Genomic DNA, 57,671 nt, shown 5'->3' with positions numbered 1-57,671 from the left:
AATGCGTTTTTCTCTCCAATCTGCACTGCGTTCCATCCATTGGTCAAAAATATCTAAATAGGGTATTTGCCGTTGGTTACAAGCTATGCGGGTGGCTTCTTTGTAGCGATATTGGTCGGTGTGATTGTAGTATAAACAATCAAGAAAAGGCATTTTGGTTTCATCGACGGGAACCATACCTACAAAGACGACGGGACACAGTTGTTGTGCTTGGTCTAATAATGCTGAGATTTCAGTTTCAAATTGAGAGAAATCTGTGTAATTTTTGCCGTTGGGACGGCCTAAGCGGGGTGTGTCGTTAACTCCCACTGATAACATTATCAGGTCAGGGACACGGTTGCGGATTTCCCCACGATTGCGAAATTCTATTTCTAGCCTTTGAGAAACTTGTTGAGTGCGATCGCCCCTAACCCCCAAATTATATAACACATGACCGACACTATCCGGCAACATCCACCACCGTCTTAGTTGTTCCACCCAACCACCTTTATCCGGGTCGCCATATCCATATACTAAGCTATCTCCCAAGGCGACAATCTTTAGAGGCTGGCATAATTTTGGCGCTACAGTCAGCATTGAGGAGGAAGGCTTCAAGGTTTGCATCTTAAACAGCAGTGTAAGTGTAATTTATGTCTTTACAAGATTCTATACATCTTTGCACTATTGTATGGTATCTTTTTTATCTTTTCATCTGAAACACGGTAGATTAACTCTGTTGGACTGTTTCACCGGGTTTTGAACTTGAGGAGATACAAAAAAAATTTTCCAGCAATTATGCTAATAGTACAACTGAATACCTATAAATTATTTGCTAATCATATTACTTTCGTAAAGTCAACAGTAAATATATTATAGATAGAGTATTAAACTTGTATAAATACAAAGATATATCAAAAATTTCGGCAATTTAACTTTGAATTTAGCAAATTTATCAAAATGAGTTTGAATTTTACAAAATTGGCATCTCTTTAATGCTTAACATAAGAAATCAGAATTCTTTTGATCTAAAAACCTTGAAAAATTAATTTGATATGGCTTTATCCAAAAAAAAATATCTAAACCAGGCACTACTTTTAATTAGCTACGTCAACAAATCTACATTTACTCAATCAGATGGGATTAATGTTTTAGCCCAATACAATGCATAGCATTGAAGAAACAACTACCAACTCGAAATTCCTAATGTTCTTAGATCATATGACTCGTAGATTCTGTCAAAATCTGATCCGGCTGCATAAATCTTCAATCAATACATCTTTCACCAGGATGAAAATAAATCTCTTTTCCTTTAGTTCGCAGCGTGGACAAAGAATGAATTGGTATTCTAAATTACTGAAAACTTTGTTTCCGGTTTTATTTTTAATTTCCTTTGTCACCGTTTTATGGGCAAATACCTTCATTTCTGTGAACGCCCAAACACCTCGTCAAGAAATTCGGGGAGTGTGGATTACCAACAACGATCTTAACATCTTCAAAAATCGTGACAAAGTTCAGGATGCTGTCACCAAAATGCGAACACTTAACTTCAATACCATCTATCCCGTAGTTTGGAATTCTGGTTATGTGATGTATCCTAGTAATGTAGCTAAACGTTTAGATATTCAACCTTTTGTTTTTCGTGGTTCAGATGGACATGATATTCTTGCTGATATAATTAATAAAGCCCATCGTCAAAATTTACTTGTAATTCCTTGGTTTGAGTTTGGTTTTATGGCTCCTCCTACCTCGGAACTAGCATTAAATAAACCAGAATGGTTCACACAAAAACGAAATGGTAGTCAGACTTCTATTAGTGCGGCTGGTGAAGTTTCATGGTTAAATCCTTTTCATCCAGAAGTACAAGATTTTATCACCAATCTGTTGTTAGAACTTGCCAATAACTATGACATTGATGGGATTCAGTTTGATGATCACATGAGTTTACCTCATGAATTTGGCTATGATAAATACACAGTTGCCTTGTACCGCCAAGAAACCAAAAAGAATCCTCCAGCAGATGCTCAAGATCCAGAATGGGTAAGCTGGCGTGCAAATAAAATCACAGATTTCATGGTTAGACTTAACGAAAGAGTTAAGCAAGTAAAACCAAAAGCAATTTTTTCAGTTTCACCTAATTACTACGATTTTGCTTACAAGTTTCAACTACAAGACTGGCTCAAATGGGTGCGGTTAAACATCGTAAATGAGTTAATTGTACAAGTTTATCGAGACAATTTAGATCAATTTAGCGCCAAAATTTCCCGCCCCGAAATGCAAGAAGTACAGCAAATAATTCCTACTGGAGTTGGAATTATGGCAGGATTAAGAACAAAACCCGTATCTATGAATCAAATTAAAGCTCAAGTACGAGCCGCACAACAGCGTGGTTTAGGTGTAGTTTTCTTTTATTATGAAAGTCTTTGGAATAATTCTTCAGAGTCATTAAGTCAGCGTTTAAAAGGATTTCAAAGTCTTTTTCCTTATCCTGCTGTGCGATTAGCAGCCGATTAAATTGGTAATTGGTAAATAGGTAATGGGTAATTGGTGATTGGTAAAAATCTTTCTTCCTACCTGTTCCTTACCTCTTTATGGTGATTGATTTGACACCCATTTTAGCCATTGTCCAAAGGAACTAAAGGTATTTAAACGCCCAACTCCTGGCGCACGGGCTGTGTATAATCCATCAACAGCAACTAAAGCCGCATACTGCAAACCAAGGAAACTATCAACTGCTGCATAGGGGCCACCTAAAGTTATCGCCCCTGCGGCATACATTTGACCTTTGGTATTTCGCATTTCTACTAATTCAAAATTATTTGCTACTACTAACCGCCCTAAATGATTTAGGGGTAAATTGTAATGTTGAACCAAATCTTCTAGCAACGGGTTAGCATCGACTTTGGCATCTAATCCGGTAGCATCAATAATAAAATCAGCGACTAACTTCATCTCCCCAAAACCTTTTTCTTGGATATGGGTAATGGTGTGATTTTCGTGATCTCTTTCTACGTCCATTACCTGACCAAAGGTAATTTGATACCAACCTTCTTTAATGCCTTGTTCAGTGATATTTTGCCAATCTTGACGGTCTGCGGTGGTAGTTCCACCCCAGTCGGCTAGTAGACGCTGACGTTCTTCGGGGGTGGCTTTTTCTAACATGACCCGCAGTTCACCACCCCAGCAGGCTTTTGGCCAGTTAAAGGGTTGAAATTCGTAGTGATTTTTGACGGTGCGCTGGGCTTTTTGGAATTTGTTACCTTGGGGTTTAGGCGATCGCATTAAATGCAAAACTGTAATATTGCGATTTTGCTTTCTAGCCTCATAAATCCGCTGCAAAATCCGCGAAGCCACAATACCTCGTCCCCGAATCAAAACAGTACCACCTTGGCGTTCTAGCTGTTCATATACATGATCGTGCGCTTCATACGCATTCACAACAGACTTAAAATCTTGATATTTTTCTCTATAAGCTTGCAAATCTGGGAGAAACTGAATAGCAGGATATCCCGTAGCCAAATGTAAATAACGACAAACTAAAAAAGCATAATTTCCCGGACTGCGAGAATAAGCAACACAATACCTACCATCTTCAGTTTTACGAATTGCCCTTACTCTTCCATAACGATAAATTTGATGCCAATTAATCCGGCTTGCTTCCCTATCTATAGAATCAAAAACATTCCCAGCACGAGGAGTATAAGTTTCCGCAAAAGTTGGTTCACCAAAAACCTGCCATAAATATTTAAAAGTCGATTTTAGCTGACCTTTAGTCAAATCATGCCAAGATTCCCTCACAGCATAACTAGGCCAACCCCAAATATTATCAGGACAAGAATCAGAATTAGAACGTAACCTTTCATGTAACGGAATTTGCGAATTCAGACAAAGCCGTTTATAACGAGCATAGGGTTCCGCTTCTAGTCCCACAGCAATAATTTTTTCAGCTTTAATTCCACTAACTCTTAATAAATCAACCCAAATAAAACTACCCAAACCAGCCCCAATTGCTAGATAATCGCATTCATCAACAGGTAAACCAGTAGCATGAATCGCCTGCAAATCAATTTTTGCATCCTGAAAAGCTGGCGGTGGAAAATTACTTCCCAAAGGAGTGACAGCAGGCACTGGTGATATACTAGGATCTGGGAAATTAGTATGAGGATTAAATTGAATTGTCGAAGGATTATTAGGAGTAGGAATGGTAGTGTTCAGACCAAATTGCACCGTCATAATATAGGGGCCAATTTGCAAAGTATCCCCATTAGCTAACTGACAGCGTGTTTGACGTTGACCATTGACCAACACACCATTAACGCTATTTTGATCAATCACTAAAAAATGATTTTGTTCCCAATCTTGTTCCCAATCAATCAGGACGTGATAGCGAGACACTTCATTACTATCTAGTAACATCCGCGAAACACGTTGACCCCTAATTTCTGCTGGTAAACGAGCAAATTCTCGACCAAAAGCGATAGGTACACTTAACTTAGGTTCCCGTCTTTCTCCCGTTGCTGGATCTTCCCAACTTAATTGAATTTGTAAATTAGTCATTGGTCCTTAGTCATTGGTGAAATTGATCCAGCACTCAATTCTTCGGTGCTACTAGCACACTTACAGCCGCTGCTAAAGATGTACCACACCAAGGACAACCTACTTGTAGATTTTCTGGTGGGGAAACTTTATGACATCTGGAACATTGCAAACCATAAACAGGTTTTGGTTGTGTCGGGAGTGACTTTTTATGCTGCTGATATCCCGGTTGCGCTGGTGGTTGTTGGGGTGGAACTAAAACTGTGGCAGGAATACTGTTAATTGAAATTTCAGTAACTTGAAGTTGCTGCTGTCCTAAATAAATAATGCTCCCTTTATTTAAAATAATTTCACCTTGGATTAATGACTTACCATCTATTTGAGCAGGGTTTGATTCCCGCAAATTTCTAATATAAAAACATTGCTGTTGAGAATGAAAAAATATTTCAACGTGTAACCCTGATACAGTCGGGTGAGTTAAAACAATGTCACACCGTAAAGGGTCACGACCAATACGGACACTACCAGAATTTTTACTTTGTTGTTGCTCGTAAATTTGCTGAGTTTTATTTTGACCTGCGTCGTGCCACTGTAAAGTTAGTGCGTTCATTATTCTGAGGTAACTTTATATTTGGCTACTTCAAATAGTTTCTTTGGGATTCCTAACATGATTGGGTGCTAGTAAGCAAGTTTTGAAAATCAACTTTAATAAATTAGGACTTACACATTGACAAAATCTATCAAATATAGATTATGAATTTTATCTTTTGTAGGGTGCGTCAGACCCGATAATTTACTACACAACAGATTGTCTCTATCTGACGCAACGCACTAATATGCAATGCCAAAAGCCTGACACTAGGTAATCTCCTTCATACATATTATGTGCAGTATGTACAGTGCGTAAGTCCTATAAATGATGTTATCTGTCTGATGCTAATTTATCAGCAATGCGGGTAGTTTCTGGCAACCGATATTTTGGTGTGCAGCGTAATACATAGTCAATGGCTGTTGGTAAGCTAATGCGATGTCCACTAGATATATATAGAGGTTTTACTCCGGTGCGTGTGCGTAAAACTGCGCCAATAGTTTCTTTTTTATGTATTAATGGTTGCCAACTTCCTTTAGCTTCTGGTAATTCTTCATGTTTACCAATCAGCAAAGATTTTGCTACGCCAATTGTCGGTATATCCACTATTACCCCTAAATGGCAAGCTATACCTAACCTTCGGGGGTGAGCAATTCCTTGACCATCACACAATATTATATCAGGTATAGTTTGAATCTTTTCTAAGGCATCAAGAAGCGCTGGTATTTCCCGAAAGGAGAGGAACCCAGGTATGTAAGGAAAGGTCGTGGGACGGTATGCTAAACTCGTTTCGACTACTTGCAAATCCGGAAAATTCAGTACTGCTACTGCTGCACGGCTAATTGTACCATCTTCGAGAAAACCCATATCCACACCTGCAACATACTTAATAGGTTCTGTGAATAAGTCTGTAGTAATTACTTGATTTCGCAGGGTTTCTTGAATGGTTATAGCTTCTTCAACTGTGCTAGGCCAAGAATGAATTTGTTGAATTTTCATATTTAAATTGCGAATAAAAATGTCTGAATCAGGATATCCAGGATTTAAGGATTTTCAGGATTAAGAGATTAAATATTTTTGATTACCACGAAATCTTGTTAATCTGGCAATTCTGTCAATTATGATAACAATATCTGAATCAGGATGAGTAGGATTAAGTTATTTTCAGGAAGAAAATTTGGCTATGTTATCCATTCTACAATCACCTCATTATCTGGTTCATATACCACTAATAGTAACTGATATACTGAAATTATCAGCCTTTGAAAAATTAATAATCTATGCGATCAATAAGGGGAACTCGTTTTGAAGATGGTAGATAAACAGAGCCTTCAATTTCAATTTTTTCGATATTATACGGGAGATAATCATTCAACATTGTGTTCTTAAAATCTGATAAAGATTCAATTATTCCCTTGAGTTCATCTACACTATAGCCAAATCTTTTATTTATTTTTTGTCTCAGTTTCCACAAACATTCAATTGGCTGAGGATGTGAACTACGCCAATTAGGTGTAGTGCTAATGTACATCCTTGCCATCTCAAATAAATCTAAACACAAGAAAAGAAAAAAGTAAAAGCTCAATTGACCATATCATCTTTATAGTTGGATGTATATTTTCTTGCATTTTTAAGGGAAAACCAATCTGCTTCAAACTCTTGTTTTTGACGATAGTTATAATATTTAATTGATGAGATATTTTTATTTCTCATGTCTATGTCACTAAGAAAACATTCATTGACAATATTGTTGTTAAGATGCCCTAGTAAAATATGAGCATATTCGTGTCCAATAACAAATTCTATCTGATCTCTCACAATATCATTTACTTGTTCAGATAGTCTTTGTGGTACATTTCCTCTGGGGTCAATATCAAAATCTAGTGTTTCCGTACCAAGCATAATTCTGATTGCAATTATAAAACATGAAAAAAGATCCTCTTCTAGCATTTCATGTCCATAATTCGATACGTTGAGATATCCGCAAAAAAGAAACAAATTCATCCAGTAGAGAAAGAACTGTAAAGCTTCAGAAATTATAATTGAATTACCAAAATTATTTTTAATACAAATACCATTTGGCTCATTTATAAAGGCAAATCCAGCAGTTATTCTTCTGCATTTTCTAAAATCATTTTGTGAAAGATTGTTCAGATAATTATTAAAAGGTTCATTGTTAAAATGACTTGAAAGTGACCAATTATTGATACTTTTCTGACGGCGATATTCAAATACCCTCGTAAATCTTGGATGATCTACTATTGAATCAGCTCTAAGCTTTAGTAGAAAATCTTCTGAGTTTTCTAGCTTTCTGATACGCTCTATTTCTTCTTTTGTACATAATGGATAATAACAACGATATTTTAGAGGAATATTTTTGATTTCCTCAATAGGGATAATATATTGTAAATAAATAATTAAATCTTCGCCAATAAATAGTTTTTTATTATCTTGAGCTTTTAACTTTTGCCAATGCTTTAGATATTGAAATTTCATGGTATCAAATTTATGAATATCCATTTTATTCCTGTCTATAATTTCTATATTGCCTCCGAATTCTTTTACGTCAATACCGAAATATTGCTCTAATATTTTTCTGATTTTAATGGTGTGAGTGTTTATCATATTACTTTTTAAAAAAATTTAGGCAGTCCAGCCTGTTTCAAAACTGCATTAGCAGTGTGACGAGACTTAATACAGTTATCCACCACGAATCGACGTTGTGTAATAGGACTGTACCAAATTTCATGATCACCTTTGCCTTGACGTTCAAAATAGCAACCTGCTTCAGAAAGCATTTTTTTTAACTCAGGTGTAAAGGAGGTACTCATCTATTAAGCCACCTGTATCAATTCTTGTCTATGACTGATTAACTCAAAGCTAATAGAACCGAAATAATCAGGAGTTACAATTTTATTCAATACCAGAAGTTCAGGAATCATTACTCGCAATTTTTCTGTCAAAACTTCAATTGTCGAAGCTTCCGTTACCAAACCAGGAACATCTTCGCTAGTTGCAACCCAAACCTCTGCTTCTGAATCCCAAAATGCTTCAACTTGGTAAGTAATTGGTGTCATGATTAAACACTCTATAGACTGAATAGAAAATATGATGGAGTATAAGGATAAGTCGCTAACGCTAATATTAATCCATTATACTCGATTTTAATTAATCTTTTGTGTATTAAAACCCTTTCTATTTAGAAATTTCAGTAGTTTGTTAATTGCTTTTTGATTCTAGGTTCAATAATATCTGCATTCACATCATAATATTTCCCAGCTTCCGACATATTAAAATGTAATAAACTCTCATCTCCGAGATTTTTAATTGTTCTAGGTCTATATGGTACTACATTTAAAGCATTGATAATTTCTGATGCTATAGCTTTCGCTAATAAAGGAGGCACAGAATTACCAATTTGTCTAAAACCGTGCCATTTTGTCACATGAAATCTAAACCAGTCAGGATAAGAATGTAAACGTGCAGCTTCCCGCACAGTGATACATCTAGGAATCAATGGGTGAATTGGACGGGGAGAAGTAAATGCACCTTTATTACTAGCAGTTCCGGCTCTTAATGTATTGCAAATACCCTTATAATCAAGTTTATAAAAGCGGCTAATGGGTTCAATTTTCCCTGGTAAAGTATCTGCAAATCTTTGAATTGATGCTTCTGAATGTTTGGTTCTTAAACTAGACGTGAGAATTTTTGGATCATAAATACGTTTATAACTGTAGTTGTCAAATTTAGACTTAAAGCCATTTAGTCGTTTAACATATCTGCTGCTTTTACCAAAATCAGCTAATACCGAATCTTGTTCATACAGTTCTTGGTAATTTTCAATTATTGGTAAATCTTGTAGTGCTTTCCTCACAGTAGGAGTTAATAGAAGTTGATTATTAATAACTTTATTTTTTTTAAATGGTGTAGTAATTGGTTGGGGATAATTTGGTAAATCTAAATCTTGACGACAAGCTAACAAAAACAATCTTTCTCTGTTTTGTGGAACTCCATAATTAGCTGCATTTAAAACTTGATAATCTCTGCAAACTTTATAATTATTTTTTTCAAATTCGGAGATTATTTCTAAAAGAAAATTCTGGTGTTTACCTACAGTCATCCCTTTAACATTTTCTAGAACTACAAATTTAGGCTGTAACTCTAGAACTAAACGAATATAATGAAAAACCAAAGAATTTCTAGGATCATCTAACAGACGTTTACCTATTAAAGAAAATCCTTGACAGGGTGGCCCACCGAATAAAACATCAATTTCTTGATTTTTTATTTTAGATAATTTCCTAATTTCTTCTCCTGTAATTTCAACAACACTTTTACAAAAAATCTGCCAAAACGGGAAATTAAATTCGTGGGTTGCACAGTGAACAGGGTCAATTTCTACTGCTGCGAGGATATCAAAACCTGCTTGTTCAAAACCAAGAGTCATTCCCCCAGCACCAGCAAATAATTCAACAGCTATCGGTCTTTTATATTTGTTTTTTTTGACTGATTCTCCATCAAAAAGTTCTAATTGGGTAGCATTTGTAAAATTTCTTTCGCAGCGCGATCGCATACTCCCACTTCTCCCAAACATCGCCGCATTTCCTGATAATCTGTCAAAGTTTGCTGTCTGCGCTCAGGATTTAATAATAATTCCATCGCTGCTTGAGTAATATTCTCGGCTGTGGCTTGCTCTTGTAACAATTCTGGCACAATTTCCCGCATCACAACTAAATTTACTGGAGAAGCAAAGGGAATAGAACCTTTAAGAACATTACGCGCAATCCAAGCAGTAATGGTATTAAGGCGATAAACAACTACTTGCGGTACATTTAATAAAGCTAATTCTAAATTGACAGTTCCAGATTTAGTAATCGCAAAATCAGCCGCTGCAAAAACTTCTTGCTGTTGACCTGATACAACTGTAGCGTTTAACCCGTACTCTTGAATAGCTTTCTCAATAGGTTGTCTAAATGTTTCCAAAGATAGAGGAATCCAAAAATGGGTTTCTGGTAATTTAGATTGGATATTTTGAGCAGCTTGAAAAATTATTGGTAACAGATATTTTAATTCTTGCTGACGAGAAGCTGGCAAAAGAGCGATCGCAATTTGTTCTCCTTTAATTCCCAAACTTGTCCGCGCTGCTTCCCGATTAGGAGTATTTTCCAGCCTATCAATCAAAGGATGACCCACCCAATTAACGTTAGCCCCTTTCTGCTGATAATAACGAGCTTCTTCGGGAAAAATCGCCAATAGCTTATCTGTAAAGCTGACAATCCGCTTCGTTCTTTCAAAACTCGTTGACCACACCCACTCTTGCGGTGCAATATAAAATACTATAGGCACATCAGGAAAATGCTGCTCCATATAACTACCAATCCCGATATTAGGAGTCATATAGTCAATCAGCACCACTAAATCAGGTCGATTTTGCTTGAGATAAGCGATCGCTTGCCGTTGTACCTGAACAGTAGGTATAAAGTAAGGTAGAGCCTCAATAATACCCATTGAACCAATACCGCTAGTATCGCCCAAAATCGTTGCTCCGGCGGCAGCCATCTTCTCCCCACCCAAAGCCACAATATCCAACTTCAAACCCATAGCTGCAACTTGACGCTGAAGTGCTGCAATTAAAAGCGACCCCTGCAAATCGCCAGAGACCTCACCCGTACTAATAAATATCCGCATTTCGATTTTAGATTTTAGATTTTAGATTTTAGATTTTTGCTCTCTTCCTTCTTCTTTATTTCTTCCTTCTCCTGTCGGAGACGCTGCACGGTAAGCGAAGCTATGCCGAAGGCTTTACGCGTCTTCTCTTCGAGACGCTTCGCGAATGCGGTTCAATTAATCCATATTCTTCCAGTGATTAGGGAATATGTCGAATAATCCCTAATCCAACCAATGATGAAGGAACTAAATCAAGACTCATCACCGCTGCTTTTTCTGCCTTTCCCAGGAATCAAACCGCGTCTTCCCGGCATTTTTGCCAGTAACAAGAAACGGCGTAAATGTTCTAATTGTGGCGTGTCTCCGATCTGTTCCAACTCAGCCAAAGCATCTTTAAAAAGGAAGTTAGAACGATAGAGAATACGGAAAGCCTTTTTGAGAATTTGGAAGTCCTTGACGGGCATTCCTGAGCGTTTTAGACCCACTAGATTGAGCGATCGCACCCTTGAAGGATTACCCTCCACCAACATATAGGGAGGAACATCTCTATCAATACGTGCCATACCACCCACCATCGACATACCACCAATATGTACAAATTGATGGACACCCAAAACCCCGCTTAATCTAGCTCTTGACTCAATGTGGACATGACCCGCTAAGGCCACAGAATTAGCAATTACCACCGAGTCCTCAATCAAGCAATTATGACCCACATGAACATAAGCCATGAGTAGATTACCATTCCCAATTACTGTCGCTTCACCTCGACCAGTAGCGCGGTTAATAGTAACATACTCACGAATAGAATTATTATCCCCAATTTTTACCCAAGTTGGTTCTCCCACATACTTGAGATCCTGGGGTTCCATACCGATAGCTGCACCGGGAAAAATATGATTTCGCGCCCCAATTTCACATGGGCCTTCTAGCACTGCATGAGCGCCAATCACAGTTTCCGCACCGACTTTGACATTGGCTCCAATCACAGCATAAGCACCGACTTGCACTGTTGAGTGGAGTTCAGAATTAGGATGTATTACAGCAGTTGGATGAATAAGCGTTTTCAAAGGAGACTCTCCAGAACTGAGTGCTGTGTATTAAATGTTCAGTGAAAAAAGTGTCGGGCAAACAACGTGTGAGGGGCGAAAATCCAGAAATCAGTAAATACTATTGTGGTTTTTTGTTTTTACTGTTACGCTCTTTAAGGATTGACTGAGGGCAGTTCACGGCTATGCCCAGACCAGTAAAATAAAATTTTAGCTAACTAAAGAAAACATCAATTCCCCTTCAGCAGCTAGTTGTCCATCAACTTCGGCTCGACCCTGCATTTTACCGAAACGACGTTGTTTAACCCACAACAGTTCCACTGTCATAACTAGCTGATCTCCTGGAACTACTTGGCGGCGAAAACGGACTTTATCAATACCTGCAAATACGAATAGACCACCAGGTGAATCAGACATTTGCGTCATGACAATTCCGCCTACCTGTGCCATTGCTTCCACAATTAAGACACCAGGCATCAGTGAACGGCTGGGAAAATGACCTTGAAATTGAGGTTCATTAAAAGTGACATTTTTTACGCCCACTGCTAGTTTCCCAGGAACATAGTCAATAATTTTGTCTACCAGTAAAAAGGGATAGCGATGAGGTAATAGTTGCTGAATCTCTTCAACTGTGAACGTTGTTTTAATTTCCGGTGTATTGCTGTTGAGTCCATCTCCTTCAGATGTAGTCACTTCAGTAGAGTTAGTTTGGGTGAGAGTTGACATTGGTAATTGAGTTAATTGGGAATGGGGAAACAAAGTAGGCTAAAAAATAGCATACAATCTTAAATTTTAGTTAATTTTGGGTTTAATTCTAAAATTTTTTGTGCCAGTTGAACGTGTAAATTATGACTAGCTTTGTATGCTAAGAAGTGAGCAACGGGAAATTGGCCCAGCAAGCTCATATCTCCTACCAAGTCCAAAATTTTATGCCTAACTGGTTCATTTGCAAATCTTAATGGTGGATTTAGCCAACCTTCAGATCCACAAACTAAGGCGTTATCTAAGCTACCACCTTTGATTAAACCCGACTGCTGAAGATGTTCGATCTGATGCAATAAACCAAAGGTACGGGCAGGAGCAATTTCTGTAATAAACGTATTTTCAGTATTTTCGGTGGTTTCTAAATTGGTAATTAGTGAATAACTGTACCATTGATTACCAATAGCGGGCAACTCAAAATCAATCCCATAGGTAAAACGGGTTTCTGCTGCTGGCAGGGCGCAGGTAAAAGCATCACCGTGATAAACCCAAATAGGTTCTTGAATAGTGATAGGTGCTTGTGTGTTGCTAACTGGCTGTGATACCAAGCCAACTGCGGCAATGCTTTCAACCCATATCTGGGCAGAACCATCTAAAAGAGGTACTTCTGTCCCATCAATTTCAATGCGGGCATTATCTACACCCATAGCAGCCAAAGCTGCTAACAAATGTTCTACCGTGCGGACAGAGACATCACCTTCACCCAATTGAGTTGACAGCATAGTTTGACTAACTGCTGCAACTTGGGCAGGAATAATGGGTGAATTTGGTAAGTCCACCCGCACAAAATAGCGATTGCTTCCCACCTCTGCTGGTAATATCCGCACATGGGTACTCACACCACTATGCAACCCCACACCTGTTTGGGTAATTTCTGCCGCTAAAGTGTGCTGGTGCATAGGCGAAGAACTGATCTATTTTCGTTAATATTGCTCATGTGCTGTTTTTTGTAGAAACCCTGATGACCTTTACGGAAATAGTATTAAGGCAAAGGTGAAAATTAGCAAGTACTCGGTACTGGGGAGATAGGGAAGATGAGGGAGATATTCTCTTCACTACTGATAGCGTTCACGTAGTGTGCCGTAGGCATAGCGTGGCATAAGCCATACTCCTGCCTCCTGACTCCGAACTCCTGCCTCCTGACTCCTGACTCCTGACTCCTGACTCCTGACTCCTGACTCCTGACTCCTGACTCCGAACTCCGAACTCCGAACTCCTGACTCCTACTTAAAACCTTTCCCCTATCCCAAAATTGATGCGGCTATCGCCATCATCGCTCATGCCATAGTCTATGCGAATTGGTCCTAATGGTGACTGCACACGCACACCTAGACCATAGCCGTAGCCACTACCATTTTTATTCAGCACTTCAGATGCTTTGGTACTACTACCCAGGTCACTACCATAATCTAAAAATAGAGCGCCGCTCACTACAGAGAAAACGGGGAAGCGATACTCGACTGATGCTTGTACATAACTGCGTCCAGAAGCTAATCTGCCTTCGTCGTAACCCCGAACAGAATTGCTACCACCAAGAGTAAAGGCTTCGTAGGGAGGTAAGTCACCTAGAACTGTTCCTCCTTGGAGGTTAAATGCTAGGGTTTGTGTGCCTTTACCAAAGCTGAGGAATTTAACGGGTAAATATTGGCTGTAATTGCCCCGTAATCTGGTAAGTAAAATATTACCTTGTCCGATGGGTACAGACTGATCAACTCCGACACGGAGGTAAGAACCACTGCTTGGTTGTAAAGGATTATTACGGCGATCGCGTTGTGCGCCCAATTGCAACAATAGCAAATCGTCTTCACCTGTTGCCGATTGGGTCAAGGGAACTAGCGGGCTAATGATATTACCATTATCATCAAATATTGCCCCTTGTTTTCGGAGATTGCCATCAGCATCACGCCCTGAAATCCTTTGATACTGCAAGCCTGCTGAAGCAACCCAATCTGACTTTTTGTAGGGATTGGCGGAAAGGGGACGGGTAAAGGATATACCACCACCTAAACGGGTAATCCGGGGGCGATCTTGGTTGTCTTGATCAGTAATATTGTTTGGATCAAAGGTTTCAATATTGTCATCTTTGCCCTCAAAAATCAAAGAAATTGAGCGACGGCGGAAAATATTAGTTGTATAAGAAGTGCGGTAAGGATCACCTGCAATCCAAGGATCTGTGAAGCGTAGGTCAAACAGCAGTTCTCTTTCACCTAGCTGTATCTCTGTTCCTAGTTTTTGGTTTCTACCGCCCAGATTTTGCTGTTGATAGCTAATAGTACCAAATAATCCACTAGCCGAACTAATACCTGCACCGGCAGCAATTGAACCGCTACTACGTTCAGCCACATTTAATACTACATCCACTTTGCTGGGGTCAGTACCAGGGTCAAGGGAGACATTCACATCTTCAAATAATCCCAGCCCAAACACCCTTTGTAGATCTTGTTGTACTATGTTGCGGTTAAATACTTGACCCGGCTTTAATTCTACTTCCCGTGTAATAATATACTCTTTAGTCCGTCCGCGAATTGGTTGCCCTTTATCATCTGTCTCCTGTCCTTCTTTATTACGGAAACGGACTTTAATATTTTCAACTACACCTTCTGCTACTTGTAGGGTGACAACTCCAGTTTCTGAGACTTTTGGCGCTCCAATTACGTTAGCCAGTACATAACCCTTGTCTTGATACTGTTTGGTTAATTGCTTGATACCTTCTTGCAAATCTCGCAAGTTTAAGATTTGCCCATACTGTTTTTCAAATATTTCATTGACAACAGTAGCAGGAATTACGGAAGCAACACCAGTACCAGGGTTAGCATCTACTTCTACCTTAGTCAAGACGGGATTGGGATTAACAACGAAATTAACCCGCACACCCAGAGGTGTATCTTCTGGCACTGCTTGCACGTTGGAGAAAAAGCCTGTGGCAAAGATAGCATTAATATCTTGTTGTAATTGGGTCCGGGTTGTTGTCTGTCCTGGTTGGGTACGAATGGCTTTATAAACTTCTTCTTCTAGTTTGGGTAAGAGTGTCCCCGTTGGTGATTGGACAGCTACCTCTGAAACTAATACACGGGGTTCTGCTGTTTCTGTCGTTTCTGGAGTAGCAGGAAAAACAGGCTCGGCTGTGGGTGGCTCGATGTTTTCCTGAGTAGGAACAGTGTCAGGGGTGGGAGAAGGTTCTGCTTGGGCAACTTGTGCAGTGTTTGCTGTTGTTGTAGCTGTTGGTAAAATTACTTCTGATGTTGCTACGGGTTTTGGCTGGGGAGATAGTGCTGCTTTCAAGGCTTGTGCAGTGTTTGCCGTTGTTGTAGCTGTTGGTAAAATTACCTCAGATGTTGCTACGGGTTTTAGCTGGGGAGATGGTTCTGCTTGGGCAATTTGTGCAGTGTTTGCCGTTACCGTGGGTAAAATTACTTCTGGTGTTGCTATTGATGTTGAGTTAGAGGTTAAGACTTTGACCTCAGTCGCAGATTGGTGAGGTTCAGTTTTGATGACTACTGCTTTTGCAGGTAAATCAGATGCTGGGTTTTCACTATTTCGATTAGTTTCCTGTTGTAACGGCTGGTTTGTTTCTAGAGTGGAAACCTCTGTTACTTGCTGCTGGACATTAGGCGTTTGGGCAATGCCTGGGTTGGGCGTAGCGATCGCAATCACTGCCAGCAATACAGGAGATAAATGCATTTTATTCATATTCTTCTTCACTACCACACACCTTTACAAATTTAGTTATGAGTCTTTAGCCATAAAAGGCATAGGACTACTCACTCGCAGTTATTGTTTCTACTGGTTTTATACTTAGGATTCAGGACTAAGCACTTTGCTATAATTTTGTTTTTCCACTACTTGTAATACTCTTTGTAAAACCTCCTGGTAAGCATTCTCTACATTCCCTAAGTCTCGACGGAAACGGTCTTTATCCATGACTCGACGGTTAGGATCGGTTTCTGCTATATCCCACAAACGGCACGTATCAGGGCTAATTTCATCGGCCAAGAGCAATTGCTGTTGTGAATCCACACCAAATTCGAGTTTAAAGTCTACTAGGGTAATGCCACACTGTTGCCAAAATTTTTGAAGAAAATCATTGATTTGCAATGCAAGATGGATAATGCTATCAACTTGTTCCTCGGTGGCTAGTTTCAGCAGCCGCAAGCGATCGCGTGTGAGCAGTGGATCTCCTAGTTGGTCGTCTTTGTAATAAAACTCTACCAAAGGCTGTCGCAAAACTGTACCTATTTGCAGCCCTGTTTGTTGACATAGACTACCCGCAGCTATATTTCTGACAACTACTTCTAGTGGCAAAATCTTCACGGCTCTGACTCGCATTTGATTTGGCGATGGACAATCAATAAAATGAGTCTTGATGCCATAGGCTGCTAACTGTTGAAACAAATGGCTGGAAATAGTACAGTTTATGCCGCCTTTTCCCTGAATACTGCCCCGCTTTTGAGCATTAAATGCAGTCGCATCATCTTTAAAATCAGCCAGCAAGACTTCAGGGTCTTCTGTGGTATATAGAATTTTCGCTTTGCCTTCGTATAGCTTGGTATTAACAGACATAATGGTAGGTACAGTTCTAGGCAGTGATCTTCGGCTTAACCATTTTATCTTTAGTTATTAGCCATTGGTGATGAGTTAACAAGGTGCTAATTTCATTGTGTTTTCTCTTCCATGTTCCCTATTCCCCCGTCTTTTCAGTGAAACGGGTCAACTATACATAAAACCTCTAAAATTTTTAGTTAACTTTTTGTAATTTTGGTAAATAAAATTATATAATAATCTAAAAAAGTATATATTAATACCTTTAATAATTTTTTTTTGGTTGAAGTTAATTAAAACCCATTTTTATGGATGAAGGAATAAAATGAAATAGTTGTAAGCATAGGAGCATTGGTAAAACCTGTTTTGAGGAGATTGTAATATTTCTTTACAAGAATATATATCGAATGATGGCTCGTCAATAGCTTTGGTCACTTTGGCATCATAATTTTTTTAACAAACCCCCTGTTTAATGACTTAACTTATCTCACTTAATCTCTTGATTATTTTGTCAAAGTTAAAATTGACCAATAGCTCTAAAAAGGTTGCCATAAATAGATTGTCATCGTTTAAAGTGTAATCATTTGCTTTCTCCTGTCCTCAAACAATAGAGATGAAGAGTAGCTAGTGGTTCTGCTGCAAACAAGAAAATCAGCAGGAGTGTTAAATACATGGAGAAAAAAATAATGGACAAAGGTGATTTTCTCTATCCTCGTGGTCGCTACTACGGTCATGTACAGCCTGAGAATTTAGTTTTCAACGCCAATTTACAGGAATTTGCCCAGCGCATAAGTTACATTTGTAACTTGGAAACAGGTGGTAAACTCCCACCAGATGAAGCTTACAAACAAATAAAGATGCTGTGGAAGCAGTTAAAACGCTCGAAAAAGCAACTAAGGATAGGTGAAGAACCGTTCCAAAATAATGATTCTGAGTCTGAAGATTAATCTGGTGACTGAGGAGATGGGGAGGACGAAGAAAAAGATTTTTCCCAATCACAAATGACTACTTTGTCATCATTGTCCAGACACCATCCCAGGATTTTGGAGGTGGTGTTTTTTGATAATTATAGGCGCGTTCTAGATGGGTATCAACAGCTTGGTCGGTGGGTCGGAGACGTTGAGCAATTTCAAAGCAAGCGATCGCTTGGGAGAATTCCCTTGATACATAAGCAACGCGTCCGGCATTGTAATGATGCAAAAATTCTTCCGTGTTGGCATCTAGGGGAGTAGAGCGATCGCTAATTAATTCGTAGATATCTACAGCCTGATGTTTACCTTTGACGCGAATTCTATCGAGTTGACGTACCCAAATGCGATTGCTGCACAAATTGTAAGTAAATTCACTCAAAATTATATCACAACCATATTCCTTAGTTACACTTTCCAAGCGGGAACTCAAATTCACTCCATCTCCAATTACTGTATAGTCCATCCGTTTATGTGAACCAATGTTCCCGGATACCACTTCCCCCGAACTAATCCCAATCCCAATCCGAATTTGTGGTTGGGACTGAACAATCCGTCTCAGGTTAAACTCCTTCAGTCGGCAACGCATATCCAAAGCTGATTGTATTGCTCGCCAAGCATGATTTTCAGTCAATGGTAGTGGCGCACCAAATACAGCCATTAAAGCATCACCAATAAACTTATCTAAAGTGCCTTCATATTGAAAAACTGACTCAACCATCGTCTCAAAATACTGGTTCAGCAAGGATACCACCTCAGCGGCTCCCAAGTTTTCCGTCAGGGTAGTGTAACCACGGATATCAGAAAACAAGACGGTTACTTCCTTGCGCTCACCCACCATTAAGCTATCATCTCCCAAAGCCATAACTTGCTCGGCTACGTGGGGTGTGAGATAGCGGTACATAGTGCTTTTGAGGCGTTTTTCTCGGCTGATGTCTTCCAAGACCACCAAACCGCCTCTAACTCCACCTTCTGGGTTAGTTAAGGGATTGATGGTAAGATTGATGCTGCGTTCTAAGATTTTGACTACATCAACACTGAGTAATTCAGACTGGGGAGTGAGGAGTTGATTCCAAGGCACAAAAATATTTGGATTAGTGCGATCGCGCACAGCTAAAATTAACTTCTGAGCGATCGCTTCTGAGTTTTGAGTTTCACTACTCTCTAGTTGATATAATCCCACCAGCAAACTTTGCTCTGGCACATAATGCCTAGCCCCGTATTTTAAACTATCTTCCAGCCGCACTTGCAGATTTTCAATCGGCACTACCTCCCAAACTTGACGACCCAGTAAATTTTGTTTCCACAACAGCTTGTTACTTCTACCATTGCCGGACTTCAAAGGACAACCCAGTAACTCTAGTGCTGCATCATTAATGGTCACAATTTGACCTTGCATATCTGTAGAAATTACAGCATCTGATAAACTCTGGAGAATATCTTTTTGATACTGTCTTTCCAACAAAACACTTTCAAATAAACGAGCATTTTCCAAAGCTATTCCTGCTTGGATATTAAAAGCCCGCATAAATTCTTCATCGGAAGTACTAAAACTACCTTGTTGTTTATTAATTAACTGTGTTACACCAATTAACTCATTGGCAGAATTAAAAACGGGCAAACACAGAATATTACGAGTTACATACCCAGTCTTATGATCTGTAGTCGGATCAAAGCGGGGATCTTGATAAGCATCGGGGATATTGAGTGCTTGACCAGTGGATGCCACATAGCCAGCAATACCTCGATTAGAAGGAATACGGACTTCGATCAAATTTTTGTCATTAACGGTTGCAACTTTCGTCCACAATTCACCCATTTCCTTGCGATACAAAAACAGCGTGCTGCGGTCTGCTTGCATCAAAATCCGGGCTTGTTCCATCACAATCTGCAAAGTTGCTTCTAAATCCAAACTTTGTCCCAAAGTCTGAGTTGCACGCAACAAAGCCGTTGCACCCCGTTGATTACGAGCTGCCACATAGAAAGACTGACAACTTTCCAGGATAATACCAATAGAAGCGGCAAAGTCTCGAAAAGACTCCTCATCATCCTGATTAAAAGGAACATCCCCAGCTTTATTAGCCAGTTGAACTACAGCTACAGTTTGCTTTTTGCTGCTAACAACAGGCATACATAAAAGATTACGGATTTTATAGCCCATTTGTTTTTCTAACTCTGGGCTAAAAAGAGGGTGAGTAATAGTTTCCGCAATATTGAGATATTTGCCTGTACTAGCCACATAACCAGGAATCCCCACATTTAAGGGAGTGCGGATTTCTAAAAATTTTTGGCTATTATCTTGAGGAACTTTTGACCACAGTTGAGCCTTGTCATAGTCAACTAAAAAAATAGCTGTATGTTCAGCTTGGAGAATTTGACCAATTTTGAGTGTAATGGCTTCTAGTACTTTCTCCAACATACTTTCTAGAGCTTCATTATTGATCAGATCAATAGCTCTGAGAAATTGCTGAAACTCAGCCGTGATAAAGTCTAGTAAGCAAACAAACTCATTCACAGAAAGGTCTTTGACACGACTGAGTAGAGCTTGAGTGCGATTAACTTGAGTCAGTTCAGTTAATGTAGCCAAGACGCTACCTGCATTTGGGAGTGTCATGGGATTTTAGATTTGGGATTTTAGATTTGGGATTTTAGATTTGGGATTTTAGATGGAAATTTTAAATTAGTTAAATATTATTAGGACTTACGCCTTGACAAGAGCAACCAAATATGGACTGAGTTCGACATAAGATAATTTGTGGAAAACTCGCCCCCAGTAGGAGTCTCAAACCCTTATTCTATCCTTGAAAAAATCATAACTCCGTTCGCGTAGCGTCTCCGTTCGGCGAAGCCGTGCTGTAGGCATAGGAGAAACTCCAAACTCCTAACACAGGTAAATATGATGTCTGGTTTTGATGACAAAAGCCAATTTAGAAAGCTTTGGTCAACTTTTTAGATGTGATTACTTTGTGATAGTAATCTTGTAATTGGCGTGTAGCAGCTGCCCACCCCCAATGTTCTGCTTCTTTACGGGCATTTTTACGGATAATATTTACATCTTGTTGGTATTGTAATAGACAAACTGTAGCATCAATTGCTTCCTGAATATCTGCTTTTGGATCAAAAAGATATCCATTTACCCCATCTGTGACAATATCAGGAATTCCTCCAGAACGGGCTGCAACTACTGGACATCCAGCTGCCATTGCTTCTAGGAGGACTAATCCTAATGTTTCTGTGCGGGAAGGGAAAATAAAGGCATCAGCACTAGCAAAGGCAGAACCTAACTCTTTCCCCATTAAATAACCGACAAAATAAGTATTTGTGCCGTCAAAGTGTTTTTCTAGTGCTTGACGGTGGGGACCATCTCCTACTAATGCCAATCTTGCATTAGGAATGGCTTCTAAAATTGGTTTAATGCGCTCAATTTCTTTTTCTGCTGAAAGACGACCTACATACAAAAGTAAGGGACTTTCAGGATGATTTTGAGTCAAGCGCGATCGCATTTCTGGATCTGCCAAATCAGGATCAAATAATTCTGTATCCACACCCCGTTGCCACAAATCTACTCTCTTAATCCCATGTCCAGATAGTTCCTCCACCATAGCTGTGGATGTACATAAATTTAATTCAGCTTGATTATGAGCGCCTTTTAGCAATTCCCAAAGTAAACCTTCTAACATTCCTAAACCGTAATGTTGCAGGTATTTAGGTAAATGTGTATGGTAAGAAGCTACCAAGGGAATTTTGAGAACTTTACTATAAAAAATCCCCGATAATCCCAAAACGGCGGGATTAACGACATGAATAATATCTGGCTGAAACTGCTCTAATTCGTAACCAATAGATGGGCGGGGGAGTGACAATTTCAACTCTGGATACAGAGGTAGAGGAAAGCCACTCACGCCGTAAACTTTCGCGCCTTTATGTTCAGTTATGCCACCTTCAGGAGCAAATACTAAGACTTGATTACCATCCCTTTGTAGATGATCAACAGTGTGACGTAGACGGGTAACAATCCCATCAACCTTGGGTAAAAAAGTTTCGGTGAATAGAGCAATTCTCATAAAAAACTGGAAAACAGGAGTCAGGAGTCAGGAGTCAGGAGTTCGGAGTTCGGAGTTCGGAGTTCGGAGTTCGGAGTCAGGAGTTCGGAGTTCGGAGTTCGGAGTCAGGAGTCAGGAGTCAGGAGTTCGGAGTTCGGAGTTCGGAGTTCGGAGTCAGGAGTCAGGAGTTCGGAGTTCGGAGTTCGGAGTTCGGAGTTCGGAGTCAGGAGTCAGGAGTCAGGATTTAGGATTTAGGATTCAGAATTCAGGGAAAAAATCAACTCAAAATTTAAAAACTCTTGTCTTTTGACTTCTTTCTGTCACCTGTCACCTGTCACCTGTCACCTGTCACCTGTCACCTGTCACCTGCTACCTATTTTCTATGCCAAGATACTTTAGGCAAAATTTGGTTATTATCAACTCGTTTCTGATACTTAACGGCAAAGTTTAACAACGAGTCAAGTAGAGAATCAGAGAGAAAATGTGGTTCTAAGCCTAAATCGAGCAGTTTAGTGTTTTTCGCGTTGAAATAGTGTTCTTCTTTTTCAACTCTGGGGTTATCAATGTTATTGATCTCTACGTTCAAGCCCAGTGAATTCGAGGCTTTTTTCACCATCATTGCCAAATCACCAACACTGAATAGTTCGGTAAATTGGTTAAATACACGAAATTCTCCAGATTGAGCAGGATTTGCGATCGCTATTTCAATACATCGCACCGTATCTCGAATATCCAAAAAGCCGCGAGTTTGTCCACCTTTCCCGTAAACCGTGAGAGGATGTCCTACCGCAGCTTGAATACAGAAACGATTCAATGCTGTACCAAAAACGCCATCATAATCAAGACGGTTAATTAACAGTTCGTCCAGCCCCGTTTCTTCAGTGAGAACGCCATAAACTATCCCTTGATTCAAATCTGTTGCCCGTAAACCCCAAATCCGGCAAGCAAATTGAATATTATGGCTATCATGCACTTTACTCAAGTGATACATTGAACCCGGCTGCTTAGGATAGGGCAAAGTATCTTTGCGACCGTTGTGTTCAATGGTGATATAACCTTCTTCAATATCAATATTGGGTGTCCCATATTCACCCATTGTCCCCAACTTCACCAAATGACAATCAGGAAAATCTTCCCGCATGGCATACAGCAAGTTCAATGTACCAACTACATTATTTACCTGAGTGAGAACTGCGTGTTCGCGGTCGATCATCGAAAAGGGAGCCGAACGCTGTTCACCAAAATGCACTATGGAATCTGGCTGAAATTGGTGTAAGGCTTTGTGCAGAAAACTGTAATTGTTAATATCGCCGATAAATAGGTCAATAGATTTACCAGTCAAATCTTGCCATCGCTGGATACGTTGTTGAATTGATGCAATTGGGGTCAGAGTCTCAACACCGAGTTCATTATCCCAATGTCGCCGCACCAAACTGTCTAAAATTCCAACTTCATAACCTCGATTAGAAAGGTAGAGTGCAGTTGCCCAACCGCAATACCCATCGCCACCAATAACCAGGACTTTCATTTTTACCAGTTTTTACTCGCTGATAGCTAAATCTATCAGGTTTCTGTCCCCTCTCGCTCATTAATTCTGGCGATTGGTCATTGGTCAGTGCTGAGTACTGAGTACCGAGTACCGAGTACCGAGTCCTCCTACCAGGATTTTCTGCCCCTGCTCCCTGTCATCTATAACTTAATCTTGTACTGCTGGGCAATGTAATAAAACAAACGATAGTGATCTCGAAATTCTTTGCTATTGCTTTGTCCTTGCCAATAATATGTCACTTGACCTTGAGTTATGGTCAGTTTCATGGAACTCATCTGTTTACCAATTTCCACAACCATCACTCCAGAAACGCCTTGAGCCGTTTCAAAGTTATGATCTATCTGTTTTATCGTTTCCTGGTCTTGGGTAATTGACTCTGGTAACTCTTTGGTTGCCCAAGCCCTAATTTCTGTATTTTGGTTTTGTGGTGAAATAAATGTCACTCCATCGTTGTTGTCTGGTGCTGCTAAAGAAGTCCAATTACTGGGATAGGGAAATTCAAACCCATAACGAGGATTTTGGTAAGTCTCCCAGGTGATTTTGGAGGTTAGGAAGCTAGTACCACACCCTGAAAAAATTATAGCTGTGCCAACACCAGAGACTAAAGCCACAATTATTCGTCTCAAATTATAGGTTTTGACCGCAGCAATAGACATAATTACACCCTTTACCCAATTTAGCGACAGCAGAGTTAGATCGGCTTTTATCCCCATTCTTGAGAGGAATTAATTTCTTTTAGCCCCGGTCTATCCACTATATTTATTGTTTCATAAATCACACAGTTAATAATTTTGTGAGTAATTGCTAGTGCTTAATATAAAGATATGTAACAAAATAGCTGTTAAAACGTTTTACCATCTTGACAAGCAATCAAAGAGTCGATAACGTTAGTTACATACCCGGGTAAGACCGCTATTTAGTCATATGCAAACTAAGCAAAAGGTTACTTTGTATCTATCGCCAGAACTGCACAGAAGATTGAAAATTCGATCAGCAGTTGATTCTGAACCGATGTCAGAACTCGCAGAACGCGCCCTGAATTTCTACCTGACAAATTCGGAATTAGTAGAAGAGTTAGAAGCGTCTGCTTATGGGCGAACACATAGAGTTTATTCTTGTCCTACTTGTGAAAGTTCACTTACCTTGCGTAATGGCGAACTAGTAGCTTTAGGTAATCAACCAGGAATAATAGGACACGACCATCTATCCATTGACGAAATGGAAGAAGATGAAACCCATCCCAAGGGTGAGGAAGAATTAGTTCCTTGCTAGATAGGAATTATGAATAAGTAGTTCATAGTTTTAGTTATCTATAACAAGTAGCGATGACTGTACTGTCTCTATAAGGTCTCAAGTAGGTCGATTGTATGAAAGAAGAGCTCAATATCCTCATTCAAGCTCAATACCCTCTAATCTACCTTGTGACCTCCGAGGAAGAGCGGGCAGAGCAAGCAATTTCCACGATCGCGCAATTATTAAAGCCCCAACGCCGGGTGTATGTGTGGACAGTAACTCACGGCATCGTCGAGTATGGTCAACCCCGGAATGTGACTCAACATAATACAGTGTCTCCAGAGGCAGCGATTGAGTGGATTATTCGCCAGAAAGAACCCGGTATATTTATTCTTAAAGATTTACATCCGTTTATTGATGCGCCTGCAACAACCAGATCGCTACGGGATGCGATCGCTAGTTTCAAGGGAATGCAAAAGAACATCATCTTGATGTCTCCCATGCAACAAGTCCCCATCGAACTAGAAAAAGAGGTTGTTGTCCTAGACTTCCAACTCCCAGATATGGTTGAGTTGAACAAAGTTTTAACCAACCACCAAGAACAGCATCGTGGCCGACGGCTAACCACCGAAGCCCGAGAAAAACTTCTCAGAGCAGCTTTAGGTCTAACCAAAGATGAATCTGAAAAAGTATACCGTAAGGCGCAGGTAACTACCGGACGACTAACGGAAGATGAAGTAGATATAGTTCTATCTGAGAAGAAACAACTGATTCGGCGCAATGGCATCCTAGAATACATCGAAGAAGATGAAACCATAGATGCTATTGGTGGCTTGGAAGAATTGAAAAAGTGGCTCAAGCAACGCTCTAACGCCTTCACAGAAAGGGCGAGAGAGTATGGTTTGCCTCAACCCAAGGGAATGTTGATTCTCGGTGTTCCCGGTTGTGGTAAGTCACTAATTGCCAAAACTACCTCCCGTTTATGGGGTTTACCAATCTTGCGATTAGACATGGGGCGGGTATACGACGGCTCAATGGTGGGTCGAAGTGAAGCAAATCTGCGGAACGCCCTAAAAACAGCAGAATCAATTTCCCCCACGATTCTGTTTATCGACGAGTTGGATAAATCTTTCGCGGGTAGTGCAGGTTCTGGTGATTCCGATGGGGGGACATCGAGTAGAATTTTTGGTTCTTTCCTCACCTGGATGCAAGAAAAGAAATCTCCAGTATTTGTAATGGCGACTGCTAACCGTGTAGAACGCCTACCTGGAGAGTTTTTGAGGAAAGGCCGCTTTGATGAAATTTTCTTTGTGGATCTGCCCACACCTGAAGAACGTCAGGATATCTTCAACATTCACCTGACCAAAAGGCGGGAAGATATTGCTAGATTTGATCTGGAACAACTAGCCAAAATGTCTGACGGCTTCTCTGGGGCAGAAATTGAACAAGCGATCGTTGCGGCTATGTATGAAGCCTTCGCCCAAGATCGGGAGTTCACCCAATTAGATATTATTGCTGCATTGAAGTCAACTTTGCCGCTGTCACGAACGATGCAAGAACAGGTCACAGCTTTAAGAGACTGGGCCAGACAGCGTGCTAGACCCGCAGCATCCTCCGTCGCTGAATATCAGCGCATGGAGTTTTAAAAGCTTTCTCCTGCAATGTCAGGGGGGAAAGGTTAGCTACAAAGCTAACAGTTTAGAAGAAAAAAGCCGCTCCCAATCAATGCGGCTTGGCTGAAAAGAACCGTTGTCGTTTTTCTCATCAATCTTCTCATTGGAGGAAACCCAAATGTCTCACTTTAGCACTCTGCGTACCAAAATCACCGATGCCGAAATTCTGAAGTCTTCTTTGCGCGACTTAGGTATTAGCGTAAAGACAGAAGCTGATGTTCGTGGTTATAACGGTCAGCGTGTACGTTCCGACATCGTTGCTGTATTGGAAGGCGAGTACGATTTAGGTTGGTCTCGCAACAGTGATGGTTCTTTTGACCTCATCGCTGACTTGTGGGGTGTTGCTAAGAAGCACAACCAAACCGAGTTGATCAACTCTATTAACCAAAAATACGCCGTTAACAAGACTTTGGCTGAAGTAAAACAGCGCGGTCTGCAAAACGCCAATGTCAAGTTGGTATTGCAATAATAATTTCTCTGCGCGTTCCCAAAGCTGAACGGGTTAACCATGTAATAGCGGTTAGCCCGCTTTTTTTGTCTTTATTTTTCTGATAGCGAAGCGTGGCGCAAGCCATATCAGGATATCCAGGATTTACGGATTTACAGGATTAGGAATTACTTCAATCAATCCTGTATGAAATGCTGGATCATAAGTGATAACTGGCATTTTTTCAATTTCGGCTTGAGCCATAATCATACGATCAAAAGGATCTCGATGATCTATAGGTAAAGTACCTGCTCTAATAGCATGATTTGAATTAATATTTAGTTCAATAAATTGTGATTGAATTAAGAGTTGTGGATAGATTGGTAATATGTCTTTTGCTTCAGGTAGTTTACCAATACGGTATTTAGTGGCTATTTCCCAAGGGGATACGCTACTGACAAAAATATGATGAGCGGGATTTTTAATTATTTCTCGGCATGATCTATCAAGTTTAGGATCATTAAAAAACCACCATAATAATATATGGGTATCAATCAGATAATTTATTCCCATTGTTGCAATTCTTCTTCAGGTAGAGGATCAAAAAAGGTGTCGCTGAGTTTTCCTGTTAGTATTCCTGGTGTTCTGGGTTGAGGTTTTGTTTGATTTAATCCTACGCGGAAATAGTGGATTAAGTCATAAATTTCTGCTAGTTTTTCTTCGGGAATTTGTTCTAATTCTTGGATAATTTTATGGATAATCATAATTTAATTATTAGGGTGATTTCTGCTTTTTAGTATAGCAGTATTTTTAAGTACCCAAGCAAAATTAATTGTACATATTGATTGATTGAAAAAAAATGTCTGTATTCCTTACCTATTACCTATTACCTATTACCTATTCCCTGTTCCCTCTCCTAACTATAAAATTTATTTTGCACGACTACTTATTGTTAAGTTTGTTGTGATGCTGTGAATGAGATGGTTGTCTGAATCAGGATGTCCAGGATTTCAGGATTTACAGGATTTTTACAAGTATACTGATAGACGCTAGGTAAATATAAGGCTTTATTGGTGTAGCTTACTTAAGGTATCGCTCAATATGTTCTAGATAATAATAAATCATATTGATCTAAGTATCATCCTATCAATCGTGATTCGGAAAATTTATAAATTCAGATACACGACTTCTTTGATTAATTTTATCCTTGATTAGGTTAATAATCTCAGAAGTCGGTTATCTTTATATGCAGTAATGTAAATCAACTCACACCTAAGCTACTGTTCAAACTATTAAGAATTCCGTCATGGAATTTATTGACCGAAGATAAAATTCCATTCTCTGGATCGTTTAGCAATGACTCCTTTACCTCATTCAAATAACTTTCCAGGCTTGCTCGTAGAATTGGCCTTTCTAATTGAACAGTATGATAATGATCCCATACATCCCAAACAATAATACCCAAACCTGCCAGTGGATTTAACAATTCTAATCCTAGAAGACCAACTGCCATTTCGCCACTTCCCTCTGCTGCGGCTTTAGCTGCTGTCTTGGTTGCTAATTTTGTTACTGCTTTAGAAGTTGCTTTACTTACTGTAGTTGCAACAACTTTTTTAGTACCAATAAAACCAATAGCCTTGATCATTGCAGTAGTAGCTAAATAGCCTGTACCACGTGAAACAGCCCTAAGTGTAAGGTCTTGCTGCTGTCCCCCAGCATTATAAGTTATGCTGCCTAAACCTTCGAGAAATCTTTCCCAGGTAGGTTGAGGAATATTATAAGCACTTTGAACTCCTGCTAAATTGCGATTTGCTTCTGAAACATATATATCAACAGATTGTCTTGTAAAACGTTCCATTTCTAGCTGCATTAACGATGGTTGAAAAACTTGTTTAGCAAATTCTTGTTGAAAACTGCCAATTAGTTTCTCGGCTTTTTCTTCTTCTGAAATAGAGTACAAATTGATCCAAATAGATTTTGCTCCAATTCCTAACTGATTAAAGTAGTTGTAGTACCAATCTAGAAACGGATGATCTACCCGGTGCATCACTTCATTTTTCCACTGTTCTAAATTATTGGATGCAGATTGTCTAGAGGCGACTAAGGCTTTACCAAGGGCAGATGCAACATCACCAGAAATTTGATATTGCTTTTGCTCAGGAATAGTTATATTTACTGTAGTTGGATTTATTTTTTGCTTAATGTGATTAGTAGAAAAACTGCCCCAAAAGTGAATAATAATTATCAAAACTACAGCAATCCAGATAAACTTAGATATTGATTTAATTAATTCGCTGTAAGCACGAATCCTGTCAGTTTTTTGAGTCTCAATATTAATATTTTCATATATTTGGTTAGTTTCCTTTTGTTGAAAGTTTTTTTCTGGACTAGATTCATTAGTATCCATCATAGTTTTTTATAGGTGTAATTAGGTTGAATTTTTACTCTTAATAACCTATTACGCATTTACTTTTTTGTCCAAACACCTTACTGCCAGCACTCTAGACTACAAAATAGCTGCGTAACAGCTTAGTACACTTAATACATTCAACATATTTGATTTTGTAAACCATGTACAAATATGGCAGTAAATGTTTCACAATTGAAATATTAAGTGTAAATTTATCAAAGCGTGGTCTCATGAATCTTGCAACTAGGAAATCGTTCTCAGATAATCTTTGATTTTCAATTTCAGATCATGCGAAATTGGATATGATTCAACTTCGCGCTCTATGTCAGATTTAGACTTACCTTTTTTTCTCAGTTCGTCTACAGTTGCTTTAAAAATTGTTTCAAATCCATATTCTGCCAATCCTTTTGATATCAAGCCAAGAATCCCAAGTACAGCAATTCCTCCAAGCATTCCAAATGGTCCGCCAAGTACAGCTAATGCTGCTGTTATTGCCGCAGCACCTGCCCACCCTGTAACTGCCATAGCTACAAGTAATACAAGACCAGGTACACCTAGCGCAGCTATTTTATCTACTATCTGATCCATATTGACTCCACATCTGCTCAAACGAGAATAATAATATTCTCTTACGTCCAAGATGCGAAAATATTAGTATAAATACGTATTTATACAAAAATCTTTAATCAAATAGGAGTCCTATATACTTAATTTATCGCAAACAACGAATCGCTTCTAACAATCCTCTGGCTTTATTCAGCGTTTCCTCGTATTCTTTTTCTGGTTCTGAATCAGCGACTAAACCGGCACCTGCTTGGACTGTAACAGTATTATTGTGCAGTACCATTGTCCGAATTGCGATCGCACTATTTAATTGTCCTTCAAAATCATAATAGCCATACACACCAGAATATACACCCCGGCGACTTGGTTCTAATTCGTTGATGATTTCCATCGCCCTGATTTTCGGCGCACCGCTAACTGTACCGGCTGGGAAGCAGGCTTTAAGTAAGTCCCAGGCTGTTTTGTCATTTGCTAATTTACCCACCACATTACTGACAATGTGCATGACATGGGAATAGCGTTCAACTACCATTAATTCATCAACTTTTACGCTACCGCTTTCGCACACACGCCCTAAATCATTGCGTCCTAAATCAACTAACATGACGTGTTCGGCGATTTCTTTGGGGTCTTGGAGTAAATCTTCAGCGAAAGCCGCATCTTCTTGGCTTGTCTTCCCCCTTGGTCTAGTTCCTGCAATAGGGCGGACTGTGGCGATTATACCCCCATCAGGGTTGCATTCTGCCTTCACCATGACTTCGGGACTAGAACCGATAATTTGCCAATCCTGAAAGTTAAAATACGCCATGTAAGGCGAAGGATTGATTTGGCGCAAAGAACGATAAAGCGCGAAGGGATTCCCTGTATATTCGGTAGATAAGCGTTGAGAAATGACGACTTGGAAGATATCACCAGCTTTGATATATTCTTTAGCTTTTTCGACACTGGTACAGAAATCGGGACGAGTGAAGTTGCTGGTGTATTCCTCTATTCCCGCTTTAGGCTTGTTTCCGGGGGCTGTCCAAGCTAATTGGGTATTTTGTGGCGATAGAGGTAAAGATAGCTTGCTGACCATTTCCTGAATGCGATCGCTCGCCTGTTGATAGGCTACCTCTAAGTTAACTTCTGGGTCACGTAAATCAGCATATGCGATCGCCCAAATTTTCCGCTTTACCTGGTCGAAAATCAACAGGTGGTCTACCTGCATCCACAAACCATCAGGGATATTACGCTCATCTTGGGGATGAATTGGTACACGCGGCTCAATCCAATTAATTAACTCATAACCCCAAAACCCAAATAAACCGCCAATTCCCGAAGGTAGTTGCGGTAACTTAACTGGGTGATAAGGTGCTAAACATCCGGCTAAAACTGTAAAAGGATCGCCTGTAAAAACTTTCTGAGAACCATCGCGGTGTGTTTGGGTAGTTTGATCACCTCTAGCTTCCAAAATCCATAGAGGATCACAACCCAATAAACTATAACGACCTATTTTTTCTCCACCTTCCACCGATTCCAGTAAAAAGCTATAAGGTTGATCTGCACATACTTTATACCAAGCAGAAACGGGAGTATCTAAATCAGCTACCCATTCCTGATATACAGGAACAAAATTACCTTCTAAAGCGAGCTTCTTAAACTGGGTGAAATCGGGAAAAATCATAATTATTATTTATATTGAGCTGCTGATTCAGCACTGAGTACTGATTCTGATTTTTACTCAGCACCAGGACTCAGTACTCGTTACTCGTTACTCAGTACTAATTAAGCATCGTGAGTGGCTTTACCACTGAATTTGAGTTGTGCAGGGCTGGGGTTTTGACCAATTCTGCGGGGTACGTGGCGTACTTTATCACGACCGGGGTTAACTTTCTCTGGGAACACACCGTCAGCTGGGTGAATGAAAGTGGTTTCACCGCTGGGTAGAATCCGGTAAATTTTGTAGTCTGTGATTTTGAATTTCCGCAGCTGACCGCCTAAAGCGATGCCATACTCCTTACGAGCCAAGTATAGCAAGTTTTCGCCTTGGTTCATTGTCGCAGCGCCACCTGTAGGCATTTCAAAAACTTGTGCCTTGGGGCTAGTCCAGGTAATAGCGTACTTTTCTTCTACTTCTGCTTTTTTGAGCAATCCACCAGTGCTACCACCAAAGAGGGGAGTTTTTCCAGTCAGTTTTTCTGCCATAAAAAAATGTCCTTCAACGTTTTTAGGGCATACTAACATCGTAAACGAGCTTATATTGCGATCGCGTCATAGACTGTAACAGTTTTTAGTGATTGAGTCTGGCTAAAGGGTTCAGAATGTTACATCAAGGAACAATAGAACAATTTTTGAGCATCAATGTACAATTAACATTAAATTACATAAATTTAAAATTCTTTACGTAAGCTACATTTTGTTAAGTGCAAACCGTAAACTATACCAGCAAAAATCAAATAATAGTCATTCAATTTTAGATTATGGAATAATAGTTATCGAATTGTTATAGAGTTACAAATCATCTGTATAAAAACTATAATTTTTCTGATGATCTTCAAATCTATCCTCACGTTATAACTATCATCTGGATCATGGACTATATCACCCACAAAACAGAAATAAATCGCTAAATTGAAGATTTTAGTTGCAAATAACCCAAAAAATTATGATTGTCTGAATCAGGATTTACAGGATTTTAGGATTTACACGATGTTTGTTGGTGTTGTGATTTTTTTTGTCTGAATAATGAAAGTAGCGGTAATACCCTTGGGAAGCGAGCTACATGAATTACCGCTACGCAAAAATTAGGTTTTCTGTAACATCGTGCGTAACTCCTTGCGTTATTTTTTGCTTTTAACAAACGACTGCTTTTCCTCTGCACTACCCTGAACAATGGGAATAGTAAAATGAAACTTGCTGCCTTGGTCTTTCCCTGTGGACTCTGCCCAAATTTTCCCGCCCCAACCAGTAACAATTTGCCGGGAAATTGCCAGTCCTAGACCTGTGCCACCGGCAGTCCGTCGTAACGCTCCCTCTTCTTGATAAAAGCGGTCAAAGACTATTTCTAGGCGGTTGGGTTCTATGCCGCGTCCAGTGTCTGCTACTGTCACCTCAAGCATTTGAGTGCGGTTGCGAGTAGTTGCCTTAATGTTAATCTCTCCTTCGGCTGGTGTGAATTTACAAGCATTGTCTATCAGTTTTGCTATTACCTCCACTAGCCAATCACCATCAGCCCTAATCAAAGGTAAAGTTTTGGGGATTTGCGTTTTAATTTGGGGGATCTTTTCTGTTGATGATCTTGTACGCAAGCGGCTGAGAGCTAAATCTATACATTCTTGGAAACTGAGGGTTTCTGGATGCCATTGCACTCGACCACTTTCTAAGTTTGAAAGCGTGAGGAAATCTTGTACCAGTTTCCGCATTCGTTCGGAGTCAGAAAGGGCTGTACTCAGCATCACCTGCTGCAATTCCAACGGCATATCTGGCTCACTAGCGAGGCTTTCGAGGCAAACTTGAATAGTAGATAGGGGGGTACGGAGTTCATGCCCAGTGATGGCTATTAAGTTACTGCGGGTGCGATCAAGGGCTTCTAGCTGCTTGTTCAGTTCTTCTAAATTAGCAAAAGCTTCAGCTTGTATCAGGGCTGCACCGACTTGAGTAGCGATCGCTTTCACCAAATCCAACTCGCCTGGTTGCCACTCTTTGATGGGTAAATCGCAATAATGTAACTCTACAATCCCCAATAGCCTTCCTTGAGAAAACACTGGTTCCATCAACCAAGAACGAATGGCGAACTTTTTGACAATCAAAGCCAGTGGAGTGGAACTGGTGACACGATAGTCAGTTAAAGTATCTGAAATACAGATGCCTTCACCTTGTTGTGTGATTTCCTGAAACAGAGGATTTTGTTCTAATTCCCAAGTTTGTCCCCGGACAGACACCATACCAGGACTCAAAAATTCGTGTTCAATCACAGCTTGGGCATCTGTAGCTTGAGCGCGGTAAATTAAACAGCGACCTGCTTCTAAATGTTGACCCAATTCTTGAGCAGCTACTTGGAGAACTGATTGCGGATCAAGCGATCGCCTAATTGCTGTCCCAATCGAGTTAACCAAACGTTCTTTGCGGGCTTGGAGAGCGATCGAACGGTAGGCTTTATGCAATTTATACTGACTAGCTTGCAGGTATGTCACCAAGCGCTGTACAAACGGGTCAGTATCAATATCACAAGCATATTCGTTTTGAAATGTTCCCGATTCTCTTCTTGACTTACCAATTCCAAACCTTTGCCGTGCCAGATCAATTTTGTCTGCTAAATCTGGTCTATAAACCTCAATTCTGCTTAATATCAACTCTGCCGCTTTGAGGCTAACTCCTCTCTCCGAAGTCCAAATTCCCTCAAATCTTCGCGCTGTGTCCATATCTAGACCAGGAGTCACCTCTGGTAACTGCTGATTTTTGGTAATAGAGCCAAGGCTTTCTCGGCATACCAAACAGGTAGCATAATTATCGGCAACAACCACCAAATGCCACTCTTGACTTAAAGCATCATCCGGTTCAAAAGCTACCTTTTCATAATATTCTGAGCTATTAGCAAACTCTGCTTCTGGTGCAGACAATACGTATATTTGATTACTTCGCTGCGAAAGCCGTTGATAGCGATGAGCTTCTTGGCGGTAAAATCGCTCTCTTTGGAAACTAGCAATAATCAGGGGCTGATCCAAGGTGGCCGCCAAAACCTGATCTTCCATTGCATGGGAGAGCGCCGTTAGTGAAGCCTTGAAATATAACTGGGGACGCAGGTAAGGTAGTGACTGTAGCAAATCACTCAGCACGGAAGTCGAAATGCTCATGAATATCGTTAAACGCCCAATCTAGACAAGATCCACTTCACAGATGCATTTTACAAATTAAAACTGGTCATTGGTCATTGGTCATTGGTCATTGGTCATTGGTCATTGGTCATTGGAAAAAACTCTTACCCATTACCCATTACCCATTACCCATCACCCATCACCAGTTTCTTTAAATTGATCAAAGTTCCTATGCCCAATATACATTCTTGCTGGGCTTTTCTATATCTAGCCTAGCGAAGGTAATTTGTAGCTTTTGGAGCGAACACAGCAAAAGTACCACAGTATGGGATACGGCTGAACGCTAAATTGCTAAAGCTTGACTAATTTTTGAGTGCGATCGCGTTCGTGTAGCCTCTCGTAGAGAAGCGCGACCTATGGAATCGCCAAAAAAACAACTTGGTTATTTTGTATACTTAGTAGGCTTGGTAAAACTCAAAAATTTTTAAATAAACATCTGGATAAGCATTTTATACCTATACCATCTCTTCATGTTCATCAACGAATAAATCAGGTAAAAATCCCCAATTTCCAGCCTTGACTTCAAAGAAAGAACAGATAAATTGATAAGGATTTGGTAAGTGGTAAGTGGTGTTGGCGGTAGCCTGCCGTTAGGCAATTGGTAATTGGTAATTGGATTATTAACCCGCCCCATCTCTCTTCCCCAGCCCAAGTCCTGCAAATCTAGACCTGTATAGGGAATTTTAGCTCATGACACCGGATACATTAATGACCCCGGAAAAAATCTTATTGGATGGAAAGACTTTTATTCCCGCAGAACAGATACCTATTCCAGAATGGCCTTGTGTGGTTATTGAAAGACCACAGCCAACTTTGACAGTTAAAGATGATGATTTATTTTTGGTGACAGACACCATAGGCAACATTTCTGGTTGTTCACTGAATGACGGGAATCCTAGCATGGGGCTGTTTTGCTGTGATACCAGGTTTTTGAGTCGTCTAGAATTGCAGATTGACGGGCGATCGCCTGTTTTATTGAGTAGCACCGCTGACAAGGGCTTTGCACTCTCGGTTTTGTGTACTAATCCCAGAATTGACAATCACCTAAATGCTGATACTATTGGCATCCGTCGGGAAATAGTACTTAATGGCGCACTATTTGAAGAAATAGAAGTAGCTAACTACAGCACCACTAGCGTCAGTTTTGAACTTAGTCTCAGCTTTGATGCGGATTTTGTAGATTTATTTGAAGTCCGGGGTCATAACCGCGAAAAACGGGGTAGATTATTGCGGTTAGCAGAGCCAACACATTTAGAAGAAATAGCTGATGGTGTGGCAGCACCTTTAGCAAATCCATCACACCGAGAAGAATCTCTGACACTGGCTTATCAAGGTTTAGATGGTGCAATCATGGAATCCCGTATCCAATTCCAGCACCGACAACCAGATTATTTCAAAGGTTATACAGCGGTTTGGCGGCTAGATTTAGCTTCTCACGAAACCCAAAAGCTCGGTTATCGGCTGAATATGCTCACCAATAACCAGACTAGTTCCACTGTGAATGCAGCTATTACTCTGGTACAAGCAAAAGCTTCTGAATTGATGGAAGAGCAAAATTGGGTACAACAAATTACTCGCATTAGTTCTGATAAAAGTCTTTTCAATCGAGTGATTGAAAGGGCTGAACAAGATTTGTATTTGTTGCGTCAGTCTTTTGGGAAGTATAAAACTGTTTCGGCTGGTGTCCCTTGGTTTTCAACATTGTTTGGCAGGGATTCTATTATTACCGCTTCCCAAACTTTGATGCTAAATCCCCAAATTGCCAAAGAAACTTTGATGCTATTAGCAACATATCAAGGTAAAAAAGAAGATGAATGGCGGGAAGAAGAACCAGGTAAGATTTTACACGAGTTAAGACTGGGAGAATTAGCACGTTGTCAAGAAATTCCCCATACACCTTACTACGGGACAGTTGATGCGACTCCTCTGTGGTTGATGCTTTATGCAGAATACTACGCTTGGACTCATGACCAAGAAACCCTTGAGCAACTTTGGCGAAATGCTCTAGCAGCAATGGATTGGATTGATCGGAATCTTAAACAAACTGGCTATCTCAGCTATCACCGGAAATCAAAACGCGGTTTGACTAACCAAGGTTGGAAAGATTCTGGTGATTGTATTGTCAACAGAAAAGGGGAATTAGCTCATGGTTCAATTTCTCTTTGTGAAGTGCAAGCTTATGTCTATGCTGCCAAAATTAAATTAGCAGAAATTGCTAGGATGAAAAAGCGTCTAGATTTGGCAGATCGTTGGCAAGAAGAAGCTAAAAACCTCAGAGTTAGATTTAACAAAGATTTTTGGATTGAAGACCAAGATTTCTGCGCTTTAGCTTTAGATGGGGAAGGAAATCAAGTAGATAGTATTAGCTCTAACCCTGGTCATTGTCTGCAATTGGGGATTTTTACACCAGAAAAAGCCTACAGTGTGGCGGAAAGGTTGCGAGCGCCTGATATGTTTAATGGTTGGGGTATTCGCACCTTAAGTAGTCTTTCACCTGCATATAATCCAATGGGTTATCATACTGGTTCTGTTTGGCCTCATGATAATTCTATGATTGGGATGGGATTGCGATCGCTCGGTTTAATAGATCAAGCTTTGGAATTATTTCAAGGTTTGTTTGACATGACTAACCATCAGTCCTATCAGCGTCCACCAGAATTGTTTTGCGGTTACGAACTTAACGGTGATAATGCTCCCGTACAGTATCCAGTTGCTTGTAGTCCCCAAGCTTGGGCTACAGGTAGCATTTTTCAATTGTTGCAAATGATGGTGAATTTAGTTCCAGACGCGCAAAATAATTGTTTGCGAATAATTGACCCCGCTTTGCCAGATTCAATCAATCGTTTATCTTTACATAATTTGCGTGTTGGTGGCACTATTCTCGATTTGGAATTTGAGCGAGTTGGTAGCACTACCGCTTGTCGGGTGGCGAAAAAACGCGGTAATCTCCGGGTGGTAATTGAAGCGTAAATAGTCTGATAGCGTAGCGTGGCGCAAGCCATATCAGGATTTACTAGGATTTGAGGATTTACAGGATGGTTAAAAAATACATAATCAATTATGTTAATTTTTTATTTATCCTCTAAATTCTCTATAATCTTATTAATCCTGTTTCTCACATCTAATACTAATTCAATAAAAGAATGCGATAGATGCGTAGGTTGGGTTAAACAAAGTGAAACCCAACATCCACAAAGTTTTGAGGTGTTGGGTTTCGTCCCTCAACCCAACCTATATCTGTAACAATCATTTTTCAAATTGGTATAATGACTTACTTAGAGGATGAGTAAAAAATATTGTCAATCTTAATCCTGTTAATCCTTAAATCCTGGATATCCTAATTCTGACAGTTACTTGCAAAGTGCTGTATTTACCGAAATTTCCTGTTGACGATCTTGCTGTTCACAAGAAGCATCAGCTTGAGTAAATTCGTCAAATAGTTGAAAAAATTGCTCTAAAGCACCGTGTTCATCCGTGGAGAAAAACAGAATAATTTGATCCCAATTTTGATGAGAAACAATACTAAATTTATGTTGAATCCAAGTTTGAAATTCTGAAAATTTTTGTTCTTGTGCTGTTTGAGGTATTCCTATTTGGCGACGTGCAAAACAGTAACCAGCTATAAAAGTGCGGAGATTAGAAATTGTTGATCTTCCTAAATACATAGCCGGACGTTTCTGAATATTACGAATTAAATCATACAAATCAACCATGATATTCCTCCAGCTTAAAATTCTGTTTCAGTAATTTGAAATTCTCCACCTAAGTCTTGTGCAGCACAATAGCGGTTATTTATCCAGTTTACCCTGGAAATTCCTTCGGGGTGAATGTTGTCAAATATGAGTTCTTGTCCATTAATTTCTATAGAAATAGCATAATGTCTGCCATTAATTGAGATGTTTTGTTGTAGAACTTCATGGTAAATATTACAGAATGGGTCTTCTGTACTCCCTCTAAATAAACTAATCTCTCTACCAGAAATTTTCTGATCAATTAGAAATTGGCGCAACGCAATAGCGCAGGAAACACATTCAAAAATTTGGAATTGCTGGGCTATATTACTAAGTTGACAGTGAATGTCAGAGTTAGTCATAAGGTAGGATATTTTTCACCAGATCAGAAAAAAGGTGTAAGGTTCTAATCAGCATAAAAATATCATGAACTTCGCGATCAAAAGAATCCTGTTAGAGAACTCCACAAAAAGAAATGCCCAATGTCATTCTGTTCGCGCAGCGTGCCGGAGGCATTACGGAACGAAGTGTAGTGTTCGCGTAGCGTTCTGAAGGAAAGAATCCTCCGAGATGCTAGAGCCTCCGGCTCCCGTAAGGGATACGTTTCGCTTTGCTACACTCAGCATGACAAAGGTGTTTAAAGATTTGTAAGGGTTTAGCATTGCTAAACCCCTACGTTTTAGATAGGGTTTGTGGATGGTGAGATAGCTTTTTTTTGGAGGATGGGGGAAAGCGATAGCGCAAGCGCTGACTTGTCAGTTCGCCTTTTTCTTGTTCTGAATATGCGTTAGCGGTAGCTCACCGAAGGTATCGCTTTTCTGTAGCTATAGAGAATGAAGTGCGATAGCGCAATCGCTCCGTAGAAATAGCTTTTCTATTTTTAGAATGTCTAAAAAAGTGTCAGATAAAAAGTCAATTCAATAATTAACCAAGATATTCAATTTCATCTGAGTCATTGATTAATATAAATGCTCCGATTGATAAAGATGAGAGTATTTCACTAATTTTTTCCATGAGAGGAAGTAAATGATTAGGATGTGTACTACGAGTATTTAAAATAATAATTCTCAAATTTTTATCTGTTAAATTTTGCTGATAGGGTAAATTTTTATCGGCTGTAATAAAAGCATCAAAAGGGTGGTTTTCTGCTAAATTAAGAATTTCTTTATCCTTAAAACCGCGCCATCCCATATCATTGACGTTATAAATCATATAACCTTTATTTAAAAAAGGTTGTTTAAGCTTTTTACTTAAAAGATTTTCGTCTAGCAATATAATCATTAAGCACAACTTTCCTGAGCAATTATTAATTTAGCTGCATTTTCTAAAACCTTCATAGTTTGACTCTCCAGGTACGGAAAATCATTAATAAATTCATCTAAACCACCCTCATTTTCAAGATAATCAAACAATGTTTGTAAGGGAACACGAGTTCCCACAAAAACTGGAACTCCACTCATAGTTTCAGGATCAGAATGAATAATACCTTGAGTTTCTAGTAGCTGATTTAGTGTCATGTTTACTTTAGAATAAAACTTGATGTTTGTTATTATAGCAGAGATATGTAAAGTATACTGTTTACACTATAGGAAGCGATATAGCAATGTTAGACCTAGCCAAAATTCAAACCCTAGCTCAAGAATACAGTCCCCAGGAACTTTTTGCAGCTTTGGTTTGGCAACGTCGCTTTAATGAGTTTAATGGAGAGGAGGTTATTAAGGATCTTACCCTGCATTCTCATCTATGGGAGAGTTTTGTGTTTACGAAACCTATTTTTGCACCAGATGAACATGGTTTAAGTTTTGGTGGTTTGGTTGATACTTTATTAGCAATGGCAAATTATCGCCCGATGCCAGAATCGAGTATGATTCACTTTGTAGCTTATCCTGGAGATACTCTCTACATTTTGACAGAAAACCAAGATACTATAGTTTCTCAGCTTTTAGATTTGGGTAAAAAGTGGCGTGCAGACTCAGTGGATATTACAGATGGTAATAATGAAGAGTATGGTTTGCGACTTCAGCGCAGGTTACAAATGAGGTTACAAGGTAGTTTGGAAGGTGAGTCATTTTGGGAACAGCGAGATGGTGTAGTAATTGCTTATTGGTGGGATTAGTGATTATTCAAAATAATTAAAAAATGTCAATTTTCATCCTGTAAATCCTTTAATCCTAGACATCCTGATATGGCTTGCACCACGCTACGCTATCAGACAAAATAAATCATCAATCATCTTTATTATTAATTGTTCCTGGTAATTACTTATTGTCAGGGTTTAGCATTGCTAAACCACTACTTTGGTTATTTTTTATGAAAATGATCGAGATAGAGTAAAATCAAGTTATACCCTCAGTCAGAAAAGAGGTATAACTCAATGACAAGCATCAAAACAGCTATTTCAATTGAAGAATCACTGTATGAAGAAGCAACCGCTTTAGCAAATACAATGAAAATTCCTCGTAGTAAATTATTTGCTATGGCAATGGAAGAATTTTTGCGTCGTAAAAAACATCGCCAGTTAGTGGAAAGTGTGAATGAAGCTTATGCAGATGATCTAGATGAATCAGAAAAAATTATGTTAGAAGCAATGCGACAGCATCAAGGACAATTAAAAGAAAAAGAATGGTAATTAAGCAAGGTGATATTTATTGGATTGATTTGGGAGAACCAATAGGCTCAGAACCTGCTTATATCCGTCCTTATGTAGTGATCCAAAATGATTTACTCAACAGTTCTCAAATCAGAACGGTGATAGTCTGTGCATTAACTTCTAATTTGAGACGAGCTAAAGCTATGGGTAATGTTTTACTAGAGTTAGGAGAAGCTAATCTTGATAGGCAAAGTGTGGTAAATGTATCGCAGATTTTTACAGTGGATAAATTTTTATTAACTGAAAAAATCGGCACGTTATCCAAAGAAAGAATTAGACAAATTTTAGCAGGATTAGTAATAGTAACAGAACCACAGGAAATAGATTAGATGTGTGATGCTATTTTTGAAGAGTGTTATACAAAAGCTAGGCAATATATAGAATGAATGACTATTTGATTTTTTGTTGGCGTAGTCTGCACTTACAAAATTAAGTGTTGTAGTGTGCCTTAGAATGAGATCCGTAACGCACACTATGATAATGGATTTGATTTCTCTGGTTCCCATACTCTGTATGGGAATGGATTATAGAAGGCTCTGCCTTTCATGAAAGTAGAGGCAGAGCCTCAATCTAGCATTCCCAGTCAGAGACTGGGAACGAGATAATTATATAAATCCAAAAATTAGGGGTAAAGCACATTGCTAAACCCCTACAGAACCCCGAATTTTAATAATTACAAATTAAGCTTCTTCTGAACGCTCAATTTTTTGACCAGGAGAGGATTCATAAAGAGCATCTAACTGTTCGCGTGCATCTTCAACATTGATTGAACGCATTACCAACAGTGGTTCTTTAATTAAATTACCTGCATTATCTAATAGTTCTGGATGGGGTACAAATTGCTTTTTAGCTCCATAATAGCCATAGCTACCTTGATTACCCATTGAGGAGGAATTTGCTGGATAAGGACGCTCCCTATCAAAACTGAACATGACCAGATTGCGAATTAAATTACCCACAGCAATAAATGCAAGGACTGTGAAAGCTAAAATGTAGAGTAGGTGTAGCATCGAATTATCCTCCAGGGCAACAGGTTTTAAAACTTTATATCGTTAAGTACTTAACATTTGCTAACTCGTGATTTACGTGCTGCTAAATGTTACATTATCTATCTGTGATTTGATATTTTGTAATCCTATATCAGATTACGGTAACATGGGATACATTATTTTTTTATGAAAATAATGTTAAGTTTTCTTTTCTATGTTTGCGACTTATATACAGTTTTGTCATACAGTGAAGTCATTTTTGTTTTGACTGGCGGTAGCGCATTCCCACATTTCCACATTCAGTTACCAATTGATGCCAAGGCATTAATGTCGCCATATCAATCCCGACTTGTCTATCAGTGGCAGCAAATAACATCTTGGCTGTGCTAAGTTCTGCCTGCGCTTCCTTGACACGTTGTAACAGGTCAAGTTGCTCTTGTTCAGTCATAAATTGGATTTTCTCATTTTCCAGTAGTTGGAGTGATAGACCAAACCAATATTGAAAATCCTCTAACAACGGTTCCAAGACTGTTTTGAGCAATTCAGTACTTGGTGGATGTGAGTCTCCCATATATGAGCAGCATATTTCCTAATTTCTTTTTAATATTAGCGTTATTTACGATTCTTAACAATTTTCTTATATCTCTCCTCCGGTTATGTGAACTGAAAAATCTGTAAATTGCTATACAATGCACGATTGTATATTTTTGGCAATAGGTTTGCACAGTTCCTTGGGGATCAGTCTTTATCTATCTAAAGGAGGAAAAATAAATTGGAAATATCCTACCAAAAGTAGCTAAGGAGCAAAATAGGTATTATCTCCAGGTTCTGCGGCGCTTCAGTTGAGGTCTTTTCGGTTAGGGTGATAAATTAGGAGAGTCCACAGGTAATGGCGATCGCGTCATCAGCTAGTGGACTATGATTTTGAGAATATATTTTCAGAATTCTATTTGTAATCACTTCGCCTTCAACAGCCGATGTCGCCTAATCAAGAACCCCAAAACCCAGAACAACCAGAAAAAATTTATTTACCGCGTACTAGCGAATCTGAGACATTAAAAAAGATTCGCCATACTGCTTCTCATGTGATGGCCATGGCCGTACAAAAGCTGTTTCCCAAGGCGCAAGTTACAATTGGCCCCTGGATTGAAAATGGGTTTTACTACGACTTTGATAGTCCAGAACCCTTCAGTGATAAGGATTTGAAAGCCATCCAAAAAGAGATGGTGAAGATTATTAATCGCAAATTGCCGGTAGTTAGAGAAGAAGTTAGCCGGGAAGAAGCACAACGCCGGATTGAGGAAATTAAAGAACCTTACAAACTAGAAATCCTGGCAGATATTAAACAAGAACCCATCACCATTTACCATTTAGGTGATGAATGGTGGGATTTGTGCGCCGGGCCTCATCTAGAAAACACTAAGGAAATTAACTCCAAAGCGATAGAACTAGAAAGCGTAGCTGGTGCTTATTGGCGTGGGGATGAAAACAAAGCCCAGTTACAGCGCATTTACGCCACTGCTTGGGAAACGCCCGAACAACTAGCTGAGTATAAACGCCGTAAACAAGAAGCATTACGACGTGACCATCGTAAACTAGGCAAGGAACTGGGTTTATTTATCTTTGCAGATTTAGTAGGGCCTGGTTTACCTTTGTGGACTCCTAAAGGTACTTTGTTGAGGACTACTTTAGAAGACTTCCTCAAAAAGGAACAATTAAAACGGGGTTATTTACCTGTTGTCACTCCCCATATTGCCAGAGTTGATTTATTTAAAACATCGGGACACTGGCAAAAATACAAGGAAGATATGTTTCCTTTAATGGCTGAAAATGCAGAATCAGCAGCCATAGAACAGGGTTTTGTCCTCAAGCCAATGAATTGCCCTTTCCATATCCAAATATACAAGAGTGAATTACGCTCTTATCGGGAATTACCGATGCGTTTGGCGGAATTTGGCACGGTCTACCGTTATGAACAATCTGGGGAACTGGGTGGTTTAACCAGAGTGCGCGGTTTTACTGTTGATGATTCTCATTTGTTTGTGACTCCCGAACAACTAGACAGCGAATTTTTGAATGTTGTAGATTTGATTTTGTCGGTGTTTGGAAGTCTGCAACTGAAGAATTTTAAAGCTAGACTCAGTTTCCGAGATCCTGCCAGTGATAAGTATATTGGTTCTGATGAAGCGTGGGATAAAGCTGAAGGTGCGATTCGTCGCGCTGTGGAACAATTGGGAATGGATTATTTTGAAGGGATTGGGGAAGCGGCTTTCTATGGGCCAAAACTCGATTTTATCTTCAGTGATGCCTTAGAACGGGAATGGCAATTGGGAACGGTGCAGGTAGATTATAATTTACCTGAGCGGTTTGATTTGGAATACGTGGCTGAGGATGGTTCCCGCAAACGTCCTGTGATGATTCACCGCGCACCCTTTGGTTCTTTAGAACGGTTGATTGGGATTTTGATTGAAGAGTATGCTGGTGATTTTCCGTTATGGTTAGCACCTGTGCAAATTAGGCTTTTACCTGTGGGTGAACTCCAGTTAGATTTTACCAAAGAGGTAGTAGCCAAGATGGTTGCGTTGGGTATTCGTGCGGAAGTGGATACGAGTGGCGATCGCTTGGGTAAGTTGATTCGCAACGCCGAAAAGGATAAAATCCCAGTTATGGCGGTGGTTGGTGCTAAGGAAGTAGAAACCAACAGCTTGAGTATTCGTACCCGTGCATCTGGGGAATTGGGTGCGATCGCTGTAGATGAGGTTGTTGATAAGATTACAGGAGCGATCGCTAACTTTAGCAACTTCTAAAAAAGTAGGCTGGGATTTACCCAGCCAATTAATGACTCTTCGGCAGTTACTATGCTGAATTTTTAATTAATAAAGTGAAGCAGTGGCAGGTGGAGGAATCTTTCGAGGTAAGGTAGCTCATCGGACAATGGAGAGACGTTGATAACACAAAGGTTCAATTTCGCGTCATCCTGATTGTAAAAAACTTAAGTGCAGACTTAAATTTTTCGGCAAATGTGACTATTAAGGTTGTAGATTAAAAACCTTTAAAGCAATAGAAATCATGCTGAGGAAGGTTAAAAAGCCAATTGTATCCAAAAGTGTGGTGACTAATGGCCCACTCATTAAAGCCGGATCTAGCTTCCAACGGGTTAAAGCCATAGGTAGTAAAGTACCCAGGGTAACAGCGACAATTGTATTAGTTGCCATGACTGTGCCTGCAATCAAAGCTACCCATCTTTCTTGGGGTTTTGCCCAAATTAGGGAAAGCAGCATCATGGTTATACACAAAGCTAAGGCTGTTCCTAAACCCGCTAACAGTTCTTTGCGAAGAATCTTCAGAGTATCTTTAGGTGTGACTTCTCCCACTCCCAAGCCGCGAATAGTGACGGTTAAAGATTGGATGCCGACAGTGCCACCTGTGTTAGAAAAAATGGGCATAATCACAGCGAGGACTGGCACAGCAGCAATTACAGATTGAAAAGGAGCGATCGCACTCGCCGCACCTATATACAATCCCATAATCCCTAACAACCAAGGCAATCGTTTGCAAATTGTTACCAGTGGAGAAGATAAAGCAGATTCATCACCACTTACCCCCGCTAATTTTTGAATATCTTCAGTTGCTTCTTCTTCTAAAATATCAACGACATCATCAATGGTAATAATTCCCACTAATCTATCTTCCCTATCCACTACTGGCATCGCTATTAAGTCATAACGCTGCATAATGCGAGCAACTTCTTCTTGGGAAGTTTCGGTTTTAACTTTAATTACATGATCACTAGCAATATCTTTAATTAAGACTTCGGGAAAAGTAAATAACAACTGTCGCAAGGAAACAACACTGACTAAGGTGCGGTTATCATCTGTGACATAAGCATAGTAAATTGTTTCTTTGTCTTCATCTTGCAGGCGGATTTTAGTTAAGGCCTCACCTACAGTTAAGCCTTGACGTAACCGAACATATTCCGTTGTCATTACCCGCCCAGCAGTCCCTTCTGGATAGCCGAGAATGGTTGCTGTAGCCTGTCTTTGTTCTGGGCTTAATTGTTGTAATAGCCGTTTGACTACTCCTGCTGGTAGTTCATCAAATAATTCTGCTCGTTCGTCAGGACTCATCTCTTCCACTAGATGTACAACTTGGACATCATGGAGAGAATTTATGAGTTCTTCTTGTATTTCTGTAGGTAAATATTCAAAGACATCTATAGCCTGAGCCTTGTTGAGGAGACGAAAAGCAATCGCTCTTTGTTTTTCCGGCAACTGTGTAATGTATTCCCCAACATCTACGGGTTGTAACCGATTTAAATCAAATTTAAGTTGATTCAAGTCAGCAATGTCTAGGGCATTGCGAACATCTTGTGTGAGCATAGTAAATACCTCCTATAGTCTCCCCTATGCTGGGAGACTAACTCGCCAGCTTAGAGGAGGTTGCTACTGCCATCTGGTGGACATCTGTCCATAAAATCTTAAAAACTCAATATTATTGATATTGGAGCAAAGCATCGTTGACTTATCATCCTATCCCAGAATGGTTTTCTCGGATAGATTCTTGGTAATAATGTACGTTATCAGTAAAATTTTACACTAGTATGAAAACAGCGGTCTTTGCTCCAGTTTAATTTAGAGATTTTACTACTGTATTAATCTGTGTCAAGTCAAACAGCTTCTTTACTGATAAACTTTACAAAATCAATATATTTGAATTACAAAAAATAGTTTTTATTTTTAACTTTGAGCCTTTATCAGCACGATCACTTTTTTGATTTTTAGTTCAGTCTCAACTAACTGCTGATATATCTTTAACCTACATAAAGTTTAGTAGTGACGTGTAAAATACCGTTTCAGACACATCCATCTAATAGTGATTTAATCGCCCAAAATCGTAAGTATATAATCAATACCTTGTCCATTTTCTGCTTTGTTGGGTTAAGCGACAGCGCAACCCAACGCACTTGTTGGGTTTCATGCTGATTGCTCCGCGAACGTTTACGTTCCACAACCCAACCTCCAAATCAAGGTTTTTTCCAATTTGGACAAGGTATTGATATAATAATACAAATTTTCTCAACCTAATATCACTTAAATAGTTGGATCAAATAACTTCATGGGCTACTCTTGAAGAATAATTCAGAAGTCAGAAATAAAGCTCTTAAACATACGAGCAACAGGGAGAAACTGACTATTTTGTAGAGAAATTTCAAACCGCTCAATCACCTCATAACCAAATTTTGTGTAGAGAGGCTCTCCAGCCAGCGTTGCAATAATCTCAGCATTCTTAAATTTAGCAAGTTCAACAGCCTTTTCAGATGCTTGCATAATCTGAGTTCCAATTCCTCGACGCGCCCATTTTGGATGAACAAAAAATGCACGAATCTTTGCTGAGTCAGTGTCCGGGTTGAGCAGACTGTCCTCTTGAATATTTTTGCCTGAATCACCTCCATAAAGCGTTTTGCGCTGACTCCAACCACCACAACCAACAATCTGGTGATTATTCTCAGCCACAAAGTATGTTTTGTCTTGAATTAGTTGACTATCAACCCCAAAAACTATGCCCAGTGCGCCTTCAATTTGTTCTGAACTGTAGTAGCCTGATTGCAAAACTCTGGCAGACTCTGAAATTAAAGTCGTCAGCGTCGGAATATCTTCTAAGTGAGCTAATCGAATACAAAAATTCATTTATTCTTATCCCGATGCCAAATACCAAAACCCTGTATATTCGCACACAGCACCCCACACACTACACCCCCCACGCTTCAATCCTCTGGTAAACTATCAAATAGGTGTTTAACTAGCTGCTTCGTTTTTTCTTCCAGATGTTGCCAATCCACTTCTCCTAACTCATCAATTAAGCTAGTATCAATATCAACATCAGAAATTCCAATACTGTAATTTAAAAAACACACTTGGTAACAAATATCCCACAAATCCACATTTACTTGCTGTTCTTGACGTTGCAAGCGCAGATGGTATCCTGGATGGGGCATCGGCAAATGGGCAAGATTTTCTCTAATATCTTCCACCTGTTGGGGTGTTGCAGATTCCATATCTTGCAACAACTGTGTCACCAAGGTTTTTGTTTCATCAGTTGTGTTAGGCGGCCAAATCAGTACATCATGGTAAGTTCCTTTCCAGGAAGAGACATCAAGATGCTTACGAATATTATCGACAACTCGAATAAATGCAGGTTGCATGAGGAGTTCAGCTTGCTGCCATGTAGTGGAATTTGTTATCTTAGGTGGCATTGCTAGTTAACATAGATACTAAATCAAACGTAACAATTTGTTGTTTTTATTAAAAAACTGCATTCTTAGTCTAAATCTTTTCTCAAGATAGCGGATTTCCTAGAAGAAAATTTGGAGATATCTATTACTATCTGGAAAATTAGGTATTAAAACTGGGGAGGGAATATGATAGGCAAACTACTAGACCACCGATACCAAGTCATTCGCATCTTGGCGAAAGGAGGATTTGGTCAAACCTACATTGCCCAAGATACCAGGCGGCCAGGCAATCCCATCTGCGTTGTCAAACACCTCAAATCCGCCAGCACTGACCCCAAAATTTTTGAAACGGCTAAACGTCTCTTCAACAGCGAGGCCGAAACTTTAGAAAAACTGGGTAATCATGACCAGATACCCCGGCTGTTGGCTTATTTTGACGAAAATAAAGAATTTTTTTTAGTTCAAGAATATGTTGACGGACATACTCTGAGTGAGGAATTAATTCCCGGACAACCTTGGAATGAAGGGCAAGTTATCCAAATGTTGCTGGAAGTTCTGGGTATTTTAGAATTTGTCCATCAACAAGGTGTTATTCACCGCGACATTAAACCAGATAATATTATCCGTCGCGCTGCTGATTATAGATTGGTTTTAGTGGATTTTGGGGCAGTTAAACAATTGAGATCGCCCTTAGTGACAGTTGGCGCACAACTCACGGCGACAGTAGCGATTGGTACACCTGGCTATATGCCTACAGAACAAGGACAAGGCAAACCCCGTCCTAATAGTGATATTTATTCTCTGGGTATCATTGCTATTCAAGCTTTAACCGGAGTACCAGCCAAGCAATTACAAGAAGATCCCAATACAGGTGAAATTCTCTGGCAGCATTTCCTGCCTGTTAACTACCGCTTGGCAGAAATTCTCAGCAAAATGGTACGTTATCACTTTAAAGACCGCTATCAAACCGCTACGGAAGCGCTGCAAGCCTGTAGAGAGTTGATGAATCTTACTTCTGGATATTCCCTACCTTCAGAGGCTCCTAAGCGAGTTAGTTACCAAACCCCTACCCCCTCTTCTCAAGTGTTTTCACAGAACACAGTGGCTGTTGCACCCGCTAATCCGGTGGTTTCTAAGCCTGTTCTCAGAGAGTCTAGCAAACCTGATCCATTGCCTTTGGTAATTGGCATCTTATTAGCAGGTGGTGCAGCGGCTTTGGTGACAAATTTATATCCAAATGTGAAAAATTTAACTGCTAATTGGACAGCAAAAGATCGCACGTTAGAAAAAAACTGCTTGGCTGTAGTGGTGGCTAATTCTAATATCCGTTCTGAACCGAGTGCAATTAATTCTGATAATATTTTGAAAACTGTTGGTGATAACAGCCAATTTGATGTTACTGGCAAGCGCACAAAACGGGGCTGGATTGAACTGAAACTCAAGTCTGGACGTTTGGCTTGGGCGCATTCCGATGTTATTACTAATAATGACAATTGGATTTCTTGCTTAAGGGATCAAGGTATTTCTGTGCAAACTGTAGATGATAATTCTTTAATTACATCTATCCCTATTCCAAAACCGCAAGTTAAGCCTGTAACTATCGCTTCTCCTCAGCCAGAAATATCAGAATCTGAAAAATCCCAAGCTGGTAAGGATAAGGATAAAATTGTCGCACAAGCTAGAAAGAAATTTGAGTCTGGAGATTTGCCAGGTGCGATCGCTATACTTAGATCAATACCTGCCAATGCTGCATCAGGAATTAAGGAAACTGTTGAGATTGTTAATCAATGGCAGAATGATTGGGCAAAGGCTGAAGCGCTGGCTAATGATATCAATAAAGCTATTGATGATGGTAAATGGGATCAAGTTTTAGCTTATCGAGATAATCCTGAAAAATTACCCAATATTAAATACTGGCAAGATAAATTAGAACCAATGTTTAAACAAGCATCTGAAAATGCAGCTAAACAGGTTCTTCCTAAGCAAGAGAAGAATAGTAATGAAAATAAACCAACTTCTAAACAAACTCCAAGTGATACAGACAAACCAGCTAGTGGTTTGTAAATGTCTGGTAATGGAAATAATCTTCTTCCCATTACCAATTACCAGCCTGACCGCATTAAGTTAGGTTCTAGTGTAATTCATCGTATTCTGCTGTTTCCATGCGTCTGGTTTCCATCCGAGTGGAGGGTAAAAACTCAGCCCGACGGACATTGGCTAATGGTGGTGTGGGGCCATTGTAGGGATGAATTACCTGCACAGTACGGGTAGGACGATGTTGTTTTGGAGAAAATAGAGATAAGACTCCAGCGACAACAACACCACCACCGATGGTTAGTGTTGCTCCCCCAACTGCCCAAATTATGGGTGATTCCCACCAAGCTTTCTGTTCAGATGGGAGTACAGATGATATTTTTTGTTGATTTTGCTGCTGGGCTAATTGCCACTGCTGCTGGGTGAAATTCTGTACTTGTCCCTGAAGTTGTAGGTTTTGTAACCTCAACTGTTCATTGTCGGTCTTCAACTTCTCCATTGTCATGTTCAGCTTTTCCATTTCCACACGCTGGTCGGAATTAGGAGCTACTGGTTGTTGATATGGATATGCTGGTTGACCGTAATTAGGGGGATACTGTACAGGTTGCTGCATTAACTGGGGCTGTACAAATGATGGCATTTGTGGTGTAGCAGCAAAATTAGATTGTTGTATAGGAGTATTTGTTCCTTTTAGCAGGAGGAGAGCCGCCAGACCAGCTACAGCAACTCCGCCGATAAATGCCATACTTTCACTCATTGCTTTTATCCCTCAACTACGACGGCAGCGTAACTAGATTTTGACTGACTTACTCTCACACTCATATTGCTTGCCTACTTCAATTCACAATAAGACTCAAACTATAAGCAAATATATTCAGGTAGTTTTTTACCCTAGTATGTGCTGTTAATATTCAAGACCATATCAGTCAAATTGTCCACTAAAGAATGGTAAAAAAACTACCCTGTTATACTTTTTAATCTAATTTTCCCAAATCATCAAGAGGCAGTTGTGATTGCTGTCTTCAGATTTTGGCAAAATTGAGCGATCGCATCTAATCCCTGTTCTGGTGTTCCTTCTGCTAAACGCTTGACTATAGCACTACCTACAATTGCTGCATCTGCGCCCCATTCCCGGACTTGATGCGCTTGTTCAATATCGGAAATACCAAAGCCTACGCCGATGGGTTTATCTGTCACCGAGCGAATTTGTGTGAGTAAATCGGAAACTCGGCTTTCCATTTGCGATCGCATTCCTGTTACACCAGTCACACTCACCAAATAGATAAATCCTTGGGAAGCACGTGCGATCGCTTCTATCCTCTCAGTAGAGCTAGTAGGAGCTACCAACAGAGTTAAATCAATCTCCATCTCACTTGCTGGTTTTAATAACCCTGCTGCCTCTTCCAACGGTAAATCAGGAACTACCAAACCTGCTACACCAGCAGCCTTAATTTGCTGAAGAAACTTATCAATTCCCCGGTGTAAAATTGGGTTGTAATAGGTAAATAAAATAATTGGTGCTTTTAAACTAGGAGTAGTTGCTTGCAACATTGCCAGTACCTGATCCAACGTAGTACCCCTTGCCAACGCACGGGTAGCTGCTGCTTGAATCACAGGCCCATCAGCCAAAGGATCAGAATAAGGAACACCCAACTCAATTATGTCGGCTCCAGAGCGATCTAAAACCTGTAAAGCCTTAGCTGTCGTTTCCAAATCAGGATCACCAGCAGTAATAAACGGAATCAGAGCGCACTCTTGATTCCGTCTTAAAGTTTCAAAACAACGAGAAATTGCAGTCATTGGTCAGAAGAAGGGAATAGGGAATAGGGAAATAGGGAACAGGGAACAGGGAAAATATTGATTCTCCCCACCTCCCCATCTTCACTATCTCCTCATCTTTTCTATCTTCCTATCTTTTCTGTCACCTGTCACCTGCCACTTGTCACCTAATTCCCTGATTCAATTTCAGCTTGAATTTTTGCTAATTCTTCAGGAGTGAGTTCATCTAGTCGCTTTTGTAGGAAAGCCTTTTCATACTCTTCCCGTTGTTGATGGTAGGTCATTTTTTTGCTACCCGCTCGGAAAAGATATGTGGACAACCAGCCCAACAACCCAAAAACTAGTAAAACTTGACTCCAAATTCCAGCTTTTTGTCCATCTAACCCGACTAGCTGTAATCCGGCATAGGCCAAGCCACCAGCCACAAAAATCCCCAAAGCAATTCCGATTGCATCAATGCGTCGCATGAGAGTTATGACCTACCAATCAAGTTAAACAATTTGTCTGCGCCGGGGTCGAAAATTCGCAATGGGCGAAAGCAGCAACAAACCCGGAAAGAAGAAGAACACTAAAAAGTACATGAACACGCGTTCAACAGAAGTAGCCGTATACCACCGCAGCTTTAGATAAAGCATTACAGCCATTGGGACTACCAGAAGATAAGCTCCGGCTAAAATGAGATACAGTAGCGCTACAACCATAATTCTTGATCGGATTTGAGAAGATTATTCGGTGCATCTATTCTCATAATATGCTGAATGGTCAGACTCAGGGAAGTACCACTCATCAGTTTTGTTGGGAAAGCAAATAAATTAATTTTGTCTGACTTGCAATAATTTGAAAAAAAGTTTATATTGTGTTATGGTGATATTTCGCCATTGAACGCGGTTGTGTAACCTAGTTAAACAAGCTCACAACTTAAAAAATTGTGATTTTGGGGCTAAATTAAAAAAAGTAGTGTTTAAAAAAAATTTTGAAAACTACTTGCACAAAATACGCAATTAATGATGAAATAGATGGGGAGGTTTTTTGAGCCTCTAAACATCAAAAACCCTTGGGGGTGTGGCGGAATGGTAGACGCTACGGACTTAGAAAACTGAGCCTTGATAGAGAAATCTTTCAAGTGGAAGCTCTCAAATTCAGGGAAACCTAAATCTGTTTACAGATATGGCAATCCTGAGCCAAGCCCAGAAATATTTGATTTAAGGTTTTATCTAAAATTCAAATTTCCGGGAAGGTGCAGAGACTCGACGGGAGCTACCCTAACGTAAAGCCGAGGGTAAAGGGAGAGTCCAATTCTTAAAACCTGGAGTTGCTTAGGCAACAAGGCAACAGTGAAAGCTGTGGAAGAATGAAAATCCGTTGACCTTAAACGGTCGTGGGGGTTCAAGTCCCCCCACCCCCATTAAAATAATTTGTAATTGTGATTTCACTCATGTGACTTTACCCATAATTTTGTCGTGATAGCAAGCTTATACTTGCAATAAAAAGTGGCAAGGTTATAGTTTTAAGCCAACTTTTATTCGCGCTTCTATGCTACCGTGACGTGTTGACTGGCTGGCATCAACTTAGAAAATATGCTCCCTCAAATCGTTGTGCAGTGTTTGAAGAGCGATTTGTAGGTATTTCGAGTCTATCCACCCAACATATCCTCCATAGACACATTTTCCTGAACGATCAGTAATAAAAACATGATCAACACCTGCATGATTTTTTCAGGTGTTAATGGTTACGCCATTTTTGAAAACGATATGAGGATGAGACTTAAGATAAATCTGTTTTGTTCGCATCAGTTATGCCCTGCACTCTTTGCAGTTGATTGATAAGCTGCATAACTGTAGGTTTACTTGCATCTCTTGTAACGTTTACCTCTATGGATGCAACGATATTTTCCTTTCCCCCTATGATGTACGCACCCTGTTTTGAATACGAACCAGCGATCGCTCCATCTACATAAACCTCGAATCTTCCCAACCACTCATACTTTCCACTCAGCAACCTTAAGGGATCATCTTTGATAGAGTTTGTGTTAACAACGAGTGTAATGATATTAATACCCTCACAAAGGGATGGAGTAATATCAATGCTTGCTCCTGTTTTGAGTGCAAAATGACGATCATTTACATTAATATGTCCTGTATCGCGTACCTCAACTAAATGTACTTGTACAAGACTTATATCGCTGATCGAAATAGTGTTGGTTGTCATTGCACTTCTACATGAACGTCACAAAACTTTTAAGAGCTATCTAGCAAGACTAGGGTTAACTCTCATCAGATAATCTCGAAATACTTTATATGCTGTTTTGTGGTCGCCTTCTGGAGACATATTACACATCCACCACAAAAAACTGCTTTGGTAACATCTTGGCTGATCTGTTGCAATTAATCGACCAAGATGTTCACAATTCCAGCCAGTGAAAGTATAGTCCCAATTATAAAAAACATAAAGGGCTTGTTTTATCCGCTCAATAGTTTGTTCTGGCTCAAAAGCAATGTCGTCAATACCAACAACGAACTTTGCCTCGTTCCTCTCAAATGGACATAATCCTTGACCTGTATCAAAAATATGTGTATCTGAAAGACCAATTCCATAGTGCCAAAAGGGATCAGGTGGATTTTGCCAATTGAGTAAACGTCCATAACGCTCACTTGATGGATCAACAAGACCTTCAACTGCTTCTATTGTCTTCTCAATATCATTTAGAGATAACGGCATAGTTAGAATTAATACTTTACAGATAAAGTTTAGAATATTGCCCTAACTGACAATTAAAACCACCTATGGTGTTTTGAGTGGGTTTCTTTAGAAATCTTACTTAGCCCTTGTAAATGTTGGGTTTCCTAACGCCAATCCAACCTACCGGATTTAATGTTTTTGGCTTAACTGACAAGTATTGGGTAGTTAATTTCTTCCCATCCCTGGAAGGGGCGGAATTTGGCGTTGGTGCGTTACGGCTTTGCCTAACGCACCCTACAGATCTTTCAAAAATCAAACATTAGTCCTATATTCCCTCAAATAATTATTAATAAAATTAGTAATTTCTTGATAAAAAACCTGCCCTTTTTCTCGACTGCTATTTGCCGTTACTAATAATTTTAAAGTTTCCACCAATGAAATTATAACAGCATCACAAACCAAATCAAAAAGCTGACCTAAATTATCTTGGTTTTGTTGTCCATAAGCCAAAGCGTTAATATAATCATTGCGAATTTGATTATTAATCACCACCATGGGATACCCTGCACGAATTAACAATAAATTCATTAATAATCTAGCCGTTCTCCCATTCCCATCCCGAAAAGGATGGATCGAGACAAAACGATAATGAGCCATTGTTGCATATTCTACTGGATGGAGTGTTAAAGCAGCATCTGAATTGAGCCAGATGACAAAATCTACCATTAATTGAGACAGTAAATAATGGGGAGGATAAAGATAATTTGTTCCTGCTGCCATTACATCCAGCGTCCGGTAACAACCCGCTTCATCAGGGTTAATTTTTCTCAGAATTAGATTGTGAATTTGTTTAATTTCCCATTCATTAATTGCTGTATCTTTTTGGGCTAAACTCTCAATATAGTCAATCGCTTCCTTATGTCCAATCACCTCTAAATGTTCATCGAGAGTTTTACCACCAATTGTAATCCCTTTAGTTAACACTAACTCGGTTTCACTTTGAGTTAAAGTGTTTCCTTCAATGGCATTAGAGTTATAAGTAAAGCGGACATCATACAGCTTTTTGAGTTCCGCGATAATTGTGGTATTAAACGGTCTAAAGTCATCCAGCCAAACTTTTAGCTTGTCTATTTGCTCTAATTTAAGCTGATAATTCATGCTTACATAGTTACTTATTAAACCAGTCAATGAAAATTCTTTTTCTTGACTTAAAGCAATTACCTGTTGAATAAACTGGTCGTACAGTTGAGAAGAAGACAGTAGCATGGGGTAATGGATAACGCTTTTATTTTATTCCCCATTCCCTGGTTCAAGGGTTAAACCACGATAGACTTGCTCAATGGGGAAATTGAGTTGGCTCTGGGTTAGTTGATTTAATTTTAACAATCTACACAAACATTTTTCGGAGTAAGCCTTTTTTAAATTGTTCGGTTTGGTTGATTTGGCGTTTTCAGCCAACCCTAATTAGCAAGGCGTTCATCGAGGGAAGCTAAAGCAGCACCGGCTGTTTCTGCTAAGATACTAATGAGACGATAGAGAGCGATCGCACTAATTACTAAAGCAGCAGGGAAGTGATACTGTAATAGTGTGAGTGCTGTAGCTTCAAACACCCCCAACCCGCCAGGCGCACCAGGGATAACTAAGCCCAAGACCCAAGCAAAACTAAACACACCGAGCAATAAAGGAATTTGACTCAAGTTTAACGAACTCAGAGCAAACATAGTTAATATAAAACCAGTACTACGCAGTCCTAAAAAAACCAACTCTCCTAATAACGGTTTGAGAGGATAGCATTCAATAATTAAACTACTAACAGGCTGATTTTCAGATTCAGATTTTTTGTTCTTTAATTGGTACAAAAAACGAATTGCTGGGTTCAAAAACCGGGGATGAACTGCACCCAGTACCACGGTTAAACTTAGCAATTGCAGAATTTTTACCCCAATATTAGTATTACTGACTGCAAATTGACTACCAAATAAAACAATAATGATTAAAGCCGCTGCCAGCATTAGTAACGGTTCTAGTAAAACGCTTAAAGTTGCTGCACCTGTAGAAACATTAGCATTTTTAGCTGCTAAAATTCGCCCGTAGTAATGCCAAATATTACCAGGTAAATATTTAGCAATATTTGTTTTTAAATAAACTTGAATAAATGGGAAAGTTGGTACAGGGTGATTTAACTCTGTCAACACCCAAGTCCATATCCAACCAGCCCATGTATGTGCAAGTAAAGTTATACCAGTGGCAACTGCTAAAATTGCCCATCCTGGTGCATCAATACGGATAGAAGTAACTTCTATCCAATTATCCTTCAAAGCTTTTCCTAAAAAAAATAGCGTTCCCCCTAAAATAAACCAGCGTAAAAAATTTTTCATTATTTGTGAAATTTAATCATTAAATTTAAATTGCCCAAAATTATTATATTAAATAATATCTCTCTATAGTTAGATAAAATTAAAAATTTTTCAGCAGTAAAATGTGACCTGAGCTAGAGGTTAAGGTTATTTAAAAACCGTTACTCTTAATAGAGTTCGTTCGCGTTAATAAATTACATCAATACAATACCAAAAAATATGATTGATAAATTGAATTAACGTGTTCTCTTAATACAAGGAGGGCTAAGTGAAAAGATTGATGAACTGGTTTGATAAGCTGCAAATGCGCCGGATTTTAACTATCTTTTTAGCTGGAATATTTTTGATGATTAGCACCGCTTGCAGTGGTACAACCGCTCAA

56 protein-coding genes (2 of these 56 cut by a window edge) are annotated in these 57,671 nt (G+C 39.6%); 13 read left to right on the top strand and 43 right to left on the bottom strand.

The window, feature by feature from the left end; translation table 11 throughout:
• Positions 1–603: the 5' portion of a GDSL-type esterase/lipase family protein gene (locus AC012T_RS21095; RefSeq protein WP_487060666.1), read on the bottom strand. It extends 126 nt beyond the left edge of the window; the window shows 603 of its 729 coding nt (coding positions 1–603); its start codon is at positions 601–603; its stop codon lies beyond the left edge, outside the window.
• Between the two features lie 663 nt (positions 604–1,266).
• On the opposite strand from AC012T_RS21095, the gene AC012T_RS21090 reads away from it, so the two are divergent.
• On the top strand, positions 1,267–2,490 hold the full coding sequence (locus AC012T_RS21090) for a glycoside hydrolase family 10-like protein (RefSeq protein ID WP_487060665.1): 1,224 nt from the start codon (positions 1,267–1,269) through the stop codon (positions 2,488–2,490).
• A gap of 75 nt (positions 2,491–2,565) precedes the next feature.
• Here the strand turns inward: AC012T_RS21090 and AC012T_RS21085 are convergent, their stop codons facing one another.
• From AC012T_RS21085 to purC, 14 genes are all read right to left on the bottom strand, one after another.
• Complete coding sequence (locus AC012T_RS21085; RefSeq protein ID WP_487060664.1) at positions 2,566–4,533, bottom strand: FHA domain-containing protein; 1,968 nt, start codon at positions 4,531–4,533, stop codon at positions 2,566–2,568.
• Positions 4,534–4,567: 34 nt separating this feature from the next.
• A complete protein-coding gene (locus tag AC012T_RS21080) occupies positions 4,568–5,122 on the bottom strand; it encodes an FHA domain-containing protein (RefSeq protein ID WP_487060663.1) in 555 nt (184 codons plus the stop codon).
• 312 nt (positions 5,123–5,434) lie between these two features.
• Positions 5,435–6,100, bottom strand: a complete 666-nt coding sequence (nfi, locus tag AC012T_RS21075; RefSeq protein ID WP_487060662.1) for a deoxyribonuclease V — start codon at positions 6,098–6,100, stop codon at positions 5,435–5,437.
• Positions 6,101–6,371: 271 nt separating this feature from the next.
• Positions 6,372–6,632 (bottom strand): hypothetical protein, encoded by a 261-nt coding sequence (locus AC012T_RS21070; RefSeq protein WP_487060661.1) that lies wholly within the window; start codon positions 6,630–6,632, stop codon positions 6,372–6,374.
• A gap of 50 nt (positions 6,633–6,682) precedes the next feature.
• Positions 6,683–7,726, bottom strand: coding sequence for a hypothetical protein (locus AC012T_RS21065; protein ID WP_487060660.1), 1,044 nt, complete (start codon positions 7,724–7,726; stop codon positions 6,683–6,685).
• Positions 7,727–7,734: 8 nt separating this feature from the next.
• Positions 7,735–7,932 carry a type II toxin-antitoxin system HicA family toxin gene (locus AC012T_RS21060; RefSeq protein WP_487060659.1) on the bottom strand — a complete coding sequence of 66 codons (198 nt, stop codon included), beginning with the start codon at positions 7,930–7,932 and terminating at the stop codon, positions 7,735–7,737.
• Between the two features lie 3 nt (positions 7,933–7,935).
• Complete coding sequence (locus AC012T_RS21055) at positions 7,936–8,178, bottom strand: DUF1902 domain-containing protein (RefSeq protein WP_487060658.1); 243 nt, start codon at positions 8,176–8,178, stop codon at positions 7,936–7,938.
• Between the two features lie 131 nt (positions 8,179–8,309).
• Complete coding sequence (locus AC012T_RS21050) at positions 8,310–9,695, bottom strand: DNA cytosine methyltransferase (RefSeq protein WP_487060657.1); 1,386 nt, start codon at positions 9,693–9,695, stop codon at positions 8,310–8,312.
• Entirely contained in the window at positions 9,629–10,789 is a 1,161-nt protein-coding gene (gene lpxB / locus AC012T_RS21045; protein ID WP_487060656.1) for a lipid-A-disaccharide synthase, read from the bottom strand. The genes AC012T_RS21050 and lpxB overlap by 67 nt, the downstream gene beginning before the upstream one ends.
• Before the next feature lie 230 nt (positions 10,790–11,019).
• The gene (gene lpxA, locus AC012T_RS21040; protein WP_487060655.1) at positions 11,020–11,838 is read right to left on the bottom strand and encodes an acyl-ACP--UDP-N-acetylglucosamine O-acyltransferase; all 819 of its coding nucleotides are present in this window, start codon (positions 11,836–11,838) and stop codon (positions 11,020–11,022) included.
• A gap of 189 nt (positions 11,839–12,027) precedes the next feature.
• Positions 12,028–12,543 carry a 3-hydroxyacyl-ACP dehydratase FabZ gene (fabZ, locus tag AC012T_RS21035; protein WP_487060654.1) on the bottom strand — a complete coding sequence of 172 codons (516 nt, stop codon included), beginning with the start codon at positions 12,541–12,543 and terminating at the stop codon, positions 12,028–12,030.
• A 59-nt stretch (positions 12,544–12,602) separates the two neighbouring features.
• A complete protein-coding gene (gene lpxC, locus AC012T_RS21030) occupies positions 12,603–13,478 on the bottom strand; it encodes a UDP-3-O-acyl-N-acetylglucosamine deacetylase (protein ID WP_487060653.1) in 876 nt (291 codons plus the stop codon).
• Positions 13,479–13,806: 328 nt separating this feature from the next.
• Positions 13,807–16,269, bottom strand: coding sequence for a BamA/TamA family outer membrane protein (locus AC012T_RS21025; protein WP_487060652.1), 2,463 nt, complete (start codon positions 16,267–16,269; stop codon positions 13,807–13,809).
• A gap of 105 nt (positions 16,270–16,374) precedes the next feature.
• On the bottom strand, positions 16,375–17,139 hold the full coding sequence (gene purC / locus AC012T_RS21020) for a phosphoribosylaminoimidazolesuccinocarboxamide synthase (RefSeq protein WP_487060651.1): 765 nt from the start codon (positions 17,137–17,139) through the stop codon (positions 16,375–16,377).
• Between the two features lie 650 nt (positions 17,140–17,789).
• Here purC and AC012T_RS21015 point away from each other — a divergent pair.
• Positions 17,790–18,065, top strand: coding sequence for a DUF7219 family protein (locus AC012T_RS21015; protein WP_487060650.1), 276 nt, complete (start codon positions 17,790–17,792; stop codon positions 18,063–18,065).
• Positions 18,066–18,123: 58 nt separating this feature from the next.
• Here the strand turns inward: AC012T_RS21015 and AC012T_RS21010 are convergent, their stop codons facing one another.
• A complete protein-coding gene (locus AC012T_RS21010; RefSeq protein WP_487060649.1) occupies positions 18,124–20,700 on the bottom strand; it encodes a GAF domain-containing protein in 2,577 nt (858 codons plus the stop codon).
• A 313-nt stretch (positions 20,701–21,013) separates the two neighbouring features.
• The gene (locus AC012T_RS21005; RefSeq protein WP_487060648.1) at positions 21,014–22,150 is read right to left on the bottom strand and encodes a glycosyltransferase family 4 protein; all 1,137 of its coding nucleotides are present in this window, start codon (positions 22,148–22,150) and stop codon (positions 21,014–21,016) included.
• On the opposite strand from AC012T_RS21005, the gene AC012T_RS21000 reads away from it, so the two are divergent.
• Positions 22,131–22,439 (top strand): hypothetical protein, encoded by a 309-nt coding sequence (locus tag AC012T_RS21000; protein WP_487060647.1) that lies wholly within the window; start codon positions 22,131–22,133, stop codon positions 22,437–22,439. The two genes, AC012T_RS21005 and AC012T_RS21000, sit on opposite strands and share 20 nt — an antisense overlap.
• Positions 22,440–22,502: 63 nt before the next feature.
• Here AC012T_RS21000 and AC012T_RS20995 read toward each other — a convergent pair whose 3' ends face one another.
• Complete coding sequence (locus AC012T_RS20995) at positions 22,503–23,657, bottom strand: NAD-dependent epimerase/dehydratase family protein (RefSeq protein WP_487060646.1); 1,155 nt, start codon at positions 23,655–23,657, stop codon at positions 22,503–22,505.
• A 161-nt stretch (positions 23,658–23,818) separates the two neighbouring features.
• Positions 23,819–24,334 (bottom strand): hypothetical protein, encoded by a 516-nt coding sequence (locus AC012T_RS20990; protein WP_487060645.1) that lies wholly within the window; start codon positions 24,332–24,334, stop codon positions 23,819–23,821.
• Between the two features lie 268 nt (positions 24,335–24,602).
• Between AC012T_RS20990 and AC012T_RS20985 the strand changes: the two genes are divergently transcribed.
• The 3 genes from AC012T_RS20985 to AC012T_RS20975 all read left to right on the top strand — a co-directional run bounded on the left by AC012T_RS20985 (position 24,603) and on the right by AC012T_RS20975 (position 27,053).
• Positions 24,603–24,950, top strand: coding sequence for a slr0373 family blue light stress response protein (locus AC012T_RS20985; protein WP_487060644.1), 348 nt, complete (start codon positions 24,603–24,605; stop codon positions 24,948–24,950).
• Positions 24,951–25,045: 95 nt separating this feature from the next.
• Positions 25,046–26,557, top strand: coding sequence for a stress-responsive protein Ycf46 (ycf46, locus tag AC012T_RS20980; protein ID WP_487060643.1), 1,512 nt, complete (start codon positions 25,046–25,048; stop codon positions 26,555–26,557).
• 145 nt (positions 26,558–26,702) lie between these two features.
• The gene (locus AC012T_RS20975; protein ID WP_048868763.1) at positions 26,703–27,053 is read left to right on the top strand and encodes a DUF1257 domain-containing protein; all 351 of its coding nucleotides are present in this window, start codon (positions 26,703–26,705) and stop codon (positions 27,051–27,053) included.
• 123 nt (positions 27,054–27,176) lie between these two features.
• Here AC012T_RS20975 and AC012T_RS20970 read toward each other — a convergent pair whose 3' ends face one another.
• The 7 genes from AC012T_RS20970 to AC012T_RS20940 all read right to left on the bottom strand — a co-directional run bounded on the left by AC012T_RS20970 (position 27,177) and on the right by AC012T_RS20940 (position 34,817).
• On the bottom strand, positions 27,177–27,584 hold the full coding sequence (locus tag AC012T_RS20970; protein ID WP_487060642.1) for a type II toxin-antitoxin system VapC family toxin: 408 nt from the start codon (positions 27,582–27,584) through the stop codon (positions 27,177–27,179).
• The gene (locus tag AC012T_RS20965; protein ID WP_015215969.1) at positions 27,575–27,775 is read right to left on the bottom strand and encodes a hypothetical protein; all 201 of its coding nucleotides are present in this window, start codon (positions 27,773–27,775) and stop codon (positions 27,575–27,577) included. Before AC012T_RS20965 ends, AC012T_RS20970 begins: the two co-directional genes overlap by 10 nt.
• Positions 27,776–28,272: 497 nt before the next feature.
• Complete coding sequence (locus AC012T_RS20960; protein WP_487060641.1) at positions 28,273–29,421, bottom strand: hypothetical protein; 1,149 nt, start codon at positions 29,419–29,421, stop codon at positions 28,273–28,275.
• Between the two features lie 243 nt (positions 29,422–29,664).
• A complete protein-coding gene (locus AC012T_RS20955) occupies positions 29,665–30,009 on the bottom strand; it encodes a hypothetical protein (RefSeq protein WP_487060640.1) in 345 nt (114 codons plus the stop codon).
• 124 nt (positions 30,010–30,133) lie between these two features.
• A complete protein-coding gene (gene trpE, locus AC012T_RS20950) occupies positions 30,134–31,648 on the bottom strand; it encodes an anthranilate synthase component I (RefSeq protein ID WP_487060639.1) in 1,515 nt (504 codons plus the stop codon).
• Between the two features lie 101 nt (positions 31,649–31,749).
• On the bottom strand, positions 31,750–32,169 hold the full coding sequence (locus tag AC012T_RS20945) for a photosystem I reaction center subunit II PsaD (RefSeq protein ID WP_015215982.1): 420 nt from the start codon (positions 32,167–32,169) through the stop codon (positions 31,750–31,752).
• A 635-nt stretch (positions 32,170–32,804) separates the two neighbouring features.
• Positions 32,805–34,817, bottom strand: coding sequence for a DICT sensory domain-containing protein (locus tag AC012T_RS20940; RefSeq protein WP_487060638.1), 2,013 nt, complete (start codon positions 34,815–34,817; stop codon positions 32,805–32,807).
• A gap of 711 nt (positions 34,818–35,528) precedes the next feature.
• Here AC012T_RS20940 and AC012T_RS20935 point away from each other — a divergent pair.
• On the top strand, positions 35,529–37,808 hold the full coding sequence (locus AC012T_RS20935) for an amylo-alpha-1,6-glucosidase (protein ID WP_487060637.1): 2,280 nt from the start codon (positions 35,529–35,531) through the stop codon (positions 37,806–37,808).
• 380 nt (positions 37,809–38,188) lie between these two features.
• Here the strand turns inward: AC012T_RS20935 and AC012T_RS20930 are convergent, their stop codons facing one another.
• The 4 genes from AC012T_RS20930 to AC012T_RS20915 all read right to left on the bottom strand — a co-directional run bounded on the left by AC012T_RS20930 (position 38,189) and on the right by AC012T_RS20915 (position 40,086).
• Positions 38,189–38,551, bottom strand: coding sequence for a hypothetical protein (locus tag AC012T_RS20930; RefSeq protein ID WP_487060636.1), 363 nt, complete (start codon positions 38,549–38,551; stop codon positions 38,189–38,191).
• 14 nt (positions 38,552–38,565) lie between these two features.
• The gene (locus AC012T_RS20925; RefSeq protein ID WP_487060635.1) at positions 38,566–38,931 is read right to left on the bottom strand and encodes a papain fold toxin domain-containing protein; all 366 of its coding nucleotides are present in this window, start codon (positions 38,929–38,931) and stop codon (positions 38,566–38,568) included.
• Positions 38,932–39,493: 562 nt separating this feature from the next.
• Complete coding sequence (locus AC012T_RS20920) at positions 39,494–39,850, bottom strand: DUF5615 family PIN-like protein (RefSeq protein WP_487060634.1); 357 nt, start codon at positions 39,848–39,850, stop codon at positions 39,494–39,496.
• Positions 39,850–40,086 (bottom strand): DUF433 domain-containing protein, encoded by a 237-nt coding sequence (locus AC012T_RS20915; protein WP_487060633.1) that lies wholly within the window; start codon positions 40,084–40,086, stop codon positions 39,850–39,852. The genes AC012T_RS20920 and AC012T_RS20915 overlap by 1 nt, the downstream gene beginning before the upstream one ends.
• Before the next feature lie 86 nt (positions 40,087–40,172).
• Here AC012T_RS20915 and AC012T_RS20910 point away from each other — a divergent pair, with 86 nt between their 5' ends.
• From AC012T_RS20910 to AC012T_RS20900, 3 genes are all read left to right on the top strand, one after another.
• A complete protein-coding gene (locus AC012T_RS20910; RefSeq protein ID WP_487060632.1) occupies positions 40,173–40,685 on the top strand; it encodes a hypothetical protein in 513 nt (170 codons plus the stop codon).
• Positions 40,686–40,943: 258 nt separating this feature from the next.
• Positions 40,944–41,198 carry a hypothetical protein gene (locus tag AC012T_RS20905; RefSeq protein WP_487060631.1) on the top strand — a complete coding sequence of 85 codons (255 nt, stop codon included), beginning with the start codon at positions 40,944–40,946 and terminating at the stop codon, positions 41,196–41,198.
• A complete protein-coding gene (locus AC012T_RS20900) occupies positions 41,192–41,548 on the top strand; it encodes a type II toxin-antitoxin system PemK/MazF family toxin (RefSeq protein WP_487060630.1) in 357 nt (118 codons plus the stop codon). Before AC012T_RS20905 ends, AC012T_RS20900 begins: the two co-directional genes overlap by 7 nt.
• A 351-nt stretch (positions 41,549–41,899) precedes the next feature.
• Here AC012T_RS20900 and AC012T_RS20895 read toward each other — a convergent pair whose 3' ends face one another.
• Complete coding sequence (locus AC012T_RS20895) at positions 41,900–42,229, bottom strand: DUF2973 domain-containing protein (protein WP_487060629.1); 330 nt, start codon at positions 42,227–42,229, stop codon at positions 41,900–41,902.
• A gap of 232 nt (positions 42,230–42,461) precedes the next feature.
• Positions 42,462–42,779 carry a DUF2605 domain-containing protein gene (locus AC012T_RS20890; protein ID WP_487060628.1) on the bottom strand — a complete coding sequence of 106 codons (318 nt, stop codon included), beginning with the start codon at positions 42,777–42,779 and terminating at the stop codon, positions 42,462–42,464.
• Between the two features lie 406 nt (positions 42,780–43,185).
• On the opposite strand from AC012T_RS20890, the gene thrS reads away from it, so the two are divergent.
• Positions 43,186–45,015: a threonine--tRNA ligase gene (gene thrS, locus AC012T_RS20885; protein ID WP_487060627.1), complete on the top strand. Its 1,830-nt coding sequence runs from the start codon at positions 43,186–43,188 to the stop codon at positions 45,013–45,015.
• A 222-nt stretch (positions 45,016–45,237) separates the two neighbouring features.
• On the opposite strand, the gene mgtE is transcribed toward thrS, so the two are convergent.
• From mgtE to AC012T_RS20870, 3 genes are all read right to left on the bottom strand, one after another.
• The gene (mgtE, locus tag AC012T_RS20880) at positions 45,238–46,587 is read right to left on the bottom strand and encodes a magnesium transporter (RefSeq protein ID WP_487060626.1); all 1,350 of its coding nucleotides are present in this window, start codon (positions 46,585–46,587) and stop codon (positions 45,238–45,240) included.
• A 759-nt stretch (positions 46,588–47,346) separates the two neighbouring features.
• Positions 47,347–47,895: a GNAT family N-acetyltransferase gene (locus tag AC012T_RS20875; RefSeq protein ID WP_487060625.1), complete on the bottom strand. Its 549-nt coding sequence runs from the start codon at positions 47,893–47,895 to the stop codon at positions 47,347–47,349.
• Between the two features lie 77 nt (positions 47,896–47,972).
• Entirely contained in the window at positions 47,973–48,461 is a 489-nt protein-coding gene (locus tag AC012T_RS20870; RefSeq protein ID WP_487060624.1) for a hypothetical protein, read from the bottom strand.
• A 165-nt stretch (positions 48,462–48,626) separates the two neighbouring features.
• Between AC012T_RS20870 and AC012T_RS20865 the strand changes: the two genes are divergently transcribed.
• Entirely contained in the window at positions 48,627–50,504 is a 1,878-nt protein-coding gene (locus AC012T_RS20865; RefSeq protein ID WP_487060623.1) for a protein kinase domain-containing protein, read from the top strand.
• A gap of 67 nt (positions 50,505–50,571) precedes the next feature.
• Here the strand turns inward: AC012T_RS20865 and AC012T_RS20860 are convergent, their stop codons facing one another.
• The 8 genes from AC012T_RS20860 to AC012T_RS20825 all read right to left on the bottom strand — a co-directional run bounded on the left by AC012T_RS20860 (position 50,572) and on the right by AC012T_RS20825 (position 57,310).
• Positions 50,572–51,231 carry a heterocyst differentiation related protein gene (locus tag AC012T_RS20860; RefSeq protein WP_487060622.1) on the bottom strand — a complete coding sequence of 220 codons (660 nt, stop codon included), beginning with the start codon at positions 51,229–51,231 and terminating at the stop codon, positions 50,572–50,574.
• A gap of 239 nt (positions 51,232–51,470) precedes the next feature.
• A complete protein-coding gene (gene trpA, locus AC012T_RS20855) occupies positions 51,471–52,274 on the bottom strand; it encodes a tryptophan synthase subunit alpha (protein WP_487060621.1) in 804 nt (267 codons plus the stop codon).
• A 146-nt stretch (positions 52,275–52,420) separates the two neighbouring features.
• Entirely contained in the window at positions 52,421–52,720 is a 300-nt protein-coding gene (locus AC012T_RS20850) for a DUF3007 family protein (protein WP_015216127.1), read from the bottom strand.
• A gap of 24 nt (positions 52,721–52,744) precedes the next feature.
• Positions 52,745–52,954, bottom strand: a complete 210-nt coding sequence (gene ndhL, locus AC012T_RS20845) for an NAD(P)H-quinone oxidoreductase subunit L (protein ID WP_487060620.1) — start codon at positions 52,952–52,954, stop codon at positions 52,745–52,747.
• Positions 52,955–54,017: 1,063 nt separating this feature from the next.
• Positions 54,018–54,461, bottom strand: coding sequence for a hypothetical protein (locus tag AC012T_RS20840; protein ID WP_487060619.1), 444 nt, complete (start codon positions 54,459–54,461; stop codon positions 54,018–54,020).
• A 36-nt stretch (positions 54,462–54,497) separates the two neighbouring features.
• Entirely contained in the window at positions 54,498–54,971 is a 474-nt protein-coding gene (locus tag AC012T_RS20835; RefSeq protein ID WP_487060618.1) for a hypothetical protein, read from the bottom strand.
• A gap of 273 nt (positions 54,972–55,244) precedes the next feature.
• On the bottom strand, positions 55,245–56,198 hold the full coding sequence (locus AC012T_RS20830) for a Fic family protein (RefSeq protein ID WP_487060617.1): 954 nt from the start codon (positions 56,196–56,198) through the stop codon (positions 55,245–55,247).
• A gap of 194 nt (positions 56,199–56,392) precedes the next feature.
• Positions 56,393–57,310, bottom strand: a complete 918-nt coding sequence (locus AC012T_RS20825; protein ID WP_487060616.1) for a lysylphosphatidylglycerol synthase domain-containing protein — start codon at positions 57,308–57,310, stop codon at positions 56,393–56,395.
• 247 nt (positions 57,311–57,557) lie between these two features.
• Here AC012T_RS20825 and AC012T_RS20820 point away from each other — a divergent pair, with 247 nt between their 5' ends.
• Positions 57,558–57,671: the 5' end (the start) of a DUF6658 family protein gene (locus tag AC012T_RS20820; protein ID WP_487060615.1), read on the top strand. It continues 441 nt past the right edge of the window; only the first 114 of its 555 coding nucleotides appear in the window; the start codon lies at positions 57,558–57,560; the stop codon falls past the right edge of the window.

The sequence above is a fragment of the Anabaena sp. EIM26 genome (assembly GCF_057568715.1).
This window is presented reverse-complemented; position numbering and strand designations above follow the sequence as displayed.

Coding starts and splice junctions, on each gene's coding strand:
- AC012T_RS21090 (WP_487060665.1), top strand. CDS start 1,267: ATGAAAATAAATCTCTTTTCCTTTAGTTCGCAGCGTGGACAAAGAATG.
- AC012T_RS21085 (WP_487060664.1), bottom strand. CDS start 4,533: ATGACTAATTTACAAATTCAATTAAGTTGGGAAGATCCAGCAACGGGA.
- AC012T_RS21080 (WP_487060663.1), bottom strand. CDS start 5,122: ATGAACGCACTAACTTTACAGTGGCACGACGCAGGTCAAAATAAAACT.
- nfi (WP_487060662.1), bottom strand. CDS start 6,100: ATGAAAATTCAACAAATTCATTCTTGGCCTAGCACAGTTGAAGAAGCT.
- AC012T_RS21070 (WP_487060661.1), bottom strand. CDS start 6,632: ATGTACATTAGCACTACACCTAATTGGCGTAGTTCACATCCTCAGCCA.
- AC012T_RS21065 (WP_487060660.1), bottom strand. CDS start 7,726: ATGATAAACACTCACACCATTAAAATCAGAAAAATATTAGAGCAATAT.
- AC012T_RS21060 (WP_487060659.1), bottom strand. CDS start 7,932: ATGAGTACCTCCTTTACACCTGAGTTAAAAAAAATGCTTTCTGAAGCA.
- AC012T_RS21055 (WP_487060658.1), bottom strand. CDS start 8,178: ATGACACCAATTACTTACCAAGTTGAAGCATTTTGGGATTCAGAAGCA.
- AC012T_RS21050 (WP_487060657.1), bottom strand. CDS start 9,695: ATGTTTGGGAGAAGTGGGAGTATGCGATCGCGCTGCGAAAGAAATTTT.
- lpxB (WP_487060656.1), bottom strand. CDS start 10,789: ATGCGGATATTTATTAGTACGGGTGAGGTCTCTGGCGATTTGCAGGGG.
- fabZ (WP_487060654.1), bottom strand. CDS start 12,543: ATGTCAACTCTCACCCAAACTAACTCTACTGAAGTGACTACATCTGAA.
- lpxC (WP_487060653.1), bottom strand. CDS start 13,478: ATGCACCAGCACACTTTAGCGGCAGAAATTACCCAAACAGGTGTGGGG.
- AC012T_RS21025 (WP_487060652.1), bottom strand. CDS start 16,269: ATGAATAAAATGCATTTATCTCCTGTATTGCTGGCAGTGATTGCGATC.
- purC (WP_487060651.1), bottom strand. CDS start 17,139: ATGTCTGTTAATACCAAGCTATACGAAGGCAAAGCGAAAATTCTATAT.
- AC012T_RS21015 (WP_487060650.1), top strand. CDS start 17,790: ATGGAGAAAAAAATAATGGACAAAGGTGATTTTCTCTATCCTCGTGGT.
- AC012T_RS21010 (WP_487060649.1), bottom strand. CDS start 20,700: ATGACACTCCCAAATGCAGGTAGCGTCTTGGCTACATTAACTGAACTG.
- AC012T_RS21005 (WP_487060648.1), bottom strand. CDS start 22,150: ATGAGAATTGCTCTATTCACCGAAACTTTTTTACCCAAGGTTGATGGG.
- AC012T_RS20995 (WP_487060646.1), bottom strand. CDS start 23,657: ATGAAAGTCCTGGTTATTGGTGGCGATGGGTATTGCGGTTGGGCAACT.
- AC012T_RS20990 (WP_487060645.1), bottom strand. CDS start 24,334: ATGTCTATTGCTGCGGTCAAAACCTATAATTTGAGACGAATAATTGTG.
- AC012T_RS20985 (WP_487060644.1), top strand. CDS start 24,603: ATGCAAACTAAGCAAAAGGTTACTTTGTATCTATCGCCAGAACTGCAC.
- ycf46 (WP_487060643.1), top strand. CDS start 25,046: ATGAAAGAAGAGCTCAATATCCTCATTCAAGCTCAATACCCTCTAATC.
- AC012T_RS20975 (WP_048868763.1), top strand. CDS start 26,703: ATGTCTCACTTTAGCACTCTGCGTACCAAAATCACCGATGCCGAAATT.
- AC012T_RS20970 (WP_487060642.1), bottom strand. CDS start 27,584: ATGGGAATAAATTATCTGATTGATACCCATATATTATTATGGTGGTTT.
- AC012T_RS20965 (WP_015215969.1), bottom strand. CDS start 27,775: ATGATTATCCATAAAATTATCCAAGAATTAGAACAAATTCCCGAAGAA.
- AC012T_RS20960 (WP_487060641.1), bottom strand. CDS start 29,421: ATGATGGATACTAATGAATCTAGTCCAGAAAAAAACTTTCAACAAAAG.
- AC012T_RS20955 (WP_487060640.1), bottom strand. CDS start 30,009: ATGGATCAGATAGTAGATAAAATAGCTGCGCTAGGTGTACCTGGTCTT.
- trpE (WP_487060639.1), bottom strand. CDS start 31,648: ATGATTTTTCCCGATTTCACCCAGTTTAAGAAGCTCGCTTTAGAAGGT.
- AC012T_RS20945 (WP_015215982.1), bottom strand. CDS start 32,169: ATGGCAGAAAAACTGACTGGAAAAACTCCCCTCTTTGGTGGTAGCACT.
- AC012T_RS20940 (WP_487060638.1), bottom strand. CDS start 34,817: ATGAGCATTTCGACTTCCGTGCTGAGTGATTTGCTACAGTCACTACCT.
- AC012T_RS20935 (WP_487060637.1), top strand. CDS start 35,529: ATGACACCGGATACATTAATGACCCCGGAAAAAATCTTATTGGATGGA.
- AC012T_RS20930 (WP_487060636.1), bottom strand. CDS start 38,551: ATGGTTGATTTGTATGATTTAATTCGTAATATTCAGAAACGTCCGGCT.
- AC012T_RS20925 (WP_487060635.1), bottom strand. CDS start 38,931: ATGACTAACTCTGACATTCACTGTCAACTTAGTAATATAGCCCAGCAA.
- AC012T_RS20920 (WP_487060634.1), bottom strand. CDS start 39,850: ATGATTATATTGCTAGACGAAAATCTTTTAAGTAAAAAGCTTAAACAA.
- AC012T_RS20915 (WP_487060633.1), bottom strand. CDS start 40,086: ATGACACTAAATCAGCTACTAGAAACTCAAGGTATTATTCATTCTGAT.
- AC012T_RS20910 (WP_487060632.1), top strand. CDS start 40,173: ATGTTAGACCTAGCCAAAATTCAAACCCTAGCTCAAGAATACAGTCCC.
- AC012T_RS20905 (WP_487060631.1), top strand. CDS start 40,944: ATGACAAGCATCAAAACAGCTATTTCAATTGAAGAATCACTGTATGAA.
- AC012T_RS20900 (WP_487060630.1), top strand. CDS start 41,192: ATGGTAATTAAGCAAGGTGATATTTATTGGATTGATTTGGGAGAACCA.
- AC012T_RS20895 (WP_487060629.1), bottom strand. CDS start 42,229: ATGCTACACCTACTCTACATTTTAGCTTTCACAGTCCTTGCATTTATT.
- AC012T_RS20890 (WP_487060628.1), bottom strand. CDS start 42,779: ATGGGAGACTCACATCCACCAAGTACTGAATTGCTCAAAACAGTCTTG.
- thrS (WP_487060627.1), top strand. CDS start 43,186: ATGTCGCCTAATCAAGAACCCCAAAACCCAGAACAACCAGAAAAAATT.
- mgtE (WP_487060626.1), bottom strand. CDS start 46,587: ATGCTCACACAAGATGTTCGCAATGCCCTAGACATTGCTGACTTGAAT.
- AC012T_RS20875 (WP_487060625.1), bottom strand. CDS start 47,895: ATGAATTTTTGTATTCGATTAGCTCACTTAGAAGATATTCCGACGCTG.
- AC012T_RS20870 (WP_487060624.1), bottom strand. CDS start 48,461: ATGCCACCTAAGATAACAAATTCCACTACATGGCAGCAAGCTGAACTC.
- AC012T_RS20865 (WP_487060623.1), top strand. CDS start 48,627: ATGATAGGCAAACTACTAGACCACCGATACCAAGTCATTCGCATCTTG.
- AC012T_RS20860 (WP_487060622.1), bottom strand. CDS start 51,231: ATGAGTGAAAGTATGGCATTTATCGGCGGAGTTGCTGTAGCTGGTCTG.
- trpA (WP_487060621.1), bottom strand. CDS start 52,274: ATGACTGCAATTTCTCGTTGTTTTGAAACTTTAAGACGGAATCAAGAG.
- AC012T_RS20850 (WP_015216127.1), bottom strand. CDS start 52,720: ATGCGACGCATTGATGCAATCGGAATTGCTTTGGGGATTTTTGTGGCT.
- ndhL (WP_487060620.1), bottom strand. CDS start 52,954: ATGGTTGTAGCGCTACTGTATCTCATTTTAGCCGGAGCTTATCTTCTG.
- AC012T_RS20840 (WP_487060619.1), bottom strand. CDS start 54,461: ATGACAACCAACACTATTTCGATCAGCGATATAAGTCTTGTACAAGTA.
- AC012T_RS20835 (WP_487060618.1), bottom strand. CDS start 54,971: ATGCCGTTATCTCTAAATGATATTGAGAAGACAATAGAAGCAGTTGAA.
- AC012T_RS20830 (WP_487060617.1), bottom strand. CDS start 56,198: ATGCTACTGTCTTCTTCTCAACTGTACGACCAGTTTATTCAACAGGTA.
- AC012T_RS20825 (WP_487060616.1), bottom strand. CDS start 57,310: ATGAAAAATTTTTTACGCTGGTTTATTTTAGGGGGAACGCTATTTTTT.